We start from the raw sequence: 57,671 nt of genomic DNA, 5'->3' as shown, positions 1-57,671 counted from the left end.
ATCCATTGATTACCCATTAAAGGAAGTGCATCAAGTCTATAAGCATGCATTTTTAAAGGTGAAAAAATTTCTCTTGGAGTAGAACAAAAAGCTTCAAATAATTCTTCATTAATGAAAGTGTTTTTGCGAATTTCTTCTGCCATAGTTTGACATTGTTTTTGTTCAAATATATGAATCAATAAGCACTCCTTGATAAAAAGTGTTATTTTATCTTAAATTTTATTTATCTAGCTTTAAAATCCTTAAGGCGTAAAAACGCCTTAAGATTAATCAAGTGTATAAAGGATGTTTGATCCATCTTGATAAGATAAGATGTGCATTTTGCCATCTTTAAAGAATAAGCTTCTTGCATTAGTTATATTTTCTGGATAAGAAATAGTTTTTATAACTTCTTCTTTGTCTAGATCAATTACAGCAATAACATTATGTTTTTTACTTAATGCATAAATTTTATCATCTTTAAATGCCATTGAAGTTACATAAAGATCGCCTAAAGTTTTTCCTTCTTTTAACTCAGCTTTAGGAGTAAATTCAGCTGAAAGAACTCTATCTGCTAAAGAAATTTTAGAAATTACAAAAGTTTTAGCGTCTTTATTGTTTGGAACGGTAGCAAGATACATGTATTTTCCATCAGTAGTTGTGCTTAAAACATGATGGAATTTAGCTCTAACTGTGTCAATTCTACCACGACCAAGGTTTTCACCTTGTCCTTCAAAATTATTTGCCCCTCTAATAAAATCAGCATATTGTAAAGCTTCATCTGCATTAGGATTTTGAGCAAATCTTAAGAAAGTTTTATTAGAGCCCATTAAGATGTATTTGTTGTCCAAATAAGGAATAATTCCTATGATAGGATTAATTGTGGCTGAAAAATATGGGTCTAATAGAAAATCTGTTTTAGTACTAAAATTATCATCTAGGAAAAATACTTCCCATTTTGAACTTGCGACATACTCTCCATTGATATAATCAAGTGTATTGATAGCTTTAGGAAAATCAATTTTTGTTTCATTTACGATTTTTAGATTATCATCGATATTTGCAAATGGAGCATTACTGATATTATTATCAAATTCAATACCTAGTTTTTCATTAGCAGGAGCAAAAGCAAAATCAGGTTCTTTAACATCGCGTTTTCCTAAGAAAGAAATGCTTTTCCAACTTTTATTCCAGCCTGAATCATCCCAAATAATATATTTTGGATTTAAACTAAAACGAACTGGATCACCTTGTCCGCTATATGGGATAGGACCAGTGCTTACGAAAGCTTGGAAGACATTTGAAGCTACGATAAAAGCAACAATAACCATAGCAGCTAGGTTAAATTTAGTTAATTTTCTAAAACTAACTCCTTCCATTTCTTTTTCAAAGGAGCCAAATTTTGGAGCAAAAGCAAAAATTACACCAAGTAATAAAACTACAGCCCAAAATACTACTTCAGCCCAAAAATAAGTATGCAAACCAAAAATAGGCAAACCAAAACCTTGATCAAGATCACGATGTGCATGTCCGCTTATATGATTAAATGATTGCCATAAACCAAATGCAGTTGCAATTAAAAGAAAAGCTAAGAACTTACCTTTCATACCATAACGCACGATAAATAAAGCTGCAACACCAATGAAAATCATTGATTCTCTTTGGCCCCAACAAGAAGTACAAGGGCTATCACCTAGCATATAACCAAAAATCAAATTTGCAATTCCAACAGGCATTAAAATGATTAAAAAACCTGCCAAGCACATTAAAAAATAAAAAAATTTAGTTTTGTTAATATCACACATATTTGCCACCTTATAGATTCATTAGGCCTAAGATTGCGCCTGATTTGCGACCTAAATAGTCAAATACCATAATAGCCCATGAAATTACAAGTATAGAAAAAGCTAGTTTTTCTTTTTCAGGCTTAATTATCATGAGAACTATGGCAATAAAGACTAGCAAAAGTTCTAAAAACTCCATAATTACCCCTTTACTAATAAAATAAAATGGCGGATTTTACAATAGTGAAATAAATAAAAATAAAATATTAAATAAAAAGAGAATTTTAGTTTAAAAAAATGTAAAATATGGGTAGTTTTGTGACTTAAAAGTCATCAAAACTCAAACTTCCTTTAGAATAGTTTGTAACCTTGCTTTCAAAGAAATTGCTTTTTTGATCATTAAATTTAGAAAAATCATCCACCCATTTAATAGGATGTTTTGCATTATAAATTTTATCAAGATTAATAGCTATTAGTCTTTGATCAACAAGATAGTGAATGTACTCTTCTATAATATCGTCTGTAAAACCCATGATTTGATTTTGAGTGATGTATTTACCCCATTTGATCTCAAGTTCACCTGCTTTTTTAAACATATCATAAATTTTGTTTATATTGATATCATTAAACAAATCAGGTCTTTCTTTGCGCACAGAATTAATCATATTTTGAAATAATAATAAATGAGTAATTTCATCTCTTTGTATAAAGCGTATCATTTGTGCTGAACCTAGCATTTTTCCTGCACGCGCTAAAGCATAAATAGCAGTAAAACCACTATAAAAATACACTCCTTCTAGAATTTGATTTGCTACCATTGCAAGTAAAAGTTTATTATCATCTACTTCGCCAGCTAATTCTTCATAAATACTTGAAATGAAATCATTTTTTTCTCTTAAAGTCTCATCGTGTTTTTCCATTTCATAAATTAAGTCTGTATTTTCACAGATTGCTTCAACCATCACTGCATAAGATTTTGAGTGATTTGCTTCTTCATAAGCTTGTCTTGCTAAAACCGCATTGATTTCAGGTGCTGTGATATAAGGGTTGATATTATCAGCAAGATTGTTTGTTTGAAAACTATCCATTGAGATAAGTTGAGACCAAACTAGATCATACATTCTTTTTTCTGCTACGGTTAGATTGCAACGATAATCTAGTGCATCTTTTGTTGTATCTACTTCTTTTGGAAACCAAGTATTTGCTTCCATTAAATCCCAAAGTTTTAAAGCCCATGTGTATTTTGCTTTAGTAAAATTTAAAATACCATGTGGGTTGCCGTTAAATACTTTTCTATCATTTAAAGTTTCGTTTGATTTTGGATTATAAATTCTTTTTCTATTCATTTTTCCACCTTTGTTACAATAGCGCTTTGGCTTAAAATATCATGCAAGGCTAAGGTATCCTTTCTTAAAAAGCTTACCAAAAAGCCAATCAACAAGCCAAAGCTTATAATGAAAATTACATAGCGTAGGATTATTCTAAAAAAATTAAGTTTGTGTCCATTTTTAATATCAATCAAGTATAAATCATAAGCTTTAAGTCCAGGACTTTGAGCTTTTTTTACTAAAAATAATGCTTGTAAAAATCCAAAAAGCAATGGGCACAAAAAAATTATAAGTTGATTGTTTAAAAAAGCTTCTTTAGAGCCAAGAGTAAAATAAAACAAATACAAAATGGGCACATAAAGCAAAAATAGATCAATCAAAAAGGCTTTAAATCTTAAAAAGCGAGTGGCTATTTTTGCTTTAGTTTTCATTAGTTACCACGACTACCAGGTTTGATAGCTTTAGTGCCTTTTTCACAAAGTGGGCAAGTATTTGCATCATAAATATCAAATTCAAAATTTCCTAGTGCAAAAAGTGGTAAATTTTGTGGTAATTTTGCATTTTCTTTTCTTGGATTGTTTAAATTTTTTACAGCACAAAAACCACGATTTGCTAAAGCTGCAAAACCTACTACTTCTCCACCTAAATTCTCGATGATTTTTGCACTCTCAAGTGCTGAGCCACCTGTTGTAATAATATCTTCACAAACGATAAATTTTTCACCTTTTTTTACTTCAAAACCGCGTCTAAGACTCATCACTCCTTCTACGCGTTCAGTGAAAATAAAGCGTTTGTTGCAAGCTCTAGCAAGCTCATAACCTGCTAAAATTCCACCCAAGGCAGGCGAGCAAATACTATCAAATTCAATATTAAAACTGGCAATAACTTTCGCAAGCTCATCACAAAGCTCACCTGCTAGTTTTGGATTTTCTAAAACTTTAGCACTTTGAAGGTAAAACTCAGAGTGTTTCCCTGAGCTAAGTAAAAAATGTCCTTGTAGGTATGCTCCACAATCTTTATAAATTTGTTCTAAGTTCATTTTTAAACCTTTAAAAGTTCCGCTTCTTTGTTTTTAACTAACTCATCTACTTTTGCTGTATAATTATCGGTTTGTTTTTGTACTTCATCATAAGCTTTTTTAGCTTCATCTTCTGAGATTGCTTTATCTTTTTCTAGTTTTTTTACCGCATCATTTGCATCTTTTCTAATATTTCTAATAGCAACTTTAGCCTTTTCACCCATAGCTTTAGCATTTTTAGCATTTTCTTCTCTTTGTTCTCTTGTCATAGGAGGAAAAAATAATTTAACACTTTCGCCATCATTGTTCGGATTTACTCCAATGTTTGCCGCAGCTATAGCACTTTCTATGGCTTTTAGCATTGATTTTTCCCAAGGAGTAATGCTAATAGTTGAAGCATCGGTTGCTAAAACTGTTGCTACTTGATTTAATGGAGTTGCACTACCATAATAATCTACATGAATATGATCAAGTATATTTATATTTACTTTGCCAGTTCTTATGGTAGTAAAATCTTTTTTTAAGGCCTCTAAGCTTTTGTCTGATTGTTGTTTTTGCTTGGTATAAATTTCATTTAGCATGGTATTTCCTTTTTTTATTTGCTAGTATTACTTTCGCTAATTGGAGCACTTGGTGCAACTGGAATGCTAGTTGTGTTTGTTTCAGGTGCCTTTGGTAAAATTTGTTCTGCTTTTTCAGCAAGTGAGTTAGAATTAGCATTATTATACATATAACTTAGAGCAATTGTATTAGCGATAAGTAAAACACCCATCACAAAAGTAAATTTAGCTAAAAACCCTGCAGGACCCTTTGCTCCAAACAAGCTTTCATTACTTCCGCTATATGCTCCAAGTCCTATGCTTGAGCTTTTTTGTAATAAAACAGCAATACAAATAATCACAACAATTGCAAATTGCAAAATAATTAAAAGAGTAGTCATGAATTTTCCTTATTGAAAATAAAATGAGTATTTTAACTTAAAAAGTTTGATAAAAACTTGAAAGAGGTAAAGAAAATTTGCGAGAATTTTTCTCGCAAATTTTTATCTGCTATTAAAGCTTCTTAAAATATTAAGAAGAGAGATGAAAAGATTGATAAAATCAAGATAAAGTGCAACTGCACCTTCGATTGGTGTTTCATAATTTCCTCTAATGATGTTTTGAGTATCATAAAGAATGTAAAAAGAAAATAAAATTGCACCAATACCAGAAATTGCTAAGCTTAAAAGTGAACTTTGAAAAAAGATATTAATTAAAGAAGCTACTACGATAACAATTAAAGCTATAAAAAGCATTTTTCCCATCATAGTAAAATCTCTTTTTGTATTCATAGCAAAAACGCTTAAAGCACCAAAAGCCACTGTTGTTAAAGCAAAAGCTTGAGCGATAATGCTAGCTCCTGCAGGAAGTGCTAAAACAGAATATAAAAGTGGTGTTAAAGTAAGTCCTGAAACAAAAGTAAAGGCAAAAAGTAAAACTAAATTAAGCGGAGCTTCTCTTTTTTTCCATTGTAATGCAAATAACAAGCCAATTTCTACGATAAATAAAATCCAAAAAGTTGCTTGAGATTGTGCAAATAAATGTGCTAAGGCAAAAATTCCTATGTAAGCACCTGCTGTTGCAGCTAATAATGAAGCAGCAAAAAGCTGATAAGTTTGTTTTATAAAAATGCTCAAATCACTTCTAGCATAACCTTCAAATTCTTGAGTTTTAGAGTTAGAATAATCTCTATCATAAAGACTCATTAAAATCCTCCAATAATTTTTAAAAATTAAAATTTACAAAAAAAAGATAAATAAAAGATTAAAATTGTATAAAAATATAACAAAAAATAAATTTATAGATTTATTTTAAGTAAAAATAATTTAGTATAATGCTTTATTAAAATGCAAAAAAGGACTTTTTTTGAAAGACTTGATCGAGGGTGCTTTAAAATTTATGCAAGAAGATTTTAAAGAGCATGCAGAACTTTTTGAAAGTTTAAAAAATAAACAAAATCCCCACACGCTTTTTATAGGATGTGCTGATTCAAGAGTTATACCAAATTTAATTACTAATACAGGCCCAGGAGAGCTTTTTGTTGTAAGAAATATAGGCAATATAGTTCCACCTTATAGAGTAGGAGATGATTTTTTGGCAACTACTTCAGCTATTGAGTATGCTTTTAGTTCTTTACATATAAAAAATATCATAGTTTGTGGACATAGTAATTGTGGTGGCTGTGCGGCTTTATATGCAAATGAAAATGAGCTAAAGAGTATGCCGAATGTGAGAAAATGGCTTACCTTGCTCGAGCCTATTAAAAATAAGGTTTTAAAAGTTGCAGGCAGTGATTTAGCCATGCGATCTTGGATGACTGAAAAAATGAACTTGGTTAATTCTTTGCAAAATTTATTAACCTATCCAGGTATAGAAGAAGCTTTAAATAAAAAAGAAATAGAACTTCATGCTTGGTATTACATCATAGAAACGGGTGAAATTTATGAGTATGATTTTAATTTTGAAAATTTTGTTTTAATACAAGAGAGGGTGAAAAAAGTATGAAAAAGATTGTTAATATTATTTTATTATTTTTATTTATCAGCACTTTGAATGCACAGGAAAAAAATGCTTTAGAGGATAAGAATAGTATTTTTGCTTTGGTACAAGATTATATAGAGCTTAATTTACTTTTGGAAAGTTTTAAAACCGGTGATACAAATAGCACCGAATTTCAAGATAATATCAAAGAAATAGAAAAACAAAAAACAGCTCTTTTGACTACTTTACCTTTAAAAATGGTATCTCAAAAGATTGATGATAAAGAAGCAAAAGATTTTTTAAAAACTAAGAATGCTTTACAAAAAAGTGTTGAAAATGCCCAAGCTAAAAAAAGATATTATGATTATGTGGATAATAAAATCAAACTTTTAAATTTAACCTCTGCAGAACATTTTTATCTTTGTATATTTGAATTAGAAAAAGTTTTTATCGAAGGTGCTCAAAGTCAAAAAATAAAAAAAATTATTGATGAAAGCATTGACTCATTAAAAGAAGATATAGTTTTTAATTTTGCTTTAGATAAAGAGAAAATTAATGATATTACTCAACTTAGAACTTTAGAGCTTAGTGAAAATAATTTAAGAAATACCATCAAGTCATATAATGAAATTTTGGTATATCTAAGAAATAATGCAAATTTGCTTGAAACTAATTTTTTATTTACGGGCTTGGGCTTGCAAAATGCCATTAATTATATTAATAAACAAACCTCTATTAGTAGTGTAAATGTTGGAAAAATAGTTATTTCTATTATTGTCATTGTTTTGTTTTATTCTTTGAAATTTTATCTTGCAAAAATTTTGTATTTTGTATTGATACATTTATTTGGAAAAAATTCAGAAAATGTAGAAATAAAAACTCACTTTTTAGAAAAGCTCCAAGGACCAGTGGGTTGGTTTTTGTTTGCTTATGCTATTGGAATTTGTTTTACTATTTTTTACTATCCTGCACCTGTAGATATAAGAATTAGTAATATTTTATCAATTGTTTATGTTATTTTAACTGCTTGGCTTGTGATAAATATTTTTGATAGTTATGGTATGGTAATTGTGGCAAAGCTTGCTGAAAAAAGTGGCAAACGCGAAGTGGTTAATTTAATTATTAAAATTTTATATTTTATTATTATAGTAATAGCTGTTTTATTTGTTTTATCACATTTAGGATTTAATATTTCAGCATTGATTGCATCTTTAGGTATTGGTGGTTTGGCTGTGGCATTGGCAGCTAAGGATATTATTGCAAATTTCTTTGCTTCTGTGCTTTTGCTTTTTGATAACAGCTTTAATCAAGGCGATTGGGTTGAAATTTCAGGTATAGAAGGAACTATAGTAGAAATTGGGCTTAGAAAAACTACTATTAGAACTTTTGATAATTCTTTGGTATTTTTACCAAATTCAACTATTATGGGAACTAATATAAAAAATTGGAGTAAAAGAAAAATAGGACGCCATGTAAAATTATTTATAGGTGTAACTTATGATGCAAGACCTGAACAACTTGAGCAATGTGTAGAAGATATAAGATATTTATTAGCTACTAGTCCTTTGATAGCTCAAGTTGATGATAGTGCGCTAAATCATGGTGGAACCCGCGCTAGATATAGACAAAATTTAGTTTCAGTGAATGATTTAGAAGGATATAAAAATAATACTTATGTGGCTGTGAGTGGCTTTAGCGCAAGTTCTATTGACATAGAAGTATATTTTTATACTAAAGCAGTTGATGCTGCAGGTTTTAGAGAAGCAAGACAAAGTATTTTGCTTGAATTAATGAAGATTGTCGAAAGAAATAAACTAAGTTTTGCATTTCCTTCACAAAGTCTTTATATAGAAAAAATCAATAAAGACGATAAAGAAGAGTTATTATCTTAATAAGCTCTTCTTTGATCATCACACTCTACTATAATTTTTTCAGCAATGATAATGCTTCCATTTTTACTGCCTTTAACTTTAACAAGACTTCCTTTTTTTAGATCTTGCACATTGGCTTGTTTTTTATTGCTACCAAAAATTCCGCAGTTATAAATATCTATATGTGTTTGGGGTAAAATGGTAATAATTAAGTTATTATCAAAACTTGTTTGAATACTTATTGTATGTGTAGTAGTGTTTTTTAAAATACCTTGAATTTTATAAGCAAATGCAAAAGTGCTAATGCAAATTAATATAAGAAAAAAACGCATTAAAATAACTCCTTTTTAGGAGTTATTTTGCTTAATAAGCTCTTTTTTTGCATTCTATTTTAATTTCTTTAGCGGTTATATTTTGAATTTGATTTGGCGTTTGTGGGTTTGGTGTTGTTTGAGCATAGCCATGAAAAACTTCAGCTTCTATAAAAGTTCCTACTTTTAAATCTCTAAAAGTGCCATATTTATCCATACCAAAAATACCGCAATCATCCATATCAATTTCTGTATTTGGTAGAATTTTTATATTCATTTTTTCTCCATAGGTAGTATCGATTAAAATAGTCTTTGCGCCATCATTTACATCTACTATCACACCATAAATTCCATCTGCATAAGCAAGGCTTGAAAGACTTAAAGTTGTTAATAATGCAGCGATTTTCTTTTTCATTTTTTTCTCCTTTATTTTTATGTAAGAATTATATAATTTTTTGAGTGAAGCAAGAGTGAATTTAGATATAATTTGAAAAATTTACCAAAAAGAGGATACCCATGAAAGGATTTTTACATTATTTTTTTATTTTTTTGCTTGCAAGCTTGTTGTTTGCATGTTCTAAAAATGAAGATAAGAATTCTATTATAAGATCTTATGGTTTTAATGAAAATACGCATAGCATTTTTATAGAATTTAATACCAATATCATTACAGAAAACATAGGTGTTGTAAAAGAAAGAGAAATTGTTATTAATAATCAAAAAATAAAAGCAAAGTATGAACTTGAAACTTCCACAAGATTAAACATATACACTTCTTTAAAAGCAAATCAAAATTATGATATTTTTATAGACTTAAATGATATTGTAGCTGATGAAAAAATACAATTAAAAGTAAAAACTCCTTTTGAAAAACTAGATGTCAAAGGATATTTTCAAAATATATCAAATGATGAGAGTGTGTTGATTTTAAATGTTCAAAGTTTTTATGCTTTTGATAAAGATGAGTTGTTAAAAGCTGTAAAAATTAATGCACAAAAAAAAGAAATTCAAATAGATAAAATTATCATCCAAGATGATATAGCAAGTGTGTATTCTAAGCCATTAAAAATTAAAAATACAAACACTAATATAAAAGTAGTTTTTGATAAAGAAATTTTAGGTTTAGAGAAAAATATAGATTTAGAATATATTTTACTTGCAAAGAACGAATTTGTATTTCAAAATGCAAATATAATCAATAAAAACATAGAATTACTTTTTTCTCAAAGTATTTCGCAAGATCAAAATTTAAAAGAGTTGATTTTTATTACACCCAAAGTAGATTTTAAAGCATTGGTATTTGGGAATAAAATCAAGCTCACAGGAAATTTTACTCCAAATAAAACTTATGAAATTCAACTTGCTCAAGGGATTAAAAGCGCTGATGGAATTAGTACAAAAGAAAGCTATAAAACTCAAGTGAGCTTAAAAGACTATGAGCCTGCTATAAGTTTTACAAATCAAGGGGTATTTTTATCTAGCAAAGCGAGTAAAAAAATAGCTTTTAAAAGTTTAAATATTAAAAAGATCCATTTAGAAGTTCATCAGGTATTTTCAAATAATTTAAGTGAATATTTAAGATATAAAAATCTTCAAGGTGCTAAAAATTTAAGTGATTATGATAGTGATATTTTTTCAGAGAGTGATTATACTAGTGAAGTAGTATTAAAAAAAGACTTTGATATTAAAAATGTTAAAAATCAATGGCAAGAAAATGAGATAGCTTTAGATGGTTTAAAAGATTTAAGTGGTGTGTTTATAGTTAAGCTTTATTTTAAAGAAGAAGATATTGATTATGTTTTTGATGAGGGTATGGAGAGTTGGAAAAAGCAAAGATTTTTCGATCAAAAAGCAAAGATTAGTAAAAATTTGATTTTTTCAGATATAGCTTTAATTGCTCAAAATTTAAATAAAAAACTTTTTGTCGATGTAAGAGATTTTACCACACAAAAGGCTTTAGGTGGGGTTAGGGTTGATATAATTAGCAAAAGCAATCAAATTTTAGCTTCTAAGACAAGCGATGATAATGGTTTGGCTGTTTTTGATGATATTGATGAGTCAAGAGCTTTATTTATCATTGCTTCAAAAGATAAGCAAGCTTCTATTTTACGCTTAAGTTCGCCTTTATTATATGATGGTTTTGATGTAGATGGTTTAGAGCAAAATTCTCAAAACAAAGTGTTTATTTACACAGAAAGAGGGGTTTATAGACCAGGTGATGATATACATTTAACTATGGTTGCAAGAAATGATAAAGGAGCTGTTAATCACCCTATATTTTTGAGTTTTTTTGATCCACGCAATAAAAAGTTTTTAGATAAAATTAAACTTGATCCTTTGAGTAATGGAACTTTTTATAAAAAGATTTCACTTGATCAACAAGCTTTAAGTGGAGTGTATTTAGCTAGAGTAGAATTTGCAAATGCTATTTTTGATAAAGAAATTTTAGTGCAAAATATAGTGCCAAATCGTATAAAAGTATCTATACAAGCTCCAAAAAGTATAAAAGAAAATGAAAAATTAGATTTTAATATTAGCTCAAAATATCTTTTTGGAACACCAGCAAGTAATTTACAATATCAAGCTGATTTATTTGTAAGTAAAAAAGAATATAAAAATTCAAAATATCCAGAATATATTTTTTCAAATCCTAGTGTTTTAGTGCAAAAATATCAAGATAATTTAAAAGGCATTTTAGATGAAAGTGGCTTTGTAAAGCAAGAATTTGCTTTAAAAGATTTTTTTAAAAATACTCCATATAATCTTGAAGCTAACATAAGGGCTAGGGTTTTTGAAAAAGGTTCAAGATCAGTTGAAGCGCTTGTGAATTCACAAGTGATATTACATGAGTATTTTGTGGGTATTAAGCGTTTGAAAAATCACTATTTAAGCTCGGGTTCTACAATTAATTTTGAAGCTATTGTGAGTGATTTAGATGAGAATTTGATAGCAAATAGGGAGATTAAATATACTATTTATGCAAATGATTATTCTTGGTGGTGGGATTATGATAATTATGATGATTTTTTAAAATCACTCAAAAAAGATAAAAACACACAAATCATTACCCAAGGAACTATTTTAAGTAAGGATAAACCGGTTAAAATAGAATTTGATCCCAAAGAATACCATGGTGAAATGTTTATAGAGCTTGAAGATACACAAAGTAAAACAAGCACAGGAGAGTTTTTTTATATTAGTAGTTTTGGTGCGCCAAGTAATGCTGATATAGTGAGTTCTTTAAAAATAAAAAGCGATAAAAAAGAATACAAACCAAACGAAACAGCTTTTATTGAATTTGAAAGTGTTAAGGGTGCAAAAGCCATCGTTACTTTAAATGATAATGTAAAGGTTTTAAAACGCTTTGTGATAGATACGCATGAAGATATTACAAAGGTTGAAATTCCTATTCTTAAAGAATATAAGCCAAATGTGTATGTGAGTGTGATTTTGCTTCAAGATTATAATCAATACACTAACGATAGAGCCTTAAGACTTTTTGGTGTAGTGCCTTTGAATGTAGTAGATGAACAAAGTAAAATCGAGCTTGATTTAAAAGCACCGGATAAAATCATGCCAAAACAAGATTTTGAAGTAGAAATTCAAAGTAAAAACAAGCAAAGTTATACTTATACCATAGCTATTGTAGATGAGGGTTTGCTTGATGTGAATGCTTTTAAAACTCCAGATATTTGGGGATATTTTTATCAAAAAATTCGCTTTAACATGAGCATATATGATACCTATGATAAAATCATTGCTAAAAATATTTCTAATGCTTCCAAGGTATTAACTACAGGTGGTGATGTTTTCTTAGAAAGTAGGGCAAATAAAAGTAAAAACGATGAAAAAGCAAGACGATTTAAACCTGTTGTGTTGTTTCAAGAGCCAGTACAAAGTGATGAAAATGGTTATGCAAAATTAAAATTTAATATGCCTTCGTATCTAGGTTCGGTTAGAGTTATGGTAGTGGCGAACAACTTAGCAGGTTTTGGCAGTGCTTCTAAAGATATCCAAGTTAGCGCACCTGCTGTAATGCTTGAAACTTTGCCAAGGGTTTTAAGACTTGATGATGAGTTTAAGCTTTTGGTGCAGGTATTTAAAGTAGATGATGATGTAAAAAATGCAAAACTTAAACTAAAAACAAAAAATTCACTCATAAATTTTGAAAAAGATGAAATTTTAATTGATTTTGGTAATGAAAAAACAAAAGATATTTATATTAACACAAGAGTAAATTCAAGCAAGCTTGGGGTGGAAGAAATAGAGTTAAGTTTAAATGCAAAAGATTACACCTATACTCAAAATACTCAAATTGACATAAAAGCACTAAATACGATTACTTATGAGGGAAAATCTTTTAAAATTCCTGCAAATACTTCTATGGAGTTTAAAATCACACAAGATTATATCAACCCAGTGGCGTTTTTAAGTGTGAGTTCTAAGCCTATTTTAAATATAAATCATAGATTAAAATACTTGCAAAATTATCCTTATGGATGTATAGAGCAAAGTACTTCAGCAGTTTTACCGCAACTCTTTTTACAAAAACTTGATCAAGGAGCAAATGAACAAAAAAATATTAACAATATCAATGCATTGTTAAGTAAATACGCAAATTTTCAAACTTCCAATGGTGGTTTTGCTTATTGGCAAGGACTTAAAGATTCTGATGCTTGGGGAAGTAATTATGCGGGTATGTTTATGATTTTAGCCAAAGAAAGAGGCTATTATGTGAGCGAGGGAATGTTTAAAGCATGGCTTGATTATCAAAAACGCTATGTTTTAAAAGCTCAAACAAATAAAGAAATTAGAATAAATTCTTTATATCTTTTAGCTCTAGCCAAAGAGCCAAATTTAAGCATAATGAATGCTATTTATGAAGATAGTACTTATTTGCAAAGCTTAAACAATGTAAGTCTTTGGCAACTTAGTGCAGCTTATAAATTAGCAGGTTTTGATGAGGTAGCTTTAAATATAGCTAAAAATTTAAGCACAAAGCCTGATGAAAAAGCTAATTATACTCATACTTATGGATCTTTTCTAAGAGATGAAGCTATTATTGCAGATGCGTATAAAATAATTTATGGTAAAAATAATGATGAATTATTAGATGATATTAAAAAAACTTTAGAAAGCCAAGCTTGGCTTAGCACTCAAAGCACAGGCTATGCTTTATATGCTTTGGCAAATAGCTTTAGTGATGAAAATCCTAAAACTATCAATGCAAGTGTAAAAATTAATGGTGAGAGTAAAAAGCTCAATGCAAGTTTTTCTAAATTTGAGTTTAATCAAGGCAGCGCTTTGATAGAAGCTAAAGAAGATACTTATGTGCATTTTGGAGTAGAGGGAATTAAAAAAGGCATTGTCGAACCTTTTGCGCAGCGTATGTATATAGAAAGAAGTTTTTATGATGAAAATGGAAATGAAATAGATGAAAGTGCTATAAAAAGCTCTCAAATTTTTTATATGAAATTAAAAATATCAAATAAAAATTATCCGGGCACTTCTAATATAGCTTTAACTCAAATTTTACCAAGTGGATGGGAGGTAGTACATGATCTTTTAGATGATGAAACTCCTGATTTTGTGAAAAATTCTTATTATGATTTTGTAGATATAAGAGATGATAAAATCATGTATTTCTTTCCTTTATACTCTGATGAGTCAAGAGAATTTTTTGTGAAATTAAGTGCTGTTACTCCAGGTGTTTATACTTTGAGTGGAGCTTATGCTGAAGCAATGTATGATAATGCTTATAGAGCTTTAAGTGAGAGTAAAAGAGTCAAAGTAGTGCAGTGAAAATCAAAATAAGCCTTGCAATATGCTTTTTAAGTCTATGTTTTTACATAGGCTTAATTTATTTTAGCTTTGATAGTAAGGATTTATTTAAATGCACTTATAGTAAGGTTTTGTTTGATAAAAATAAAGAAATTCTTAGTGTATTTTTAGATTCTAACGAACAATGGCATTTAGAGAGTGGGTTTATACCGCAAAAATTAAAAAGCGCAGTTCTTTTATATGAAGACAAAAATTTTTATTCTCATTATGGAGTAGATTTTTTAGCGATTATAAGAGCTTTTAAAAATAATCTTTTTTCAAGCAAAAGAAGTGGTGCAAGTACAATTTCTATGCAAACAATCAAACTTCTAGAGCAAAACAAACGCACATATTTTAATAAATTTAATGAAATCATCAAAGCTTTTGCTTTAGAAAGCGTTTATGATAAGGAAGAAATTTTAAGACTTTATTTAAATAATGCTCCTTATGGAGGAAATTTAGTAGGTGTTGCAAGTGCGGGTTTATTTTATTTTGAAAAAGATTTAAAAGATCTTACTTGGAGTGAAGCAGCCTTGCTTGCTGTGCTTCCTAATAATCCAGGTTTAATTAATCTTGAAAAAAACAAAGATAGACTTTTAAAAAAACGCAATGCTTTGCTTGATAGGCTTTTTGAAAAGGGATATTTTTCTAAAGATATTTTAACTCTTGCAAAGGCTGAAAAACTTCCTAGCTTTAAAACAAGGAAAAACTTGGCTCCACATTTAGCGCGTAGGCTTTTAGCGGATAAAGAAAAAATCGTTTCTAGTATAGATAAAAAAATTCAAATTAAATTTGAAGAAAAAGCTAAAGAATATTCTTATAAACTACAACAAAAAGGCATAAAAAATCTAGCTATATTGTTAGCAGATACCAAAACAAATAAAGTTTTAGCTTATGTAGGCTCTAATGATTTTTATGATTTTGCAAGTTTTGGTCAAGTTGATGGGGTGATAGCAAAGCGTAGTGTGGGTTCAACCTTAAAACCTTTGCTTTTTGCTTTTGCCATAGATGAGGGACTTATAGTGCCTGAATCTTTAATGCTTGATGTGCCTACATTTTTTTCTAACTTTGCTCCACAAAATGCAAATAAAAAATACCATGGTTTTATTAGTGCAAAAGAATCTTTGCAAAAATCACTTAATGTTCCTTTTGTAAGCTTACTTGCAGAATATGGGTATGAGAAGTTTTTTTATAAGCTCAAAGATATTTTAGATTTTGAAGATGAAAATTTTAAAAAATACGGACTTTCTTTGATTTTGGGCACAAAAGAATTTAGTTTAGAAGATATGGTAAAAATCTATCTAGGACTTGGAAATTATGGAAATTTTAAAGAGCTTTTATATGAAGAAAATGCATTTACTAAAGAAAATAAAAAGCTTATTAGTGATGGAGCAAGCTTTTTAACCTTACAAACCTTAAAGGATTTAGATAGAGTAGGTTTAAGACAATATGATTTTAATACTATTATTTCTTGGAAAACAGGCACAAGTTATGGTAGAAAAGATGCCTGGGCTATAGGAACTTCTCCAAAATACACTTTAGGAGTGTGGGTTGGAAATTTTAATGGCGAGGCAAATGCAAATTTATATGGTGTAAGCATAGCAGGGGAATTGTTTTTTGAACTTTTAGCCTTACTTGAGAGAGTTAATTTAGAATTTGAAAAGCCTAATGATTTAGTTTCTATCAAAATTGAAAATCAAACAGGATATAGATATGATTATAAATTTGACTTTAAAGAAGTGCTTTACCCACAAAGTGCAAATGTCTTAAGAACTTCACCATTTTTAAAAGAAGTTTTTATGTATAAAAATAAAGAAGTTAATTCTTTAGATGAAAATTTCATCCATGCAAAGAAAAAGATTATATTAAATTTACCTTCCAATGCACAAGCATTTTTTGCAAAAGAAAAGCAAAATTTACAAAGCTCTAATCAAAATTTAAAAATCATATATCCGCTAAATAATCTTAATATCATTTTGCCAAAAGATTTAAAAAGTAAGCAAAAATTGTTAATTAAACTTATAAACCCTAAAAAAGAAAAACTTTTTTGGTATTTAAATCAAGAATTGATTTTTGAAGGAAAAGAAGAAAGTTTATCTTTAGATTTAAAAAAAGGTAAATATGTTATTAATGTTATTAGTGAAAATGGCTCTAATGATTTTATAAAATTTAATATATTTTAATATTATAAAAATATTTTTAAACTTTAATATCTATAATTTTTGAAGTGATATTTTGAGAAAGAAATTGGTTAAATTCTCCCACATCATCATTAAATTTCATACCAAAAAGAATTTCTAATTCTTCTCTTGTGCTAAATTTATTTTTTAAAAGTTTTTTTATAAGTTCATTTTTTGTATTATCATCTTTGTAGGTTTCTTTATTTTTACTTTCACCTTGTATAGGTTTGAAAGATTTTTCTTTGTCTTTTTCTAAAGTTTCCTGAGGTTTATTAATCTTTTTGCTAAAATCAACAAAGTATGTATTTTGAAGCTCAAGGTATTTTTCTTTAAACTCATCTATGCTTTTGCTTGTGTGAAAAATTTTAACATAAGCTTCATCATAATCTATTCCATTTACGCTCAGCCAACGAGGTGATTTGGTATTTTCATTCATCCATTTAAATAAATCTTCAACTTCTTTTCTTTGTAAAAACTACTCAATTCTTTAGCTTTAACTTGATAATTTTTATTGTTTATAAAATATTTAATATTTTAATAAATTTTAATTTTTATTTAATGAAAAGTTTTTATAATTATAAAAATTTATAATTTATTAACTAAAGGAGAAAAAATGCGTAATTGGAGTCTTGGTGCTAAAATAGTTGCAATAGCTATTATAACGGTTGTTTTAATCTTAAGTATTTTATCTTTTTTGATTATAAACAGATCCACAGCTATTTTAAATACACAAATAGAAAATACACTCACAGCTTCTGTGCATCGTTATGGAAATCAAGCTGAAGCGAGCATTAGGTCTTTATTCGTCAGTACTATTGGTACACAAAGAACTTTAAACAATCTTATTTCAGAAGGTGCTATAAACCCAAAAAGGATAGAAAATATCCTCGGAGAAGCCATTGATGCAAATGGAGATATAGCTTATGGTTATTATTATTTAAAAGACGGAACTGCATATAAAAATTTGGGTGTTGATGTAAAATATTTTTCAAATAATAATGAATTTATGGTGTTAATGAGAGATGTAGATATTAACAATGCTGGCGGTATGCAAACTTTAGCAGCAAGTGAAGAGATTGCTAAAACTAATGCTATAAAAAATTTGATGGGGGGGGGTAAGTTATATTTTGGAGAACCAAGATGGTATAACATACATGGAAATAAATTTCTAGGTGTTCATGTAGCCGCACCTATTGCAGATAAAAAAGGAAAGGCTATAGGTGTTGTTGGTATGCTTTTTGATCTTAAACCTACGGCTGATTTTTTAAATGATTCTTCAAGATCTATTTATCAAGGAGCAAGGAGGATTTTAATAGCAAGTAATGGTGTTATAGCTACGCATCCAAATGCTGAATTTGTTACAAAAAAAATTACAGAGGTTAATAAAAATACAGCTCATATAATAGAAGCACAAAAAACTATCCATGCGGGAGCTATTGATTATAAAGCAGATGATGGTAGTGAATATCATGGTGCTATAAGAGTATTTGAAATATGGCCAAATACGGGAATTTATTGGGCTATGTTGGCTATTGTCCCAAATGAATCTGTATATGCTTCTATTGTGGATTTAAGAAATATTATTTTGATTAATTCTATTATAGCGATAATTGTTATAGTAGTTGTGATTGGTACTTCAGTAAAAAGAATAGTTTCTATAAGAGTGCAAAGACTTCAAGATCATTTAATGAAATTTTTTAGATACTTAAATCATGAGCTTCCAACCGTTGAGGTTTTAATTCCTAGATATAATGATGAACTTGGAAAAATGGCATTAATGATTAATGATAATGTTCAATATATACATACTTGTTTAGAAAAAGATGACATAACTGTGCAAAATATCTTAGAAGTATCTTGTGATATAGAAAAAGGACATTTTACTCAAAGAATAAAAGCAAATCCTGTTAATCCAAAACTTGTGGAATTAAAAGAAGTATTAAATAAAATGCTTGATGATATGCAAATGAAAATTGGTAAAGATTTAAATGAAATAGAAAGAGTTTTTAAAAGTTTTAAAAATCTTGATTTTTCAGATAAGCTTGAGTATGCTGATGGTGAGATAGAAAAATCGCTTAATGCAGTCGGAGAAGAAATAAGAAAAATGCTTCAAGCTTCATTAAAACAAGGGGAAATGCTTCAAACTAAAGCTGATGCTTTAAAAGAGAGTGTTTTAAAGCTTAATGATGGCGCACAAAAACAAGCTGATTCTTTACAAGAAAGCGCAGCTGCTGTTGAAGAAATGAGTGCTTCTATGAACGCAGTAGCAGCAAGAACTGAAGAGGTTATTAAACAAAGTAGCGATATTAAAGATGTAACTGATGTTATTAGAGATATTGCTGATCAAATTAACCTACTTGCATTAAATGCAGCTATTGAAGCAGCTCGTGCAGGAGAACATGGTCGTGGCTTTGCTGTTGTTGCTGATGAAGTTAGAAACTTAGCAGAAAGAACTCAAAAGTCTTTAGGTGAGATTGAAGCTAATACTAATATCTTAGTTCAATCTATTAATGAAATGGGTGAGAGTATTAAAGAACAAGCTTTAGGAATTTCACAAATTAATCAATCTGTTTCAGTAATAGATGGTTTAACTAAAGAAAACTCACAAATTGCACATGCAACTAATTCTGTAGCAAATGAAGTTGATTCTATGTCGGCTGATATTGTAGCAGAAGTTAGAAGAAAGAAATTCTAAAAAAACTACCCTTTTTAAGGGTAGTTTAATTTATAAAATACTCTTGAATTTTATTTTTATCTTCAAAAGCCATACTTTGGAAAATTTTATCTTTAAAACCTATTTTGTATTTTGTATTATTTTGAGTTTTAGCATAAGTTAGTGCTATACTTAGAGCAAGTTCAAGATCTTGTGGATTGATATTTTCATCTACCAAAGAATAAGCACCGATTAAATCAAAGAGTTTTAATTCTTCATATTTTTGAGTTTTTAATTCTTTTAAAAATTGATTTTCTAGCTCATTTCTACCTACTATCATTTTAGAGCCATTTGGAAGTCTTAAGTGGCGTCCATATTTTAAAAGTTGTGCATCATTAACTTGCATATTTTTATCAAATTTAATAAAATCTTTGATTTTATTTGAAAAACTCTCAAGTGTGAGCAAACATCCACCACCTGGACTTTCAAAATCTTCAAAACCAAATTTGGCAGCTAGTTCAAGTTGTCTTTTTCTACTTCTTCCGCTGATGTTTTCTAACTTTTCTCTATCAACCCAACCCTCACGCTCAGGTTTAGTTAAAGGTAAATTTTTAGCGCACATTGGACGCAAGATTAAATCTTCTTCATCAAGTGCTAATTTTTTTACCTTAGCCATAGCATCATTTCTTTGACTCATAGGGCGTTGACCAACTACTTCTCCTGTGATGATAAAACTTGCATTTTCATCTTTTAACATAGAAAGAGCGGTTTTAAACATAAAAGCATGACAATCTATACAAGGGTTAAAATGTTTTCCATAACCATATTGAGGATTAAATAAAACTTCTTGCAAATATACATTTCTTACATCTATCATTTCAAAACTAGCCCCTGCCATAGCAGCGCGTTTTGCCATGAGTTCGCTTTTATCGCTTGTACCACCAAAGCCTATATTGATATTTAAAGCTTTTACCTCTATGCCTTGAGAGCTTATAAGTTTTATAGCAAGCATAGAATCAAGACCACCACTAAAAAGTGCTAATGCTTTCATTTTTTCCTTTCGAAATTTTTGGCATATTGTAGTGAATATTTTTTAATTTTTATGTAAGTTTTTATTTAAAAAACTTCTTCTTCAAAGTTATAATGAATTGCTTTTTTATCTTTTATATTTTTTTGTAATCTACTTAAAAATAATTCTAAACTTCCCTCATCATCTAAAAATTGGACATTTTTTAAAACTTCCATTAAATGATTAAAAAAAATTTCATCATTTTGATAGTTTTTTTTGATTTTTTCTAAATTTTGATTGAGTAAATTATAAATTTGCTTTTTAAAGGCTTGTTTTAAATTTAAGTTTTTTAATTTGTTAAAATGAGCAAAATTAATTTTGCAAATAGCATATAAAAATTCTTCTAAATTACTTAAAATTTTAATATTTTCGATCTCATAAAGTTCTCTTATGCTAGGATCATTAAAGTCTTTTTGTTCTAAAATAGCCTTAGCAATATCTTGATGTAAGAAATATTCTTTTGTGCTTAAAAGCTTAAAAAGTCCTATGGCTTTTTGATTTTCATATAAAAATTTCAAAAGCTCCAACTCGCTTATGTTGTTGATTTTATTTTGTTTTGTAGGAGTAAAAAAATTTATATTTTTTCTAGTATTTTTAGAAAGTTTTATATCATTAATATTTACACCCAAAAGATTTGCTACTAAGGTAGTGTAGGAATTTGCTATTAAAGGTTCAAGGTTAAAAGTATATTTTTGCACCTCTTCTAAAGCCTTTTGCTTACTAAGTGCTGAGCTTAAATCAAAATTTGTGATCAAATTTCTTATATAAAATTCTCCAAGTTCTATACCTTTTTCTAAAATATTAAAAAGCAATTTTTCTTGATGAGTAGCCACTAGTTCAGCCGGATCTTTCCCACCTTCTATTAAAACTACTTTTCCATCAATTTTTGCTAAACTTAGTAAATGTGCTGAACGCACGGCAGCATTAAGTCCTGCATTATCATTATCAAAGCACAAAATCACTCTTGCCTCTAATCTTTTTATCAAGGGTATGTGATTTTCACCTAAAGCTGTTCCTAAAACTGCTACAGCATTTTTAAATCCTGCCTTATGAAAGGCTATGGCGTCCATATAACCTTCACAAATTATCATTTCTTTTTGTTTGTAAATGGTATCTTTTGCTAAATTGAGTGCATAAAAAACGCGTGATTTATCAAAAAGTTTGCTTTGAGGTGAATTAACATATTTTGCCATATTTGCTTCATCTAAAGTTCTACCACCAAAGCCTATGAGTAAATTTTTATGATCATAAATACTAAAAGTAATGCGGTTGATAAAACTTGCATAAGCACCATTTTCATTTTGTTTTATTGCGCCAACCTCTAAGGCTTCTTCTTGAGTGATTTGCTCATTTTGTAAAAGTCTTAGTGTTTCATTAGAACTTGGTGCAAAGCCTAGCTCAAAGGTTCTAATATCCTCATCATTTAAACCTCTTTTATAAAGATAAGTTAAAGCTTCTTTGTTTTTAGCTAAGTTTTGCTTATAAAAAGCATTAAGAGTAGGTAAGATGTGAGTGATAGATTTTTTATTGTCTTGTTTTTGTGAGGTGTAAGTAAGTGAAAAATTACTCCACGAAGCAACCTTTTCTACCGCTTCAACAAAATTTAATTTCTCATAATCCATTACAAATTTAAAAACATTGCCCCCAGCTTTACATGCAAAACAATGATAAAATCCTTTAATAGAATTAATATGCATGCTAGGATTTTTATCATCATGGAAAGGACAAACGCATACATAGCCTGAACCTTGTTTTTTTACTTCAACATAATGAGCTATAATATCAACAATATCTGTTTTTTGTAAAAGTTGTTCTATACTTGCTTGTTCTATCATATTTAAACCTTAAAGAAAATTATATAAGCATTTAGCTATAATTGTTATAAATTTGAAAGTTAAGTTGCAAGATTATGGATTTTTTCTTTGTAGAATACCGCGATCCTTTATTCGGTCTTATTGTTTTGACGGCTTTGATTTTTATCGTTGCTAGCTCACATTATATATGGCGGTTTTTTGCAAGCAAAGATCAAAAAAGCAAGCTTGATCGTTTTGTAAAAAAATTTGAAATCAATTCTACCCATCAGCAGATTTTAAAAAATGCCAATTTAAGTATAGAAAATTTAAATTTCCTAGCTCAAATTTTTACCAAAAGTGGTGAATTTGAAAAAGCTGTGGGAATTTATCTCATAGCTTTGCAAAAGACAAATGAGGCTAACCAGAAAGAATTTATCTTTTTTTCATTAGCACAAGTTTATCTAAAAGCAGGATTTTTAGAGCGTAGTGTAGAAGCTTTGTTAAATGCTTTAAAAATCAAAGCACGCAATAAAGAAAGCTTAAAACTTTTAAAAATTGTGTATTTAAAACTTAAAGATTATGATAAGGTTTTAGATGTTTTAGAATGTTTATTTGAGCTTGGAGAAAATATATATGCAGAAAAAGCTTTGATAAAGGCTTTAAAAATTCAAGCAAGTTCTAAAGAGCAAAAGCAAAAGATTAAAGAAATTTTAATTTTTAGCAAAGATAATGAGTATGTTTTAAGATTTTGTTTTTTGCATTATAAAGATAAGCTTACTCAAATGCCTCAATTTGAAAATGTCATTGATTTACTTAATGAATGTAAAAGCCCACTTAATCTTGAAGATGAAAAATACCATGAGTTTTTTTATGCAAAAAATTTAAGTACCAAAGCTATTTCTATTAAAAATCATAAACTAAAAATTTTAAAAATTTTAAATGATAATAAGCTAAGTGCTAATCTTAGCTTTACTTATGTGTGTAATAATTGCAAAAATCAAAGTCCTTTGTTTTTTTATCATTGTCCATTTTGTTATGAATTTGGAAAATGTGAGATTTATTATGAGGTAAAAGCTTGAAAAATATTGAAATTTATACAGACGGCTCGTGTTTAAATAACCCTGGTTTTGGAGGGTGGGCTTATGTTTTAACTTATAAAAATCATCAAAAAGAACAAAGTGGGGCATGTGAGAATACAACAAATAATCGTATGGAGTTAATGGCCATTATACAAGCTTTGAAAGCTTTAAAAGAGCCATGCGAGGTAAAATTATACACAGATTCAAATTTAATGGTGCAAAGTATTAATGAATGGCTTGAAGGTTGGATAAAAAAAGATTTTAAAGGTAAAAAAAATATTGATCTTTGGAAAGAGTATTTAAATGTTGCTAAAGATCATAAAATAACTGCTTTTTGGATCAAAGCACATAATGGCCATGAATTAAATGAGCGTTGTGATGAACTAGCAAGAAATGCAGCCTTAAAACTCCAAGAAGAAAGGTTGATAAATGCTTAAAAAACTCCAAGAAAGATTAAGTTATCATTTTAAAAATGAGCAATTGCTCATCGAAGCTTTGACACATAAAAGCTATAAAAAGCCTTATAATAATGAAAGATTAGAGTTTTTGGGTGATGCTGTAATGGATTTAGTAGTAGGGGAGTTTTTGTTTTTTAAATTCCAAAAAGACTCAGAAGGAAACCTTTCTAAGCTTAGGGCAGCTTTGGTAAATGAAAAATCTTTTGCAACCTTAGCACAAAAACTTGATCTTGGAGCATGTATTTTTATGTCTATTGCAGAAGAAAATAATGATGGACGCAATAAACCTTCTATACTTTCTGATGCCTTTGAAGCTTTAATGGGAGCTTTGTATTTAGAAATAGGTTTTGAAAAAACTAAAAACATAGCATTAAATTTACTCAATGAAGTTTATCCGCATATTGATACACAAAGTTTATTTAAAGACTATAAAACAAGACTTCAAGAAATTACACAAGCAAATATGGCAGGCACACCTGAGTATGTAGTGATGAAAGCTTTTGGACCTGATCATAAAAAGCAATTTGAAATTGCAGTAAAAATTCAAGGTATAGAAGTAGCAAGATCTATAGCAGGTAGTAAAAAAGAAGCCCAACAACAATGTGCCAAAATAGCACTTGAAAAATTAGGAAAACTATGAATAGCTTTGGAGTAAGATTTAAATTTACAAGTTTTGGCGAATCTCATGGTCAAGCTATAGGTTGTGTGATAGATGGTATGCCAGCAGGGGTGAAGTTTGACTTTGATTTTTTGCAAGAAATGTTAGATAAAAGAAAACCAGGTCAAAATAAATTTAGTACCTCTAGAAAAGAAGAAGATAAAGCTCAAGTTTTAAGCGGGGTTTTTGAGGGTTATACAACAGGAACTCCTATAAGTGTTTTAGTGCATAATGAAAATACACGCTCAAAAGATTATGAAAAAGATGTGTTTCGTCCTGCACATGCTGATTTTACTTATTATCACAAATACGGCATTAGAGATTATAGAGGTGGTGGAAGAGCTAGCGCTAGAGAAAGTGTAGCAAGAGTGGCAGCAGGGGCGTTAGCTTGTATGCTTTTAAAAGAGTTTGATATAGAAATAATGAGTGGAGTTTTTGGGGTAGGAAGTATTGATAGCAAACTTAGTAATGATGAGTTCGATTTTAATTATGCTAAAAATAGTGAAATTTATGCTTTAGATAAAAATTTAGAGCAAAGTTTTAAAGATGAAATTTTAAAAGCTAAAAAAGCTAAAAACAGCATAGGCGCTAGAGTTTTTACTAGAGTGAAAAACCCTATTAAAGGCTTAGGTGAGCCTTTGTATGATAAGCTTGATTCTAAACTTGCTCATGCGATTATGGGTGTAAATGCAGTTAAGGCTGTAGAAATAGGAAGTGGCATTCAAAGTAGTTATATGTATGGAAGCGAAAATAATGATGAGTTAAAAGATGGAGTATTTTTAAGTAATCATAGCGGAGGTATATTGGGTGGAATTTCTAATGGAAATTTTATCAATATAAAAACATATTTTAAACCAACCCCTTCTATATTTTTACCCCAGCAAACACAAAATATTCAAGGAAAAAATATCATGTATGAGTTAAAAGGTAGACATGATCCTTGTGTGGGTATAAGAGGTAGTGTTGTAGTAAATGCTATGGTAGCTATATGCATGGCTGATGCTTTACTTTTAAATGCAAGTTCAAATTTGCAAAATTTACAATGTATTTATGGAAAAAATAAATAAAAATTTAATACTTATTTTGATATGATGATAAAATATCTTTAAAAAGGGAGCAATATGAAAAAAAATATCGTATTTTTTGAAGTTAGAGGTGGTAGCGATAAAGGTGAAGATGGCCATAGAAAAGACACTATGCCTATGGTAAATGCTTTAAAAGAGCAAGGTTGGAACGCTGAGGTTATCTTTTTTGAAGTTGAAAAAAAAGACGAAATTTATGAATATGTAAAAAACAATGCTGATGCTTATGTTTCTAGAATTAATCCAGGGAATTTAAAAGAAGAAAATGAATACTTTGATATGTTAAGAAAACTTTGTGCAAATGGTGTTATAGGTATGCCTCATCCCGATGCGATGATAGGATATGGCGCTAAAGATGCACTTACTAAGCTTAATAAAACAGCTTTAGTGCCTGAAGATACTTATGCGTATTATGATATTAAAACTTTTAAAGAAAGTTTTGTAAAAACCTTAGCAAAAGGCGAGAGGGTTTTGAAGCAAAATCGTGGTTCAACAGGCGAGGGAATTTGGCGTGTGAGATTAATAGATGAACTGCCAGCGGGGGCTACAAGTGTGCCATTAAATGCAAAAATCAAATGCACAGAAGCAAAAGACAATCATACAGAAGAAAGAGAGCTTGGTGAATTTATGGATTTTTGTGAGCAATACATTGTGGGTGATAATGGTATGCTTGTAGATATGACTTTTTTACCGCGTATTAAAGAAGGTGAAATTAGAATTTTAATGCTTTATCATACTCCAATTTATGTAGTGCATAAAAAGCCTGCAGAAGGTGCTGATGCATTCTCTGCTACACTTTTTTCAGGTGCAAAATATAGATATGATGAGCCAAAAGATTGGCAAGAATTGGTAGATTGGTTTTTAGCAACTTTACCAGAAATTCGTTCAAAACTTGGAAATTACGATATTCCTTTAATTTGGACTGCCGATTTTATCTTAGATACAGATGAAGATGGTAAAGATAAATATGTTTTAGGTGAGATTAACTGCTCTTGCGTAGGATTTACTTCTCCTGCTGAATTTGTTGAGCCTATTGCTAAAAAAGTAGCTCAAAATATCATTGATATTGTAAGTAAAAATTAACCCTTGTTTAACAAGGGTTTTAACTCATTATGCTTTTAACTATACTTTATATTATCGGAATTACTGTTGATGCAATGACGGGGGCTATTGCTGCAGGACGGCACAAAATGGATCTTTTTGGAGTGATATTTATAGCTTTGGTAACAGCTATTGGTGGAGGTTCTATCAGAGATATTTTACTTGATCATCATCCATTAACTTGGATTAAAACTCCTGAATATGTCATTTTGATTTGTGTTGCGGCTATGATTACAACAAAAATTGCTAAATATGTTATAAGACTTGAAAAACTTTTTTTAATTTTAGATGCTATAGGTTTGGTTGTTTTTAGTGTTTTAGGTGCACAAATTGCAATAGAAATGGGGTATGGTTTTATAGTGGCTGTGAGTTCAGCTGTGATTACAGGTGTATTTGGCGGGATATTAAGAGATATATTATGTGCTAGGATACCACTTGTATTTCAAAAAGAAATTTATGCAGGTGTGGCCATATTAACAGGAGCTTTGTATTATATATTGCATATTTTAGGCATAGATGAATTATGGGTAATTCTTGCTTCATTGATTGTAGGAACTATAGCAAGACTTTTAGCGATACATTATGGTTTAAGTTTGCCTATATTTTCTTTTAAAGATGGAGAAAATAAAGAAAGCTAATTTTATTTTTTAGATTTTAAAATGCAAGTTTTGTTATTTATAATGTTTTTATAAAATCCCTGCGAGCTTTGCTAGTAAGCAATATTTATTTATATTTTATTTTAGAATATTTATTTGATATATTAAATTTATATTAAGCTTAAATATTGAAACTATTGTTTATGCTATTTTTATTTAGGAGTTAAAAGAGTGGTGACCCATACGAGACTCGAACTCGTGTTACCGCCGTGAAAGGGCGATGTCCTAACCGCTAGACGAATGGGCCAAAACATTAAATAAGAAATGAAATTATATCTTATTTAATTTAAAAAAAGCTTAATTATTTAATAAAACGCAGGTAAAAATAGCCAAATACACCAGAAGCTAATGAGGCTAGTAAGATTGCAAAGTTATCTACAAAATTAAATATATCACTCACTTCATAAGCAAGAGCATCTATAAAAAAGCTCATGGTAAAACCTATACCTGTGAGTATGCAAACTCCATAGAGTTGTTTAAAATTTGCATCTTTTGGTAGTTTTGCAAGTTTGAATTTAATCGCCATATAGGCAAAGCCAAATACACCTAGTTGTTTTCCAACAAAAAGTCCCAAAAATATACCCATGCTTACACCACTAAAAAGCATATGAAATTCTATTTTAGAAAGATCAACTCCTGCGTTTGCAAAAGCAAAAAGTGGCAATATTATAAAAGCTATCCAAAATTTTAAACCATGCTCAATTTCTTCTAATAAAGCATGATTGTTTTTTGTATATACAGGAATGAATAAAGCAGTAATAATACCTGCTAAAGTCGCATGTACTCCACTTTTTAATACACTAAGCCAAAGCAGAGCACCAAGTATATAATAAAATGATTTTCTTTCATTACCTAAGCGATTAAGTAAAAACAAGCCAACAATGCAGCAAAAGGCAACAAAAAAAGCCAAAGTTGAAAGCTCACCTGTATAAAAAATAGCAATGATTAAAATAGCTCCTACATCATCAAAAATCGCCAAAGAAACTAAAAATATTTTTAAAGAGCTTGGTATGCGTTGTTTTAGCATTGCAAGTATAACTAGAGCAAATGCAGTGTCAGTTGCTGTTGGTATAGCCCAACCTTTTAAAACATAAGTATCATTAAAATTAATAGCACAAAATATCAAAGCAGGTACTACTATACCACCTATAGCAGCTATTAAGGGTAGCGTAATATTGCTAAGAGTTTTAAATTCTCCTTGAACAAATTCTTTTTTTAATTCAAGTCCTATTGCAAAGAAAAAAATTGCAATCAGTCCATCATTAATCCATAACAAAGAAGGTTTAAAAAGCTCCCAAGCTCCTATTTTTATACCCATTTCTACACTTAAAAAATTCATATAGTGTTGTCCATAAGGGCTATTTTTGAGTAATAAAGCAAAGATTGTTGCTATTAAAAGCAACAATCCTCCTAAAATTTCAAGAGATAAAAAACTTTGGAGGTTTTTAAATTTCATTTTTTGAAACTATAAATGAATTTTAAATAAACATAGCCAATCACAGCGCTTAACAAAGAGGCTATTAAAATAGCAAGCTTATCTGAATATGCAAAAATATCACTATTTTGATAAGCTAAGCCATCTATAAAAAAGCTCATGGTAAAACCTATACCTGTGAGTATGCAAACTCCATAGAGTTGTTTGAAATTAACATTTTGTGGAAGTTTTGCTAAGCCTAGTTTTATACTAATATATGAAAATAAAAAGACACCTATTTGTTTTCCTAAAAATAAACCTAAAATAATACCTAAGCTAACCGAAGAAAACATAAAGCTTGGATCCATATCTTTTAAATCAACACCTGCATTTGCAAAGGCAAAAATAGGTAAAATAAAATAACTTACCCAAGGTGCTAAATCATGTTCGATTTCTTTTAAAAAAGATTTTCCATTTTTTGTTTCAAGTGGTATAAACAAAGCAGTAATCACACCCGCTAAAGTTGCATGCACTCCACTTTTTAGCATGCTTATCCAAAATACTATAGCTATAATGATATAAAAGGATTTTTTAGTAACATGAAAATGATTTAATAAATAAAGTGCTAATATACATACCAAAGCAGCGATCATAGCAAATACTGAAAGCTCGCTTGTGTAAAATAAAGCAATCACAATAATCGCACCCAAATCATCAAAAATAGCCAAAGAAAGCAAGAATAATTTTAATGAAGTAGGTACTTTTTTACCTAAAAGCATTAAAATTCCTACTGCAAAAGCCACATCAGTCGCTGTTGGTATAGCCCAACCTTGTAAAGCAAAAGCATCTTTATAATTAAAAAATGCAAAAATCAATGCAGGTACTATCATACCACCAAGTGCAGCAAATACAGGTAAAGACATAGCTTTTATACTATTTAGCTGTCCTCTTGTTACTTCATATTTTAATTCAAGTCCTATTGCAAAGAAAAAAATCGCAATAAGTCCATCATTAATCCATAAAAGCAAAGGTTTGAAAATTTCTAAACTTCCTGCTTGAAACCCAAAAGGAATATTTAAAAAGTTGGTGTATTGATCTGTTAAAGAGCTGTTTTGTAAAATTAATGCAAGTAAAGTGAAAAATATTAGCAAAACACCCGGAAAAGTTTCGCTTTTAACAAAGGTTTGAAGTCTTTGCATATAAATAGCCTTTTTAAATTTTTAATTAATGCGTTATTTTAACATAAAAAGGCTTGAAATTTAAAAGTTTAAGCAGAAAAACTGCTTAAACAGGTATAACGCGTATATTTGGACTAAGTTCTTCTTGTAAGATATTTTCTATGGCATATAAAGTTGCGCCACTTCCGCTTGAGCAACCACTGCAAGCCCCAAGATAGCGTATATATACATCTATATTTTTACTTTCACTTTTTTGTATATCAATTACTTCTAAATCCCCACCATCTCCGTGTAGCATCGGACGCACATCGCTATCTAAAACAGCCTCTACTGCTTTTAATTGTTTAACCATGGTCATATCATCAAAAGCAATATCTGCTTTACTTTGATCTTTTAATCTTTCTCTTTCCATTTCGGCTCTAGTTTCAGCTAAAATATCTACAAGGTAATAATCTTTTTTCTCATGTCCTCCAGGCTTAACACAAGATTTACAAAAAGCTCCTGCTTTTGTAAATTGTGTGATTTCTTCTACTGTATGTAAATCATTTAGTTTAATTACCTCTTTGATAGTTCCAAGGCTTACCCTAGCACATTCACAAACTATAATTTGATCTTCAAAGTCTTCAGGATTGACTCCTTTATAATGTGCTGCTGCTTGTTTGATAACATCATAAGCCATAACCGAACAATGCATTTTTTGAGGTGGAACCGCAGGAGTTTGCGGATTATCTCTCATAGCAAATTCAACATCTAAATTTGTAATTTTAACAGCTTCATCCACGGTTTTACCTATGCAAAGATCAACCATAGTATCACTACTTGCTATTGCTGTTCCACAGCCAAAGCTTTTAAATTTAGCATCAATGATTTTATCTGTTTTTTCATCCACTAGCCAATAAAGTCTAACTGCATCACCACAGCTTTCAGCTCCAAAATCTGCAATAATAAGTTTTGCATTTGCTTTTTGTGCATCTTCTTGTGTAAATTCGCCCATATGTTGAGGGTTATTCATTCTATCTTGTACTTTTTGAGAATACTCATCCCAAATAGATCCGCCAATTAAATTATTTTTTGCCATTTTTTATCCTTTAAATATTTTCAGGCTTATACGCATAAGTACTTGAGATTGCTCTAAGTCTTTGCGTTGCTTTTTTTATCTGCTCTGCTGTATAATCAATTTCATCTTCTGTGTTAAATCTAGATAAAGAAAGTCTTAGGGCAGTATGAGCTAAATCATTTTCAGCACCAATTGCTTCCATGATAGGGTTGCTCTCAAGTGCTTCACTAGCGCAGGCTGATCCAGTGCTTGCCGCTATGCCATTTTTATTTAAATCCCAAAGCATAGCTTCACCTTCTACGCCTTTAATGCTTGCTAAAATTGTATTTGGAACTCTTCTTGATCTATCTCCAACTACGCTTGTATCAGGCATTGCTAAAATTAAATCTTCTAGTTTGTCTCTTAATTTTCTAATGTGTGAATTTTCAAAGTCAAGCATAGTATTTGCAATTCTTAAAGCTTCTGCCATTGCTATAATATATGGCACATTTAAAGTTCCACTTCTTCTGCCACCCATATGCTCACCACCATGTAAAAGTGGAGTTAGTTCTATATCTTTTTTAATATAAAGCCCACCAACTCCTTTTGGACCATGGAATTTATGTGCAGAAAATGAAGCGAAATCAACTCCAGCTTTTGCAAAATTAACTTTGATTTTTCCAACAGCTTGGGTTGCATCAGTATGGAATAACGCTCCGTATTCATGAGTAATTTGAGCCATTTCTTCTATAGGAAAAATCATACCAGTTTCATTATTTGCCCACATAATACTCACTAGGGCAGTTTTATCTGAAATAACTTCTTTTAAATCTTTTACGCTAGAAACACCCTCATGATCAACACCAAGTTCTATAACTTTTACCCCTAAAGATTTCAAAAACATAGCACTAGCAGCTACTGCGGGATGTTCTACGCTAGAGATAATTACTTCATTTCTATCGCTATTTAAAATTTTATCAAAATACACACCTTTTAACACCCAATTGATACTTTCTGTAGCACAGGAAGTGATAATAATATCATCTAAATCACTTGCTCCTACACCTATATAAAGTTTATCCATAGCTTCTTTTAAGGCAGGATGGGTTGCACTACCCCATTGATGAAGGCTATTTGGGTTTCCAAAATGCTCTTTTAAAAAAGGCTTCATAAGCTCGTAAGCTTCTGGTGCAAGTTGTGTTGTTGCGTTGTTATCTAAATATACTTTCAAATTATACTCCTTTAATTAGGATAATTTTTATCTTTTTTGTTAATATACACTAAAATATTAAATTTAATATTAAATCAAGTAAGTTTTTAACTTGTGTAATAATTTACATTATTATTTTAGCACAAGTTAAGCCATAGCATTTAAATAAGAATGTAAAATTTTGTTAATACTAGCTTGTTTTTTTCTATTTTCTAAAAATTGAGTATCTAAAAGTTCTTTTTGAGTATTGATTTTTTCAAGATCAATATTAGGATTGTTTTGATTGAATTCTTCTTTTAAAACTTCAATTTCTTTACTAACTTGCTCGCTATAAAGACTATAAATAGAACTTGAATTGGCAAATTCTTTCATGTTAATGCTATGTTGATAGTTAATATATTGTTGAAAGAAAACTGAAAGCTTATCTTCTGAGGTGTTGTTTTTATCTACTCCATTGATATATAAATATAAATCAAAACTCATTTTTTCTTTATTGTTTTCATTAATATAATCTTGCATACTCATTTGACCTCTCATGAGTTTTTGAAAATTTACACTAGAGGACATATCCAACTCAATAGGCGATAGAAAAAAATTAGCTTTATTGTGATTTTGTTCTTTTAAATCATGATAAATATAATTGAGCAGCAATCCACTTTTAGAAACCTCCCCTTGTTTATTTAAATAAGGTTTGATAACAGGATTACTAGCTGTATTTTCTATGCTTGCGTTAAACGCAAAGTCACCTATTTTATTATCAAGCATTAAGGTGTTTAAATTTTTATTTGATTCTTTTGCATTTTGTAAATTTTTAGCATTTTCATAAACTTTTAAAATTTTACCCTCATAAGTATAACTATAACCTTGATTTAACTCTGAAATTTGAGCTTTACTTAAAAAATCATTGTCATTGTTTTGAAACTGTGGATTTATAGTTTTTAATGTGTTGTGATAAGTGTTTAAAAGTCTTGGTAAATCTATTTTGTTATAATTTAAATTCTCATCAAGCTTTATAAGTTGTTTTGAAATTTCTCTTATACTTTTTATATTAATATCATAATCAAGAGGCAAAGCAGCTGCTTTATTAAGATCTTTTTCAAAAAAACCTTGCTCGTTGATTCTAAAACCAAATTCACTTGCATAAGTCACTTTATAGTCTAAATTAGAACCATTGATATCAAGTAAATCACTTTTAATATTAGTATTTTCTTTTTTTTCTTCTATGTGTCCAGTTTTTGCAAAAGGATAATTTGCAAAATTCTGATACGGATTAACATTAGAATTTACAAACATAACTCTTCTCTTCAAAAATATTGCTTAACTTTTAAAAAGCAAAAGCTATGCCAAAATTTTTGAATTGAAGAGAAAAATTTTAAGCGTAAATGTCAAGTAATCCTGAACTAGCAGTAGGAGTAGTAGTTGGAGCAGGGTTTGCATTTACGCCTTCAAGTACTTGCATTACTGCATTTTCATTAACTTCTATGGTTTTTTTCATCATAGTAGTTGCAATGTTAAGCATTAAGTTTGCTTGATTGTTTGTAACTTCGCCCATAACATACTCCTTTTGTTTGGATCAAAGGTATTATCGGCAAAGTTTGGTAAATATTAAGCTATATTATAAATTTTTGATAAGTAATGATTGTGGGTGTTTTCTTTTGCTTCAAGCATATCGATATAATTTTTAAATTCATCCATATCTTTAAAAAGATTTTTCATTGTAGTGCTAATTTCATTAGAAAAATTTTGAAGATTATTTTGGGCTTTTAAATATCTTTCGATTTGATAAATTCTCGCCACTTCTCTTTCATATTCATCTTGAGTCATTCTTTTTGCACTGAATTCTTCATTTAGAACTTTTTTATTATTAATAATAAAAGATTTTTTTTGATTATTGATTTTAAATTCGATTATAAAATCTTCTTTTGAAGCGATAATTTTTAAATATTTTAATTTTGCTTTATCTTCTAGTAAAACAAAACTTATGCATTCTAAAAACATATGTGTAAAAATTTCTCTTTCAAAAATATTTTGACAAATATCGGTATATTTTAAACCTAAGCTTTGTTGATGATCTAAAAATGCTATATTTGACATGATCTATCCTTTTTTCATGACTTTTTTATCAAAAAAAGCAAAAAATATTCCAACTATTATGTATCAATCATCTTAAGCATATTAATCGTATCTTCAAATTCAAAATTTTCTTCAGGATTTTGACTTAAAAATTGTTGCATAAAATCTTTTTTAGCAATAGCTTGATCGAGTTCTTTATCGGTACCTTTTTGATAAGCACCAATACGCAATAGCACTTCATTTTCTTTAAGCAAAGAATTTAAACGCTTAAATTTTCTAGCAGCTAGCTTATGTTCATCACTGATAATATCCCCCATAACCCTTGAGGCTGAATTTTGTATATTTATAGGTGGATAAATTCCAAAGTCAGTGAGTTCGCGACTAAGCACTATATGCCCATCTAGGATAGATCTGCTTTGATCAGCTATTGGATCACTCATATCATCCCCATCAACCAACACGGTAAAAAAAGCTGTTATGGTGCCTTTACCTTCTTCCTTTCCTGTTCTTTCCATAAGCTGAGGTAAAAGACTTAAAACGCTTGGCGGATAACCTTTTGTTGTAGGTGGTTCACCTAGAGCAAGACCTATTTCTCTTTGAGCCATAGCAAAACGCGTTACGCTATCCATGATAAATAACACATCTTTACCTTGTTCTTTAAAATATTCAGCCACACTCATAGCACAAAATGCTCCGTATTTTCTCATCAGCGCGCTATCATCACTTGTTGCAACGATGATGACAGTATCATCAAGTTTACCACCAAGATTTTTTTGTATAAATTCAGGAATTTCTCTACCGCGCTCTCCTATTAAAGCTATGACTTTAATAGGAGCTTTGGAATTTTTCACTATCATACCCATAAGAGTTGATTTGCCAACCCCACTTCCTGCAAAAATCCCAAGCTTTTGTCCTACCCCGCAAGTTAAAAGTGCATCTATTGTTTTAACACCTACTGGAAAAACTTCTTCTATCAAACCTCGCTTCATTGCATCAATAGGTGCTCGCATAATAGGCATAAATTTACTTGCCTCAATAGGTCCTTTACCATCTTTTGGTCGCATAAAAGGATCGACTACTCTTCCTAAAAGTTCATCACTAACTCCTATTTGCATACCTGCATCGTTGATAAAAGCACGATCGCCTATTTTAAAACCTTCCACAAAACCAAAAGGACTCAAATAGCTTAAATTTTCATCTACTTCTACCACCATAGCCATAGCTTCTTTACTCTCATCTTCACTAGAAACTATTTTAATGATATCACCTATGCTAGTTTTTAAGCCATTTATTTCTATACTAGTACTTGAAATTTTAGTAATTTGTCCAAAAACACTAGCAAGATTTTGTGAAGCAATTTTGCTACGAAGTTTTTCTAAACCCATTAAAATCTAACCTGTTTTGCTGAGTTAATTAAAGTGAAAAATTCTTTTCTTGTTTTTTCACTTTTTAAAAAGCTACCTCTTAGTGCTGAAGTGCTAGTAGTAGAATTTACTTTTTGCACCCCACGCATTTCAACACACATATGTCTTGCTTCAATAACTACTCCAACACCTTTTGCACCTACATGTTCCATTAAAGATTCTGCGATTTGTTCTGTGAGTTGTTCTTGAATTTGCAAGCGTCTTGCAAAAACTTCCACAAGGCGTGGAATTTTACTAAGACCTACGACTTTTTTATCCGGTATATACGCAACATGTACGCGCCCAAAAAAAGGTAAAAGATGATGCTCGCAAAGACTGTAAAATTCTATATCTCTTACTAAAACCATTTCGTTGTTTGAGCTTTCAAATAAGGCATCATTTAGTATTTGTTTTGGATCTTGTTTATAACCACTATTTAAAAATTCAAAAGCTTTAAAAACTCTTGTAGGAGTTTTTAAAAGTCCTTCTCTTTGCGGATTTTCCCCGATAATTTCTAACATATTTTTTACTGATTGTTCAAATTTTTCTTGCATTTTTTCTCCATCAAAAATTAAAATTTTAACATATTTTTATTTTTATATAAAGTGATAAGGAAAATTTTGGTATATTATCAAAAAATTTTATTTAGAAAAGGGAAAATATTATGGAAGTTACAGCAAAACTAATTGATTTTGCAAATGCAAATGCTACTGTGAAAATTGCTCAAGGAGCTATTAAAGCAGAAGTTGAAAAATTAGCTAAAAAAGCGTCTAAAACTATGAAAATGGATGGTTTTAGAGCAGGAAAAGTTCCTGTTGCTGCTATACTTAAAAGATATAAAAAAGAGCTTACAAGAGATGCGGAGCAAGATCTTTTAAGAAATGCTGTAGATGGTGCTTTAAAAGAAGTTAAAAAAGAGGCTAAAGATTTAGTAGGTGAGCCATATTTTGAAAAATTTGATAGAAAAGATGGCGATATTGAAGCTCAAATGGTATTATCTTTTAAGCCAGAAGTAAAATTAGATGGATATGAAGAACTAATTCCAACTTATAATACACCAAAAGTAACTCAAAAAGAAATTGATGCAAAAAAAGAAGAATTATTAAAAAGATTTGCTACTCCTGAAGCGATTAAAGAAGCAAGAGCTTTAAAAGAAGGCGATTTTGCTAAATTTGATTTTGAAGGTTTTGTTGATGGTAAAGCTTTTGATGGTGGAAAAGCTCAAAATTATGTTTTAGAGATTGGCTCAAAACAATTCATACCAGGATTTGAAGAAGGTATGATTGGTTTAAAAGCAGGTGAAGAAAAAGATATTAATGTAACTTTTCCAAAAGAATATGGTGCAGCACATTTAGCAGGAAAAGATGCGGTATTTAAAGTAAAAATTCATGAAATTCAAGAACTTAAATTACCTGAATTAAATGAAGAGCTTTTAAAAAACTTACTTCCTGAAGAAAAAGAGCCAAGTGTTGAAAAATTAGACGCAAAATTAAAAGAACAACTAAAAAATGAAAAAATCTTTAAACTTATTAATGATGAGCTTAAAAATCAATTTGCAGAAGCTTTAGTAGCTAAGTTTGACTTTGTTTTGCCAAGAAATATAGTAGAGCAAGAAACAGATATGCAATTTAGAAGCTCTTTAAGAACTTTAAGCGAAGAGGAATTAAAAGAATTTAAAGATGAGGCTAAATATAAAGAAAAAAGAGAGAGTTTCAAAGAAGATGCGCAAAAAAGCGTAAAATTAACTTTCATTATAGACGAGCTAGCAAAACTTAGAAATGTTACAGTAAGCGATCAGGAATTAATCCAAGCAATTTATTTTGAAGCTTATAGATATGGTTTTAACCCACAAGAACATTTAGATAATTATAAAAAGCAAGGTGCATTACCTGCCATTAAAATGTCTTTAATTGAAGAAAAACTTTTTGCTGATATTTTTAAAAAAAATGATAAAAAGAAAACCGAAAAAGAAAGTGAAAAATAATGAGTTCATATATACCCTATGTAGTTGAAAAAACAAGCAGAGGCGAAAGAAGTTATGATATATACTCAAGACTTTTAAAAGATAGGATTATCATGCTAAGTGGTGAGATCAATGATGATCTTGCTGCTTCTATCGTGGCACAGCTTTTGTTTTTAGAAGCTGAAGATCCTCAAAAAGATATTTATCTTTATATTAACTCACCAGGCGGGGTTGTGACAAGTGGATTTAGTATTTATGATACGATGAATTATATTAAAGCTGATGTAAGTACTATTTGTATTGGTCAAGCTGCTTCTATGGGTGCATTTTTGCTTAGTTGTGGTGCTCCAGGGAAAAGATTTGCTCTGCCAAATTCAAGAATTATGATCCACCAACCACTAGGTGGTGCAAGAGGACAAGCAACAGATATAGAAATTCAGGCAAAAGAAATTCTAAGATTAAAAGCGATTTTAAATGATATTTTGGCAAAAAATACTAAGCAAAAACTTTCTAAAATAGAAAAAGATACCGATAGAGATTTTTTTATGAGTGCTATAGAGGCTAAGGAATATGGCTTAATCGATAAGGTTTTGGAAAAAAGTTTTAAATAAGGAAACAAAGCAATGCTAGATGATGATTTATTTGCTGATTTAAATTTAAATAGCGATCCAACTCCAGCCAAAGAAGCTCCAAAAATTCAAAAAATTAGTGGAGGCGAATTTGAGAAATTTGCGAAATCTATTTTAACTGAACTTGTAAAAGATAATGTGCCTCCAACTCCTACTAATTATGGGGTTTATTTTCAAAAAATGCTTGAAGAGCGTCCAGGAGCTTTTAAGAAAAAAGTTGGTGAGATTATGGAATTTGAGCAAAATGATGATGGTCTTAAGCGTGCAAATATAGAACAAGAAATAAAGAAAAGTTTTAATTCTACTTCGGCATTATTGCAATATATTGCCATGATTTATAGGCATCTTGAAACAGTTAAAGATATGCTAAAAAGGCGTAATTCAGAACTTGCTATTAGTACAGGAAATTTAGCTGTTTCTAATGTAATCCATGCCCTTGAAACAGACCTTTCAAGATTTTCTAGCATTTTAGATAAGTATTCAGATGAGATTAAAGAAAATTTTGATGAGGTTAGACAGACTTATAAACATATAGAAGAGCAGAGTGATTTTGACTCTAAATTTGGAGTTTTTAATAAAAAATATTTTTTAGAAAATTTGGAAAAAAGCATAGAGAGTAATGCTAAATATAATTATTATACCTCTTTGATATTCTTTAGAGTAAAAGAGGAAATTTTAGAGCAAACTTATACTCAAAAAGAGAAAAATGCCTTTTTAAAAAGTGTTTGTAAAATTTTTAGTAAAAATGTTTCTTCAAGTGATATAGTAGCACATTGTGGAAATAATATTTTTGCTATAATGATCTCTCATACTAATTTAGAAAAAGCACAAGAAATATGCAATAAAATTTTAGAATCCTTAGAAAATTCAAATTTTTTCTTAGCAGATAAAGAAATAGAAGCAGATGTGGAGGTTGCTATTAGTGCAGTTAATAGTGACAGTAAAGGTGAAGAATTAATAGAAAAATGCATTGAAGCTTTAAAAGACTCGGGAAAAAATTTAGAACCTTTTGTAATAGTGGAAAAAGAAAAATGATAAGAAAGATAATTACCTATCCTAATCCAAGATTATTTTTAGAATCAAAAAAAGTAGAAAATTTTGATAAAGATTTACATATACTTTTAGATGATATGTATGAAACAATGATAGCTAATAAAGGTGTAGGTTTGGCAGCTATCCAAGTTGATGTGCCAATTAGAGCTTTACTTGTAGATATTGGTGATGAAGAAGGTGAGCAAAAAGAAGACAAACAAACTCTTTTAGAAATCATCAATCCCATTATAACACCTTTAGATGATGAAAGAATTTCTTGTAATGAGGGTTGTTTAAGTATACCAGGTTTTTATGAAGATGTAATGCGTTATAAAAATATACAACTTGATTATCAAGATAGGTTTGGAAAGCCACAAAGTTTGCGAGCACATGAGTTTTTAGCAGTGGCTATCCAACATGAAGTTGATCATCTTGATGGACATTTATTTATAGAAAAACTTTCTTTTTTAAAGCGTCAAAAATTTGATAAAGACTTTAAGAAAAAATCCAAAAAGAATAAATGAAAAAGCTAAAATGTGCAAGTTTTTCTACAGAACTTGATATCATCGATGTAGAATCAACTTTCACAAGAGGCTTGCCAGGCTTTAGCATAGTGGGTCTTGCAAACTCTACCATCAAAGAAAGCACTGAAAGAATTAAAGCAACTTTGTTAAGTCAGAATTTTAGCTTTCCAGCACAAAAAATTACTATCAACTTAAGTCCTTCGGATATTCCTAAAAATGGTTCTCATTTTGACTTAGCTATTGCAATTTTGATTTTATTTCAAAAAGAAATTTTAGATGATTTTTTTGTTTTTGGAGAACTTGGATTAGATGGGAGTATAAAAAGCACTGCTAGTTTATTTTCTATCTTGCTTTTTTTAAGTACAAAAATACAAAATGCCAAAGTAGTAGTGCCAAAAGCCATAGCACAAAAAGCTTCAATGATACCTAATTTAACAATTTATGCTTTAGAAAATTTAGCCCAGGCTGTAGATTTTTTTAAAGAAAAAAAATATGAGAATTATCATATATGCAATGCGCATCCTTTATTTGAAAATGCTATAAAATTTAATGGGGAAAAATATATAAAAAACACTAGCTTTCCTTATGATTTTAAGGAAGTTAAAGGCCAAGAAAATGCTAAATTTGCTTGTATAATAGCAGCTTTAGGAATGCATAATATTTTATTTGAAGGTAGTCCAGGTAGCGGTAAAAGTATGTGTGCTAAAAGACTTCCTTTTATCATGCCACCGCAAAGCTTGAAAGAAATTTTAGCTCAAAACGCTTATAAGTCATTAAATTCTTTAGATGATGATTTTAGCGCTAGTAGGGTTTTTAGAAGTCCTCATCATACAAGTACTAGGGCTAGTATTTTTGGTGGAGGAACTAAAAATGCCAAGATAGGAGAAATAGCACTTGCAAATGGAGGAGTTTTGTTTTTTGATGAGTTTCCCCATTTTTCAAAACAAATCATAGAAAGTTTAAGAGAGCCATTGGAGGATTTTAAAATTCTTATTTCAAGAGTTAATACCAAAGTGATTTATGAAACTAAATTTTTATTTGCTTGTGCGCAAAATCCTTGTCCTTGTGGAAATTTATTTTCTAAAAATCAAAATTGTCGTTGCCAAGAGATAGAAATTAAAAAATATAAAAATAAAATTTCATCTCCTATTTTAGATAGGATTGATCTTTATGTAGCTATGGATGAAATTTCATATAAGGATAAAATGAGTTTAACATCAGAGCAAATGAGCGAGATGGTATTTAAAGGATTTTTATTTCAAAAACAAAGACAGCAAGAAGAGTTTAATGCTAAATTAAATGATGAACAGATGAAACAATTTTGTATTTTAGAGTCTTCTGCTAATGAAATTTTGCAAAAGGCTATAAATTCATATAATCTTTCTCAAAGAGGGGTAAATAAAACTATAAAAGTAGCAAGAACCATTGCAGATTTAGAGCAAAGTGAGTTGATTTTAAAAACTCATATTTTAAAAGCATTAAGTTTTAGAATGAGAAATATTTAGGAGTAAAAATGGAAAATAAAAGCATAGCAATTTTTATAGATGCGGAAAATATTCCTTCAAAATACGCAAAATCGATTTTTGGTATTGCTTCTGATTATGGAGAAATTGTTATAAAGCGAATTTATGGAGATTGGACTCAAAAAAATATACAAAATTGGAAAGAACAAATTGCACAATATTCTATCATTGCTATGCAACAATTTAATTTTTTAGCTAATAAAAATTCAAGTGATATGTATTTAATTACTGATATTATGAGTGTTTTTTATGAAAAAGATATTGATATTTTTGTTATTGTATCAAGCGATAGTGATTATACTAGTTTGATACAGAAGCTAAAAGAAAATAAAAAACAAGTTATAGGCATGGGTTTAAAGCAAGCTGTAAAATCTTATGTGAATTCCTTTAGTGAATTCTTTTATTTAGATCAAGATAAATCAAAAACAAAAGTCATAATTGAAAAAGAATATATCAAAGATTTAATCAATATCGTAGAGGCTTTGATAGAAGAAAAAGGTCGCGCAGAATATGCTCAAATTCGTACCAATATGAACAGAAAACATGCAAATTTTATTCCACAAAATTTCGGCTTTAAAAATTTCAAAGCTTTGATGAAAGAACTTTTACCAAAGATGAAACAATTTAAAGAAGCAAATGAGAAAAATATTTATTTCCTTGAAAAAGCAAAGGCTTAAAAATGGAAAATATCTTAATAGCTTTTTTGGCTGTTGTAATTTTAGCTTTTGTATGGGTGGTATTTAAAAGTCAGAAAGAAAAAGTAAAGTTAGAATTTTTAAATCAAAACAATATGACTTTGCAAAATCAACTTTCTAATTTAGAGTTTGAAAAAACTACACTTATAGAAAAAAATTCCAAACTTTTAGATGAAAAAATATCGTATTTATCTAAAAATGAAGCTTTAGAGGCAAAATTAGCACAAAAAGAACAAACTCAACAAGAACTTTTAAATATGCATTTAAAAGAGCGTGCAAATTTAAAAGAAGAATACACTCAAACCTTAATAAAATTAGAAGAAAAATATAAACAAAGTTTGGCGGGATTAAAACAAGAGCTAGAGCAAAATTTCCAAAAACAAAATGCTAGTATCTTAAATCAAAACAAACTTATGCTCAATGAAGATACAAAAAAAATCTTAGAAGAAATTTTCTTGCCTGTGAAAAAAAGTGTTAAAGAATATAGTGAAAAACTCAGTCAAAATGAAGTTAGCATTAAAACACAAATTGATCATATGTTTAAATTTAGTCAAAATATGGGAGAAAATGCAGATAAGCTAGCTAAAATTTTAAAAGGAGATAAAAAAATTCGTGGTAATTTTGCAGAATTGCAACTAAAATCAGTTTTAGAAAATAGCGGTTTAGTAGAGGGTGTGCAGTATAAATTGCAAGAGAGATTTCAAGATGAGGGTAAAACTTACATTCCTGATGCGGTTGTGTTTTTAGATAAACAAAAAAGTATAGTTATAGATGCAAAATTTTCTCTACCAAGTGATTTTAGGTTTGAAGATATTAGTAAAAATACCTGTCTTGATTTAGCTTATAATCTAAAATCGAGAATTGATGAATTAGCTAAAAAGCCTTATATGCAGTATGATAAACACACTTATGAGTTTGTTTTGCTTTTTATACCTTATCAAAATATTCTAGATTTGATTTTAAATGTAGATCTTGAAATTTATCAATACGCTTATAAAAAAAAAGTTTATTTAACTACACCAAACACTCTTTTTATGGCATTAAATACTATAAATATTTCATGGAAAAATATACAAAGTAATGAAAATATCTTAAAAGCTTTTGATGAACTGGGTAAATTTCATGATAAATTTGCAGGCGTTTTGGATGATTTTGAAAAAATCAAAGAAAATGTTAAAAGATTAAATTCAAATGTAGATAATATGCAAACAAAGCTTACTCATGGAAGTGGAAATATCGCTTCAAGAGTGATAAAGCTTAAAGAGCTAGGCGCTAAAACTCAAAAATTTATAAAATGTGAGATGAGCGATGAAAGCAGTATTTAAAGATAATATTTCTTATGAAAAAAAGCTTATTGAAAAAGGTTTGGATGAGTTTTTAATGATGGAAAATGCAGGCATAGAGCTTGCAAATTTGATTAAGAAAAAAAGTAAAAACATAAAAAATGCTAAAATTTTATTTTTGCTTGGTGCTGGTGGAAATGGAGCTGATGGACTTGTGGCTATAAGGCATTTAAAAAAAGCTTTTGCTTTTGTTATGCCATATAAAAAAAATACAATGTTTATCAAGCAAGAGCAAATTTTAAAAAATATAGGTTTTAAATTTTTAAAAAAAGAACCTAAATTTAAAGATTTTGACATCATTGTTGATTGTGTTTTTGGGAGTGGTTTAAATAAAGCTTTAGATGAAAATTTGCAAAGAATTTTTAAAAAAATTGCTAAAAGTAAGGCTTTAAAAATAGCTTGTGATGTTCCTAGTGGTCTTGGACAAGAGCTATGTTTTAAGGCTGATTACACTCTTTGCATGGGAGTGATTAAAGAAATTTTATTAGAAGATTTTGCAAAAGAATTTGCAGGTAAAATTAAAATTGCAAATTTGGGTTTAAAACCTTATATGCAAAATACTTCAAGTTTTTTACTAGAAAAAAAAGATTTAAAACTTATTACAAAAAAGATTAACTCAAATAAAGGCGATTTTGGCCATATTTATATTTTTGCAAATAAAAGTGCAGGTACTCTAGCTGGACTCGGTGCTTTAGAATTTGGAGCAGGACTTGTATCTTTAGTGGCTAAAGAAAGTTTTTCACCTTTGATTATGCTAAAAGATGATATTGAAAGCAAAATAAATGCAGCTGCTATAGGTATGGGACTTGATGATTTAAGTATTTTAAAAGATGAAAGATTAAAAAACATTCCTTTAGTTTTAGACGCAAATTGCTTTCAAAGTGAAAATTTACTTTCATATCTTGCTAGAGAAGATGTTGTTTTAACCCCTCATCCTAAAGAATTTTGTATGCTTTTAAAACTTTGTTTTAATGAGGATATAAGCGTAGAAGAAATTCAAAACAAACGCTTTTTTTATGCAAGAAAGTTTAGTTCTAAATTTCAATGTGTTTTGGTATTAAAAGGAGCTAATCCTATTATTGCTCAAAAAGAAAAATTTTTTATAGTAAATTGTGGCAATGAAGCTTTAGCAAAAGGTGGAAGTGGGGATGTGTTAAGTGGTATGATAGCAGCTTTGCTTGGAGCTAAATTTAATGCTTTAGAAGCTGCTAAAAATGCAGTATTAGCTCATGCTTTAGTAGCTAAAAATTATAAGAAAAACAAAATTAGTTTTGATGCTTTAAAATTGATAAAGGGGTTAAAATGCTTATAAAATTAGCAATTTTATTTAGTGGTAATGGAAGTAATTTGGAAAATATTTTAGCAAAATTACATAAAAAAACTTTTGGTAAAAATACCTTTGAAGTGGTTTTATGCGTGTGCAATAAAAAAGAAGCTTATGGTATACAAAGAGCTTTAAAATATAACCTTAATACTCAAATTATAGAGCATGAAAAATTTACTTCAAGAGAAGAATTTGACGCAGAGTTGGTAAAAATTATAAAAGAAAGTCAAGCAGATCTGACCATCTTAGCAGGATTTATGCGAATTTTAAGTCCTATTTTCACTCAAAATATAAAAGCTATTAATCTTCATCCTTCTTTGCTTCCTTTATTTAAAGGTGCTCATGCTATCAAAGAAAGTTATGAGAGCGATATGAAAGTTGCGGGTGTTAGCGTGCATTGGGTTAACGAAGAGCTTGATGGTGGTAAAATCATTGCTCAAAAGGCGTTTGAAAAAGCTAAACTAAGCTTTGAAGAATTTGAAGATAAAATTCATAAATTAGAGTATGAAATTTTACCTGCAACTATTGTTGAAATTTTTGAAAATGATTAATTTTTTATCATTATAATTACGCTTTTTATTTTAAGGAAGTTAAATGTTTGAGTGGATTTTTAGTGTGGATGCGTGGGTAGTGTTGCTTACGCTTACAGCTTTAGAGATTGTGCTAGGGATTGATAATATCATTTTCTTGGCTATTTTGGTTTCTAAATTACCACCAGAACATAGAGATAAGGGTAGAGTTTTAGGCCTTGCTTTTGCGATGATTACTAGAATTTTATTGTTATTGTCTTTGTTTTGGGTTATGAAGCTTGTCACACCTTTATTTAGTATATTAGGGAATGAAATTTCAGGTAGGGATTTGGTGCTTTTGCTTGGAGGATTGTTTTTGATAGTTAAATCTATCAAAGAAATCAAAGAAAGTATAACACATCAAGAGGAAAGTCAAAGTAATATAAAAATCAGCAATAAACTTTGGATTGTAGTTGCTGAAATAGCTGTGATAGATATAGTATTTTCTCTAGATAGTGTTATTACTGCTGTGGGTATTGCTCAAGATATAGAGATTATGATTATTGCTGTTATTATTGCAGTATTAGTAATGCTTTTTGCTTCTAAACCAATTGCAGATTTTGTAGAAAAATATCCAAGCATTAAAATTTTAGCTTTGGCATTTTTAGTAATGATAGGTTTTGTTTTAGTATGTGAAAGTTTTGATATTCATATAGATAAGGCCTATATTTATGTAGCTATGATCTTTTCTTTGGTAGTTGAAATTTTAAACATCATTTCACAAAAAAAACAAACAAATAATTCTTAAAATATTTAGCATTTTTTATGCTAAATATTCTTATTTATCTTGACTTTTAATATTTTTTTATGTAGAATAACGCTTTATTTTTATACATCGGGGTGTAGCGCAGTCTGGTTAGCGCACTTGGTTTGGGACCAAGGGGCCGAAGGTTCGAATCCTTTCACCCCGACCATTTTTATAAATGGTGAGTGTAGCTCAGTCGGTTAGAGCATCAGATTGTGGTCCTGAGGGTCGTGGGTTCGATTCCCATCACTCACCCCATCAGCGCTCGTAGCTCAACTGGATAGAGCGACAGACTTCGGATCTGTAGGTTATGGGTTCGATTCCTATCGGGCGCACCATAAGCCCATTGTTACTTTTATTTTTTTGCGCTCATAGCTCAGCTGGATAGAGCAACGGCCTTCTAAGCCGTAGGTCAGAGGTTCGAATCCTCTTGAGCGTACCACTTTTGCGGATGTGGTGAAATTGGCAGACACGCCAGACTTAGGATCTGGTGCAGCAATGCGTGAAGGTTCAAGTCCTTTCATCCGCACCACTTAAAACCCTATTTTACCATAGTTTGAGCAATTATACTTAAATTACGCTGAAGTCTTTGAAGTCCTATTGTATCATTTCGAGTTATTTTAAAAAGGTAACCTTTTAGCAGGTAACTTTTTAAAATAACCGGATGAAAGGATAGTTAAAAAATAGTCCTTTTCATTCATTTAAGTTTTGCGGTAAAAAAGGTCAATTTTGGCTTTAACCTTAAACAAAGGTAACCTATAATAATTTAATTAAGTTTATAGGGCTTTTAAATACGCTATAATACAGCAAAAATACAAGGTTAAAAATGGCGATTGATAGAAAGGATTATAATATATCCATAGGAAAAGGAACACATCTAAAAAGACACAAAAAAATAAAATCAATGCCTTTTTATTTAGAATGCAAAACGGCGGTAAAGAAAAACAACACGCTTTCACTATCCCCTTACGCCCTACTTGGAATGAAAACGAATATATGAGAATAGCACTTGCAAGAGCTAAAGAATATGAAAACGAGTTTAAAAAGCTTTTTAGTGCCACTTATACTTTAAACTCTAGTATTTTAATAAAAAACCTTTTTGAGGTCTTTATAAAAGCTAATTATAATATTAAAGATTTAAACGAGCAACACAAAGGCCACATTAGAAACTTAATAAGCATTTTAATAATCATATTTTAGAACCTTTAGGAAATATACATTTGGATGAACTTACGCTTTATAAGGTGCAAGAGTTTTATAATGATATGAAAAAACAAAGGGTTAGAGCCAAAAACATATAATAGAGCCATTAAAGAAGTTTTAAACCCTATGATTAAGTATGCTATAAAAAACAAATGGATTAATGAAAATGTTACTCTAGGTTTAAAACTTGATAAGGTGCAAAATAAAAAGCTTGTTACCAACCCTAAAGGCAAATATGAAGCTATTTTAAATGCTATTTTAGAACTATACAAAGACAATTCACTTTATAAGGCTTTGTTTTTACTTATACATAGTGGTAGGCGTAGGGATGAGGTTTTAAGTCTTCTTTGGCAAAATGTAGATTTAGAAAGAAAAACTATATTTTTACCAAAAACAAAAAACGGCGAAGCACAAGAGTATGCCTTAGATGATGAGTGTTATAAGGCTTTAAAAGCTTTAAAAGATGAGGTTAAACAAGATAAAGGTTTAGTCTTTGTTTCTAGTGTTAGCGGTAAAAAAATATCAAACCTAGCAAGACAAGAAATTAAAATAAGAGAGCTTAGCGGTGTAAGAGAATGGACGCCTCATTTTTCAAGGCATATAAAAGCTACTTTGCTAATACAAAATGGAGTTAATCCTGCTGTAATTAGCGGGACTTTGGGGCATAGAGACTTAAGCACTATAAACATTTATGCAACTAATGATACACTTAAGGCAAGTCAAAAAGCTAACGAGGCTTTAAAGAAATTACAAGAAGAATAAATGCAAGATTTAGAGTTTATCTTTTCAAAACAAAGATTAGAGTATTACAAAGATATAAACGAGTATTTTGAGAACTTAAAATTAATATCTAAGATAATTCCTAAAATAGCTATACTTGAGATTTATATAAGAAATGCGTTAGATTATGAACTAAGCTTTAAATGCAAAGAGTGGATAAAAATAAGCGATAATCCTTTTTACTGGCAAAAATAAATGAGTTTAAAGACAAAGAAAGTTTAGAACCTCATCAAATATTGTCACGCCTTAGCTTAGGTGTGGTAGCTAAATTAATCGTATCTTATAAGGTGCAAAACAAGATTTTAGAGTTAAAGACTTTTGATTTTAGAAAGTATAGTCCTAGCAATAGAAACTTTTTTATTTATAAAAACACAAAACAGGGTTTTGATAATATAGATAAGGTTAATATTGTTTTAAACTTGTTACATACTCTAAGAAATAGAGCTTGTCATTTTGAAAATCTTTTAAAGCTTAGAGAAAATAATAATAAACTATATCCCCGCATAAGCACAAAAGAAAAAGGAACAAATATAGGTCTAATGCCTGATAAAATAGAAGATTTTTTGAATGATTTAATTTGTGGAATAAATAAAGATTTGTTAGATTATATTAAGTAGGGGTTGAGCCCCCCCCCTTTTTTTTTGAATGTAAAAAAATTATAAAACACAAATACTTAATAAAATATAAAATACCTTATAAGACTTTAAAATGCTTTAAGATAATTATATATATAATACATATATGAGTAATAAAGAAAAGTTAATTAAAGAATTAGAAAATAACCCTAAAAACGCAAGTTTTGCCAATATAGAAAAGCTTTTAAGTTGGTATGGTTATAAACTTGTTAGCATTAAGGGAAGTCATCATAAGTTTAAGAAAAATGGAAAAAGTATTATTGTGCCTTTGCATAAACCTATAAAAGAAATTTATGTAAAGCAAATACTAAAGCACTTAAAGGGGGAAAAATGAAAAAAGATATAAATTATTATTTGAACTTACCTTATAAGATTAATTTAGTAAGACTTGAAGATGGAGATTACTTTGCACAATTTGATGATAAAGAGCTAAATAAACTTGTTTTAATGGCAGGAGATGGTAAAACACCAAATGAAGCAATAGAAGATTTAAAAAATGCTTTTGCTTGTTATTTAGAAGAAGCTTTAGAAAAAAACGAGTTTATACCTGAACCTATGCAAAATGATAAAAGTAAGAACCTAGCTATCACTTTAAAAAATAGTCTTATAGATGAGATAGATTTTTATTCTAAGAAAATGGGCTTATCACGCAGTGCTTTTTTAGCTATTTCTGCTAAGGCATATATTAAAAACCTTTAAAGATATTAGCTTATTATGAAAAAAACAGAAAATATGAATAAAATTTTTGTTACTTTTTAGAAAAATATCGCTAGTAATTTAAGTTTAAAATTGTTTCTTATAAAAAAAGGCGAAATAAAAGAAATATAACGAAACAAAAGAAACCTAAGAAACCAAAAATAGTTACAAATGGTAATAAATTTGCATTAAGGCAAAATACTTTGAAAACTGCTAGAATACTTCGTAAATATTCAAAAGAATATTTTTTTAATTTAATGGAATTTGAAAAGCTTCAAAAGGCTTTCAAGTAAGTGCGTTTTAATTTTGTTTGGCGACTGGGTTAAAACGCACAATTTCATTATAAGAGCTTTAGTTGAAGCCCTTAAAAGAATTGTATTGTAATTTAACTTATCTATTTCTTTTAAAGGCTTTATGAACTCCATAAGTAATTTTAAAAGGATAGAAAATGGAAAACAATACAAACAAAGATTTTTTAACTATACAAGAGGTAGTTACGCTTTATAATCTAAGCAAAGAAACACAAAACAAATATAGAATGCAAAACAAAATTCCTTATATTAAAATAGGTAAAAAAGTATTTTATGATAAAGCTAGACTTGATGAGTGGTTTAGAAGTCACACTATGAATTAAAGGCTTTATAATGAGTGTAAGCCTTTTTAATGATGAGGTAAAATCATATACAAAAAATTACCATTTTGTAACCAACTTCTTACTATACCGCTATGGGTTAAGTTTTGATAGAAGTGGTAATGAAAAATACAACACAAGTCTTAAAATCAAACCAAACACAAGCTTAATAACTGATTTTAACGGCAGTTTTAGTGGAGATGTGATTGATTTTATAGTTTTTAAAGAAAATGTTAGCACAAAAGAAGCTTTAGAGGTCTTTGTTGATTTTCATAAATTACCAACGCAAAAGGTGGATAGTTTTAAACCTATAAAAGAAGTTGTAAAAGATGATAGCTATTTAAAAAATATGGCTTATTCTTTACAGGCTGATTATAACTTATACTATGATGATATTTTGAGAAATGAATTATTAGATAAAACCTTTTTTGGTAATTTTAGGCTTTTTATGGATTTATGCAAAATATTAGATTTTGTAAAAATAAATGAGTTTGAAAATATCATAAATGAATACTTTGGATTTTCTAAAAACGACAAAAGTTTAGCACTTATATTAAGAGATAAAGGCGAGATTAAGAGCATAGCTATAAAAGAAAAAATAGTCAAAGATAAGACAATAAAATGGTTTAAACTAAAAGGAAGCAATGCTAAGTTTATAAAGTTTATCAAATCAAAGAAAAATGGATTGCTAAAAGATTGTTGCTTTATATTTAGCGGTATAAAAGAAATAATCATCAGTGAGCTTTTAGGCATAAATGCGATTTGCTTTCAAAGCGATAGCACGATGAAGCATATACAAACACACGAGCAAATAAATGAGCTTTTGAACTTCATAGATGGGAAACTTTTATATTTTGTTGTTGAGAACGATGAAAGTAGTTTTAATGCCAATTTAGGTCTTTTAAAAGAGTTAGCAAAGTTAAAACCAAGTGTGTTAAATAGTTTTTCTGTTCTTAATTATGATGAGTGTAAAAATGCTGATTTTGTGGATTTTATAGTTTATTTAATGAAAGAATTAAAAAAAGATTATGAGAAAGACAGAAAGGAGCTAAATACCTTTTTGGCTTTTGCACAAAAGTATTTTAAAAGTTATTTTATGAAAGGTTTAAGCTTTTTAGAAAGGAATAAAAATGGATAGATTTAAAAGTCAAAGTCAAGATGCAAAACTCAACTTTGATGCTTTTAAAGATATTAAAAAAATAACAAGTAGTCCGAATAGTATTTTACCACAAAATATTAAAAATGCTGATTTTATAGATTTAACAATATGGGCTATAAGAAATAAAGACTTAACTAATGTTGATTTTATATCTTTGATAGATAATTTTTTAGATAAAGGTAGCATTAGTTTTTTAATTAGTGAAGCCAATAAAGGAAAAACATTTTTAAGTCTTGCTATTTGTAAGTATTTATTGGGGTTTGATAAGGTTAAAAAGATTGTTTATTTTGATGGAGATAATAGCAAAATAACCATTAAAAGCAGGATTAAAGAAACAATGCAAATAAAAGGGTGTTGTTTTTTAGATTATGCAGATTTTAATTACATACAAACTAGCAATTCTTTGGAGTATGGAGATGATGAAATAGATGTAGATTTTGATTTTATTGTTAAAAGGTATTTGGAACCTTTAGCACAAAAAGGCAGTTTATCTGATTGTTTTGTTGTTTTTGATAGTTTTTTTAATTTCTTTAAAGGCGATATGAATGATAATAAAAAAGTAGCTGAGTTTATGAAGATAATCAAAAAAATAAGCCATAAAAGCGGTGGGATTTTTTTATTTATTCATTATAAAGGAAAAAGTGTAGAAAATGATTTTATAGGCGGAGTTAATTTTGCAAATGCTACTGATAATCTTTTTATAATACAAACAAGCAATAATTATGGTTTAAAGCTAGATATGGAGTTAAAAACCAAAAAAGCAAGGAACTTTCTACCTCATCCTCTAAAAATAGATATAGACCTAAAAACTCTTGATTTAAAAGTAGAAAAGCTTGTAAATGAAGCTGATACAAACTTTCTTTTAAAGGCTCAGAAAATCATAGAGCAAAGAGGGGAGATTTTGCAAGGGGATTTGTTAGAACTTTTAGGAAAAGCAAAGACTGATACTTATGCCATTAAAAAGCTAGAAAATGGGAAAATGCTATATTATGAAATCTTAGAAAAATCAAGAAGCACGGGCGGAAAAGCATTAAAATACTATATGTCTTTAAAAGAGAACAAAACTATCATTAATGGCATAGAAATAAACGCTACACAAACTTTATTTACTGAATAAAGCTACTTAGTTTTTAAGCTATGTAAGTTTAACTTATGTAGCTTTGATTAACAAAAATATCCCTTAAATGCAAAAAGTATTTTTACTAATATAAAATTAATCAAAAAACAAAAATCGCTTAAAACGGCTTATTTTAATTTAGTATATTTATACTTTACACTCTTTTATTTTTAATAAAAAAATATTATTTTTTAATTATGATTGCATTCTTTTTTCTGTGAAACATTTTTTTCAATTATAATTCAATTATAAGCAATTATAAAAAAGGCTATTATAATTGATTAAAGCACTATTATATAGGTGTTTAAAGCACTTAAAAGGTCCAATTATAAATAAAATGTCTAAGTCCCTAGTAAAAGATGTGTTTTTTCAGTAAAAATGTGTGAAATATAGACACAAATAAAAAAGATTTATAATTGATAAAAATCATAGCTTCAAACTATGGTAAAATAAGCATTTATATCAATTATAATAGCTTTTGCTATGAAAAGTGGAAGTAAAGCACTATTGTATAGGTATTTGCACCAATTATAAATGCTGTTTTTATAATTGATTATAATTGCTTTATAATAAGAAGTGCTTATAAAATGTTTCACAGAATATTTTTATACCTTACTAGTTTTAATTATAAAAAATATTTATCATTTTTATAATTTATGTTATAAAAAACATTTGCTTTTAAACCTATTTACTGAAAAAATATACATAGTGTTTATTAAGCCATAAATGCCTTTTAAATTGATTATATTAAAAGAATAATTCCAACACACAAGCACTAAGACATATTTTTCTTGTTTAAGGCATAATTTTATGCGTTTATAATGGCATTAAAATAAAAATTTTTATTTTTGTGTATTATCAGTTTTAAGCGTATTTGACTTAATAGATTAAAACTAGCTAAGCAAATACATTAGGAGGATTTAAAACTAATAATTAGAAGTTTATGTGTAAAAAAATAACTTCCTTTTTTTATTTTATACAGTATTACAGACTTTACTGAAAAATTGATAAATGGTTTTTTATTTTATAAAATGATTTAAATTAAAATGTGGTAAAATAAAATGCAAAATATACCAAAAGAGATAAAAATGTTTAGTCCAGATTATGTAAAGGCTACAAGTATAGCCACTGATTTATTGTTAACAATTCCCGATATAAAAAGTGGTAGACCTATAAATTTTAAGGCGATATTAAATAGTCAAGGAATTAGGGTGGAAATTGTCCCTGAATTACCGGTGGAAGCCCAATTAGATCCTATAAATAAAATCATAAAAATTAGACAAGATAATATGCCAATACAAAGAAAATTTTTTTCTATAGCCCACGAACTTGGACATTGGTTTTTGCATTCACGAGATAAAATAAGAAATAGATATAGCAATTGCGATGGAGATTATTATTTTGAGGAGCAAGAAGCCAATGCGTTTGCTGCTGAATTACTTATGCCTTTTGATGAGGTTGCAAAATGTATAATGTGGGGGTATGGTGTTATGGATTTGATGGATAGGTTTAACGTATCGTTTGAATTTGCATCAATTAGATATGATTTTGTTTCAAATGGAATATATTAATGTCAAATAATGTTAAACAACGGTATTTAGAAGAGCTTGAAGGGAAAACAAGAGAAGGCGAAACAAGTATTAAAAAATTGCGTTTTTCATTGGATAATATTTGGATATTTTTATCTAAATCTTTTTTCTTATATTTGCCGATTAATGTTTTTTGTTATATTAGTTATGGAAAAGAATTTGTAGAAAATTTGCCTAATTTGTATCTTTCGCTAAGTTTTGTTTTCATTGCGCAAATAAATAATTTTTCAATTAAAAATACTGCTTTTGCAAATTTCTTATTTGCAGTTAAAATAGGTGGTATTATATTTTCTTTGGCTTCTTTTGGGACAACTAATGTTTTAACTCAAAATTCACTCACTTTTTTTATATTGGTAGCAATATCAATTATAACTCTATTTTTTAGCATAGAATTTAAAAAGACTGAAGAAATAGTAGAAAAATACAGCAAATAAAAAATTTAAAAATATAACAAATATATGATTTTTAGTTATTTACACTCAATATTTATCTTATAAAAGGTTTTATAGATTTTGAAATTTCATCTAAAAACCTTTTCTACATATCCTCTTTTATTAAGTCTTTGATTTTATTGTATTTTTGTGCTTTGATGTAGTTTTCTAATAAAAAAGTTATATAGGGCGGATAAGAAGTTGTAGAACCCCAAGCATTTATGGTAGGATATGGGATACCACTTATTTCTGCCAATTGTTTTTTATTTAGATTAGCTTGTTTCAAAAGCTGATTAAATTTTTCTTTAGTCATTTTGCAACCTTTATAATTTTATATTAAATTATATAGTTACAATACTAAATATAAATTAAAAATATTAAAACAATATTTATTAAAGATAAAATTAAGTATTAATACTATATTATTTTACTTTAAAAAATATCAAATTAATATAATTAAAAGGAATTACAAAAATGGAAAATGTAAGTTATTTTATATTTTCAATTTCAAAAACTTTATTTTTTAACTCTTCATAGCTTTGTGCTTTGATGTAGTTTTCAAGCCAAGATTTAACCCAAGAGGGCGTTTTATCGCTTTGCTTCCAATTCATAAGTGTTTGGTAAGGTAAGTCACAAAGAGAGGCAAACTCTTTTTTAGTTAGGTTGTATTTTTTTAAAATACTCTCAAATTCTATATTAGTCATAATTTAACCTTTATTTTTGTTTATTAGTTACCTTTTAAAGCTTGTGTTAATTCATCAAATTTTTTTGCTTTGATGTAATAGTTTAAAAAAGGTTCTACCCACTTCGCATATGTATTTTTAGTACCCCAATTCACAACGCTGTTATAGTTCATATTAGTTAGTTTTGCAAACTCTCTTTTAGTTAATCCTGCTTGTTTTAGAAGTTTTTCAAATTCGCCCACTTCCATTTTTAACCTTTCTATATAAAATAATTATTTATTATAATTAAATAATCTTTTATTAACTTTAAATAATAAAAAAGTGTATTAATTAAGTTATAATTAATAATATTTAATGTAAAATTTCATAAATAATTAATTTGAAACAATACAAAAGGATAAAAATGGAAAATATAAGTTATTGTAGAATGAGTTGCTTAGATGGTAAGATAAATGGTCTTAAATACTTTTTAGATGTGTTTTTGAGTGATTTAGATAATAAAGGCGATGTTAAGTCTTGTGTAATGTTTGATAATGAGGCAAGTATTTGCGATATAAAAGATATGATTATGGCAATGCTTGATAATATAAAAGATATTACAATCGAGCAAGATAATTGTCTTTATAATGTAAGTCAGCGTGAAAGCACTTATAAAGGTATTGTAAAAGATGAGCTAGGCAAAGAGTTTAGTTTTGAAGAGCTTGAGAAAATACACCAAATACAAGAAGAAAGAATATTAAGAGAAATGTTGGAAGAAGATAAAAATAAAAGGTGTGTGAGTTAAACTCATACATCTTATGATGTAGATAATATCTACACTACTACACTATAAACAAGCTTTAAAATATCCAAAAAACTACATTGTATTAAGCAATATTTAGAAAATGTTATATGATAAAAAGGGTATTTTGCTGATGAGCTAACTATTAATTAGGTCATCTTTTAACCTTTAAATATAAAAGGGTGTAAGTTAAATACTTCCTTATCAACATTTAGCTCCTAAGTTTAATCTAGGTGTTAAAAAAACTGCATAGCTTTGTCAAGGTATTTAAAATTAAATAGCTTTCTTTTAAAGGCATATAAAATAAAATGAGTTATAATAACTAAAAGTGGTTGAAGAGGGTATATCCAAATTTGGAGACACCTACCAAAACCCACAAAATAAACAGTCTTACAAGTGTTACCGCTTGCCAAAAAGAGAAGTGCTAATTTTAGTTAGTGGATATAGTGCAAATCCTATAAAGTCTTTAGCCTTTAATGATGAAAGAGAAAGAGATTTTATTTTTAAAGGCTATGTAATACCTTACAAAATAGATAAATAAAAAGATTTAATTATTATCTTAGGTATTTAGAAAGAAAACCTACCAAACTTTTAAAAATTACTTTTAAGCTTTAGAAAAAAACACATTTAAGTTTCAAACCAAAAATGCTTAAAAAAGCAAGAAAACTTAAACCAAAAATCCGTGAAACATTCAATTTAAGCTAAATAAACTTAAAATACTTCAAAAAGACTTAAAAGATATTTTGTTAAAATATCGCCAAATAAGGCTTTGGTGCTTATATAAATATAAAAAAGTTTGAAAAGTGTAATTTTCAAAAACTATTTAAGTTTTATAAGAAATAAAGATTAATATGGTTGCATAAAAAAGGTAACTATTATAAAAATATTGTAATTATAGATGTTTATTTTTAGTTATATATTTCAAGTCCTTTCATCCGCACCACTAATCTAGATTTTACTCAAATATGAAAACCTATAATTTATTTTTAGTTGCACAATAATAATATTTTAAATTAAAATATATTGCAAATATTAGGAAGATATTATGGTAAATATATCAAGTTAAAATTATCGAAAATTTTTGCAAGGATAAATTTAAAAAAGATACAAGGTTAAAGGATTTTTTTCATATCTTTTTGGCACAAAATTTAGAAATTTATACCAATATAGAAGACCAAAATTATGCCAAAGGTACAATACTAATATATAAAATTTTTGATATATGTATAAAAGATGGAGTTTTCGTAGGTCAAGAGTATTGTCAATTTAAAAAAAGCGTGATAGATTATATAGTTGCTTATACTGATGAAAATATGAATGATGGTAAAATATCGCAACTATTAAGAGGTAGTTTTACATTAAAAATAGATAAATCAAATTGTTATGATAATCCAGATATTAAAGTTGTGTTTTCAGAAAAAGGCTTTTTGTTTCAGGCTAAATTTAACAATTGTGAAAGTAAATTTAAAGATACAATGACTATGTTTGCACTTTCTTTGGCTTATCGTGAGAAAATGGAGTATTATTTGAATTTGACTTCAAGTATTATAGATAAAGAAAACTACCATGATGTTATTGATATTAAAAAAGATTTTTATGTTTTTAATTTGAAATATTTTTTTAGCAACCCAATACATTATAACTACCAACAAAAACACACAATATGGAAAATTATATTTCATTATTATAATATTTTAGAGCAACATCAAGAATTAAAAATTCAAATAGAAAATCTTGTTGATATTTTGCATATTGAGCAAAATCAAGAAGAAGATAAAAAGGAAAAAATAAAAGAGAATAAAAGAAAAAAATTGAAATGATTTTTTAATTATCGGTGCTTTTGTTACTTTAGCTTCGCTAGTTAGTGTATACAAAGATGCTATGGAATTACTTGGTTAAAGTTATAGTATCACTTGTTTTGTGTTTTACTAAAATTTAACTCTCTA

The 57,671-nt window shown here is 28.8% G+C and carries 59 protein-coding genes, 6 tRNA genes and 4 pseudogenes (1 of these 69 running past the window's edge); 42 read left to right on the top strand and 27 right to left on the bottom strand.

Going from position 1 to position 57,671, the window contains the following annotated elements; all coding sequences use genetic code 11:
- The 9 genes from L8X27_RS06370 to L8X27_RS06330 all read right to left on the bottom strand — a co-directional run.
- On the bottom strand, positions 1–176 hold the start of the coding sequence (locus L8X27_RS06370; protein ID WP_133319188.1) for a protein-L-isoaspartate(D-aspartate) O-methyltransferase. The gene continues 454 nt to the left of window position 1, outside the view; the window shows 176 of its 630 coding nt (coding positions 1–176); its start codon is at positions 174–176; its stop codon lies off the left edge, out of view.
- A gap of 90 nt (positions 177–266) precedes the next feature.
- A complete protein-coding gene (locus tag L8X27_RS06365; RefSeq protein WP_263681147.1) occupies positions 267–1,784 on the bottom strand; it encodes a disulfide bond formation protein B in 1,518 nt (505 codons plus the stop codon).
- 10 nt (positions 1,785–1,794) lie between these two features.
- Positions 1,795–1,962, bottom strand: a complete 168-nt coding sequence (locus L8X27_RS06360) for a dihydroneopterin aldolase (protein WP_133319023.1) — start codon at positions 1,960–1,962, stop codon at positions 1,795–1,797.
- Positions 1,963–2,086: 124 nt separating this feature from the next.
- On the bottom strand, positions 2,087–3,109 hold the full coding sequence (locus L8X27_RS06355; RefSeq protein WP_133319022.1) for a ribonucleotide-diphosphate reductase subunit beta: 1,023 nt from the start codon (positions 3,107–3,109) through the stop codon (positions 2,087–2,089).
- Entirely contained in the window at positions 3,106–3,522 is a 417-nt protein-coding gene (locus tag L8X27_RS06350) for an RDD family protein (RefSeq protein WP_133319021.1), read from the bottom strand. The genes L8X27_RS06355 and L8X27_RS06350 overlap by 4 nt, the downstream gene beginning before the upstream one ends.
- Positions 3,522–4,130 carry an orotate phosphoribosyltransferase gene (gene pyrE / locus L8X27_RS06345; protein ID WP_133319020.1) on the bottom strand — a complete coding sequence of 203 codons (609 nt, stop codon included), beginning with the start codon at positions 4,128–4,130 and terminating at the stop codon, positions 3,522–3,524. The genes L8X27_RS06350 and pyrE overlap by 1 nt, the downstream gene beginning before the upstream one ends.
- 2 nt (positions 4,131–4,132) lie before the next feature.
- Entirely contained in the window at positions 4,133–4,690 is a 558-nt protein-coding gene (frr, locus tag L8X27_RS06340) for a ribosome recycling factor (RefSeq protein WP_039668941.1), read from the bottom strand.
- 14 nt (positions 4,691–4,704) lie between these two features.
- Positions 4,705–5,049, bottom strand: coding sequence for a preprotein translocase subunit SecG (gene secG, locus L8X27_RS06335; protein WP_133319019.1), 345 nt, complete (start codon positions 5,047–5,049; stop codon positions 4,705–4,707).
- Positions 5,050–5,151: 102 nt separating this feature from the next.
- Complete coding sequence (locus L8X27_RS06330) at positions 5,152–5,853, bottom strand: Bax inhibitor-1/YccA family protein (RefSeq protein ID WP_039629164.1); 702 nt, start codon at positions 5,851–5,853, stop codon at positions 5,152–5,154.
- Positions 5,854–6,013: 160 nt separating this feature from the next.
- Between L8X27_RS06330 and L8X27_RS06325 the strand changes: the two genes are divergently transcribed.
- Together L8X27_RS06325 and L8X27_RS06320 are read left to right on the top strand one after the other, a co-directional pair.
- On the top strand, positions 6,014–6,652 hold the full coding sequence (locus L8X27_RS06325; protein WP_133319017.1) for a carbonic anhydrase: 639 nt from the start codon (positions 6,014–6,016) through the stop codon (positions 6,650–6,652).
- Positions 6,649–8,520: a mechanosensitive ion channel family protein gene (locus tag L8X27_RS06320; protein ID WP_133319016.1), complete on the top strand. Its 1,872-nt coding sequence runs from the start codon at positions 6,649–6,651 to the stop codon at positions 8,518–8,520. Before L8X27_RS06325 ends, L8X27_RS06320 begins: the two co-directional genes overlap by 4 nt.
- Here the strand turns inward: L8X27_RS06320 and L8X27_RS06315 are convergent.
- Together L8X27_RS06315 and L8X27_RS06310 are read right to left on the bottom strand one after the other, a co-directional pair.
- On the bottom strand, positions 8,517–8,831 hold the full coding sequence (locus L8X27_RS06315) for a hypothetical protein (RefSeq protein ID WP_133319015.1): 315 nt from the start codon (positions 8,829–8,831) through the stop codon (positions 8,517–8,519). The genes L8X27_RS06320 and L8X27_RS06315 overlap by 4 nt on opposite strands.
- Before the next feature lie 31 nt (positions 8,832–8,862).
- A complete protein-coding gene (locus L8X27_RS06310) occupies positions 8,863–9,225 on the bottom strand; it encodes a hypothetical protein (protein WP_133319014.1) in 363 nt (120 codons plus the stop codon).
- A gap of 101 nt (positions 9,226–9,326) precedes the next feature.
- Between L8X27_RS06310 and L8X27_RS06305 the strand changes: the two genes are divergently transcribed.
- Together L8X27_RS06305 and pbpC are read left to right on the top strand one after the other, a co-directional pair.
- The gene (locus L8X27_RS06305) at positions 9,327–14,612 is read left to right on the top strand and encodes an Ig-like domain-containing alpha-2-macroglobulin family protein (protein ID WP_263671518.1); all 5,286 of its coding nucleotides are present in this window, start codon (positions 9,327–9,329) and stop codon (positions 14,610–14,612) included.
- Entirely contained in the window at positions 14,609–16,813 is a 2,205-nt protein-coding gene (gene pbpC / locus L8X27_RS06300) for a penicillin-binding protein 1C (RefSeq protein WP_263671517.1), read from the top strand. Before L8X27_RS06305 ends, pbpC begins: the two co-directional genes overlap by 4 nt.
- A gap of 16 nt (positions 16,814–16,829) precedes the next feature.
- Here the strand turns inward: pbpC and L8X27_RS06295 are convergent.
- Positions 16,830–17,282: pseudogene (locus L8X27_RS06295) on the bottom strand (hypothetical protein); the annotation flags it as partial.
- Positions 17,283–17,423: 141 nt separating this feature from the next.
- Between L8X27_RS06295 and L8X27_RS08075 the strand changes: the two are divergent.
- Positions 17,424–18,047, top strand: a pseudogene (locus tag L8X27_RS08075) (hypothetical protein); the annotation flags it as partial.
- A gap of 1,077 nt (positions 18,048–19,124) precedes the next feature.
- Positions 19,125–19,505, top strand: a pseudogene (locus L8X27_RS08070) (methyl-accepting chemotaxis protein); the annotation flags it as partial.
- Positions 19,506–19,530: 25 nt separating this feature from the next.
- Here the strand turns inward: L8X27_RS08070 and L8X27_RS06285 are convergent.
- Both L8X27_RS06285 and dnaG read right to left on the bottom strand, forming a co-directional pair.
- Complete coding sequence (locus L8X27_RS06285; RefSeq protein ID WP_263671516.1) at positions 19,531–20,514, bottom strand: MnmA/TRMU family protein; 984 nt, start codon at positions 20,512–20,514, stop codon at positions 19,531–19,533.
- Positions 20,515–20,579: 65 nt separating this feature from the next.
- Entirely contained in the window at positions 20,580–22,367 is a 1,788-nt protein-coding gene (gene dnaG / locus L8X27_RS06280; RefSeq protein ID WP_263671515.1) for a DNA primase, read from the bottom strand.
- A gap of 74 nt (positions 22,368–22,441) precedes the next feature.
- Here dnaG and L8X27_RS06275 point away from each other — a divergent pair, with 74 nt between their 5' ends.
- The 6 genes from L8X27_RS06275 to L8X27_RS06250 are packed head-to-tail and all read left to right on the top strand — an operon-like array spanning position 22,442 to position 27,341.
- The gene (locus tag L8X27_RS06275; protein WP_263665677.1) at positions 22,442–23,404 is read left to right on the top strand and encodes a hypothetical protein; all 963 of its coding nucleotides are present in this window, start codon (positions 22,442–22,444) and stop codon (positions 23,402–23,404) included.
- A complete protein-coding gene (gene rnhA, locus L8X27_RS06270) occupies positions 23,401–23,841 on the top strand; it encodes a ribonuclease HI (RefSeq protein WP_263660658.1) in 441 nt (146 codons plus the stop codon). Before L8X27_RS06275 ends, rnhA begins: the two co-directional genes overlap by 4 nt.
- Positions 23,834–24,502, top strand: a complete 669-nt coding sequence (rnc, locus tag L8X27_RS06265) for a ribonuclease III (RefSeq protein ID WP_220566461.1) — start codon at positions 23,834–23,836, stop codon at positions 24,500–24,502. The genes rnhA and rnc overlap by 8 nt, the downstream gene beginning before the upstream one ends.
- Complete coding sequence (gene aroC / locus L8X27_RS06260; RefSeq protein WP_263671514.1) at positions 24,499–25,587, top strand: chorismate synthase; 1,089 nt, start codon at positions 24,499–24,501, stop codon at positions 25,585–25,587. Before rnc ends, aroC begins: the two co-directional genes overlap by 4 nt.
- A 54-nt stretch (positions 25,588–25,641) precedes the next feature.
- Positions 25,642–26,685 (top strand): Cj0069 family protein, encoded by a 1,044-nt coding sequence (locus L8X27_RS06255; RefSeq protein WP_263671513.1) that lies wholly within the window; start codon positions 25,642–25,644, stop codon positions 26,683–26,685.
- Positions 26,686–26,714: 29 nt separating this feature from the next.
- The gene (locus tag L8X27_RS06250; RefSeq protein ID WP_220566464.1) at positions 26,715–27,341 is read left to right on the top strand and encodes a trimeric intracellular cation channel family protein; all 627 of its coding nucleotides are present in this window, start codon (positions 26,715–26,717) and stop codon (positions 27,339–27,341) included.
- A gap of 190 nt (positions 27,342–27,531) precedes the next feature.
- On the opposite strand, the gene L8X27_RS06245 is transcribed toward L8X27_RS06250, so the two are convergent.
- The 10 genes from L8X27_RS06245 to folE all read right to left on the bottom strand — a co-directional run bounded on the left by L8X27_RS06245 (position 27,532) and on the right by folE (position 36,227).
- Positions 27,532–27,606: transfer RNA gene (locus L8X27_RS06245), tRNA-Glu, on the bottom strand.
- 54 nt (positions 27,607–27,660) lie between these two features.
- Positions 27,661–28,815, bottom strand: coding sequence for a Na+/H+ antiporter NhaA (gene nhaA / locus L8X27_RS06240; protein ID WP_263660661.1), 1,155 nt, complete (start codon positions 28,813–28,815; stop codon positions 27,661–27,663).
- Complete coding sequence (gene nhaA / locus L8X27_RS06235) at positions 28,812–29,972, bottom strand: Na+/H+ antiporter NhaA (protein ID WP_263662131.1); 1,161 nt, start codon at positions 29,970–29,972, stop codon at positions 28,812–28,814. The genes nhaA (L8X27_RS06240) and nhaA (L8X27_RS06235) overlap by 4 nt, the downstream gene beginning before the upstream one ends.
- Before the next feature lie 85 nt (positions 29,973–30,057).
- Complete coding sequence (locus L8X27_RS06230; protein ID WP_220566466.1) at positions 30,058–31,029, bottom strand: iron-sulfur cluster assembly scaffold protein; 972 nt, start codon at positions 31,027–31,029, stop codon at positions 30,058–30,060.
- 10 nt (positions 31,030–31,039) lie between these two features.
- Positions 31,040–32,218: a NifS family cysteine desulfurase gene (locus L8X27_RS06225; protein ID WP_263662132.1), complete on the bottom strand. Its 1,179-nt coding sequence runs from the start codon at positions 32,216–32,218 to the stop codon at positions 31,040–31,042.
- Positions 32,219–32,344: 126 nt separating this feature from the next.
- Complete coding sequence (locus L8X27_RS06220; protein WP_263660676.1) at positions 32,345–33,490, bottom strand: hypothetical protein; 1,146 nt, start codon at positions 33,488–33,490, stop codon at positions 32,345–32,347.
- 79 nt (positions 33,491–33,569) lie between these two features.
- A complete protein-coding gene (locus L8X27_RS06215; RefSeq protein WP_133318997.1) occupies positions 33,570–33,749 on the bottom strand; it encodes a putative motility protein in 180 nt (59 codons plus the stop codon).
- Positions 33,750–33,802: 53 nt separating this feature from the next.
- Entirely contained in the window at positions 33,803–34,291 is a 489-nt protein-coding gene (locus tag L8X27_RS06210) for a hypothetical protein (protein WP_133318996.1), read from the bottom strand.
- 56 nt (positions 34,292–34,347) lie between these two features.
- Positions 34,348–35,655, bottom strand: a complete 1,308-nt coding sequence (gene fliI / locus L8X27_RS06205; protein WP_263671512.1) for a flagellar protein export ATPase FliI — start codon at positions 35,653–35,655, stop codon at positions 34,348–34,350.
- Positions 35,655–36,227 (bottom strand): GTP cyclohydrolase I FolE, encoded by a 573-nt coding sequence (gene folE / locus L8X27_RS06200; RefSeq protein ID WP_263671511.1) that lies wholly within the window; start codon positions 36,225–36,227, stop codon positions 35,655–35,657. Before folE ends, fliI begins: the two co-directional genes overlap by 1 nt.
- A 110-nt stretch (positions 36,228–36,337) precedes the next feature.
- Here folE and tig point away from each other — a divergent pair, with 110 nt between their 5' ends.
- From tig to L8X27_RS06070, 27 genes are all read left to right on the top strand, one after another.
- Entirely contained in the window at positions 36,338–37,657 is a 1,320-nt protein-coding gene (gene tig / locus L8X27_RS06195) for a trigger factor (RefSeq protein ID WP_133318994.1), read from the top strand.
- Positions 37,657–38,247, top strand: a complete 591-nt coding sequence (gene clpP / locus L8X27_RS06190; protein WP_012662167.1) for an ATP-dependent Clp endopeptidase proteolytic subunit ClpP — start codon at positions 37,657–37,659, stop codon at positions 38,245–38,247. The genes tig and clpP overlap by 1 nt, the downstream gene beginning before the upstream one ends.
- Positions 38,248–38,259: 12 nt before the next feature.
- Positions 38,260–39,300 carry a GGDEF domain-containing protein gene (locus tag L8X27_RS06185; RefSeq protein ID WP_133318992.1) on the top strand — a complete coding sequence of 347 codons (1,041 nt, stop codon included), beginning with the start codon at positions 38,260–38,262 and terminating at the stop codon, positions 39,298–39,300.
- The gene (gene def / locus L8X27_RS06180) at positions 39,297–39,821 is read left to right on the top strand and encodes a peptide deformylase (RefSeq protein ID WP_263664912.1); all 525 of its coding nucleotides are present in this window, start codon (positions 39,297–39,299) and stop codon (positions 39,819–39,821) included. Before L8X27_RS06185 ends, def begins: the two co-directional genes overlap by 4 nt.
- Positions 39,818–41,326, top strand: a complete 1,509-nt coding sequence (locus L8X27_RS06175) for a YifB family Mg chelatase-like AAA ATPase (RefSeq protein ID WP_133318990.1) — start codon at positions 39,818–39,820, stop codon at positions 41,324–41,326. Before def ends, L8X27_RS06175 begins: the two co-directional genes overlap by 4 nt.
- Before the next feature lie 8 nt (positions 41,327–41,334).
- Positions 41,335–42,021 carry an NYN domain-containing protein gene (locus L8X27_RS06170; RefSeq protein ID WP_263671510.1) on the top strand — a complete coding sequence of 229 codons (687 nt, stop codon included), beginning with the start codon at positions 41,335–41,337 and terminating at the stop codon, positions 42,019–42,021.
- Positions 42,022–42,023: 2 nt separating this feature from the next.
- Complete coding sequence (rmuC, locus tag L8X27_RS06165) at positions 42,024–43,364, top strand: DNA recombination protein RmuC (RefSeq protein ID WP_263671509.1); 1,341 nt, start codon at positions 42,024–42,026, stop codon at positions 43,362–43,364.
- On the top strand, positions 43,348–44,694 hold the full coding sequence (locus L8X27_RS06160) for an NAD(P)H-hydrate dehydratase (protein WP_263671508.1): 1,347 nt from the start codon (positions 43,348–43,350) through the stop codon (positions 44,692–44,694). The genes rmuC and L8X27_RS06160 overlap by 17 nt, the downstream gene beginning before the upstream one ends.
- Positions 44,685–45,257 (top strand): phosphoribosylglycinamide formyltransferase, encoded by a 573-nt coding sequence (gene purN / locus L8X27_RS06155; protein WP_263671507.1) that lies wholly within the window; start codon positions 44,685–44,687, stop codon positions 45,255–45,257. Before L8X27_RS06160 ends, purN begins: the two co-directional genes overlap by 10 nt.
- Before the next feature lie 43 nt (positions 45,258–45,300).
- The gene (locus tag L8X27_RS06150) at positions 45,301–46,023 is read left to right on the top strand and encodes a TerC family protein (RefSeq protein ID WP_263671506.1); all 723 of its coding nucleotides are present in this window, start codon (positions 45,301–45,303) and stop codon (positions 46,021–46,023) included.
- 88 nt (positions 46,024–46,111) lie between these two features.
- Positions 46,112–46,189, top strand: a tRNA-Pro gene (locus tag L8X27_RS06145).
- A gap of 12 nt (positions 46,190–46,201) precedes the next feature.
- Positions 46,202–46,278 (top strand) — tRNA-His (locus L8X27_RS06140).
- A 3-nt stretch (positions 46,279–46,281) separates the two neighbouring features.
- Positions 46,282–46,358: transfer RNA gene (locus L8X27_RS06135), tRNA-Arg, on the top strand.
- A 27-nt stretch (positions 46,359–46,385) separates the two neighbouring features.
- A tRNA-Arg gene (locus tag L8X27_RS06130) sits at positions 46,386–46,462 on the top strand.
- A 5-nt stretch (positions 46,463–46,467) separates the two neighbouring features.
- Positions 46,468–46,552 (top strand) — tRNA-Leu (locus tag L8X27_RS06125).
- A gap of 294 nt (positions 46,553–46,846) precedes the next feature.
- Positions 46,847–47,020 carry a hypothetical protein gene (locus L8X27_RS06120; RefSeq protein ID WP_263671505.1) on the top strand — a complete coding sequence of 58 codons (174 nt, stop codon included), beginning with the start codon at positions 46,847–46,849 and terminating at the stop codon, positions 47,018–47,020.
- 193 nt (positions 47,021–47,213) lie between these two features.
- Positions 47,214–47,321, top strand: a complete 108-nt coding sequence (locus L8X27_RS07990; RefSeq protein WP_318529410.1) for a hypothetical protein — start codon at positions 47,214–47,216, stop codon at positions 47,319–47,321.
- A gap of 28 nt (positions 47,322–47,349) precedes the next feature.
- The gene (locus L8X27_RS06115) at positions 47,350–47,985 is read left to right on the top strand and encodes a tyrosine-type recombinase/integrase (protein ID WP_263681145.1); all 636 of its coding nucleotides are present in this window, start codon (positions 47,350–47,352) and stop codon (positions 47,983–47,985) included.
- Positions 47,986–48,198: a hypothetical protein gene (locus L8X27_RS06110; RefSeq protein WP_263671502.1), complete on the top strand. Its 213-nt coding sequence runs from the start codon at positions 47,986–47,988 to the stop codon at positions 48,196–48,198.
- A gap of 41 nt (positions 48,199–48,239) precedes the next feature.
- Positions 48,240–48,620 carry a hypothetical protein gene (locus L8X27_RS06105; protein WP_263671501.1) on the top strand — a complete coding sequence of 127 codons (381 nt, stop codon included), beginning with the start codon at positions 48,240–48,242 and terminating at the stop codon, positions 48,618–48,620.
- A gap of 124 nt (positions 48,621–48,744) precedes the next feature.
- On the top strand, positions 48,745–48,972 hold the full coding sequence (locus L8X27_RS06100; protein WP_043020258.1) for a type II toxin-antitoxin system HicA family toxin: 228 nt from the start codon (positions 48,745–48,747) through the stop codon (positions 48,970–48,972).
- Positions 48,969–49,337: a type II toxin-antitoxin system HicB family antitoxin gene (locus L8X27_RS06095; RefSeq protein WP_214124630.1), complete on the top strand. Its 369-nt coding sequence runs from the start codon at positions 48,969–48,971 to the stop codon at positions 49,335–49,337. The genes L8X27_RS06100 and L8X27_RS06095 overlap by 4 nt, the downstream gene beginning before the upstream one ends.
- 445 nt (positions 49,338–49,782) lie before the next feature.
- The gene (locus tag L8X27_RS06090) at positions 49,783–49,968 is read left to right on the top strand and encodes a helix-turn-helix domain-containing protein (RefSeq protein WP_039642406.1); all 186 of its coding nucleotides are present in this window, start codon (positions 49,783–49,785) and stop codon (positions 49,966–49,968) included.
- A gap of 10 nt (positions 49,969–49,978) precedes the next feature.
- Positions 49,979–51,103 (top strand): hypothetical protein, encoded by a 1,125-nt coding sequence (locus tag L8X27_RS06085; protein WP_263671500.1) that lies wholly within the window; start codon positions 49,979–49,981, stop codon positions 51,101–51,103.
- Positions 51,096–52,241, top strand: a complete 1,146-nt coding sequence (locus tag L8X27_RS06080; RefSeq protein ID WP_263671499.1) for an AAA family ATPase — start codon at positions 51,096–51,098, stop codon at positions 52,239–52,241. Before L8X27_RS06085 ends, L8X27_RS06080 begins: the two co-directional genes overlap by 8 nt.
- A gap of 1,088 nt (positions 52,242–53,329) precedes the next feature.
- Positions 53,330–53,812 carry an ImmA/IrrE family metallo-endopeptidase gene (locus L8X27_RS06075; protein ID WP_263671498.1) on the top strand — a complete coding sequence of 161 codons (483 nt, stop codon included), beginning with the start codon at positions 53,330–53,332 and terminating at the stop codon, positions 53,810–53,812.
- Positions 53,812–54,264 (top strand): hypothetical protein, encoded by a 453-nt coding sequence (locus tag L8X27_RS06070; protein WP_263671497.1) that lies wholly within the window; start codon positions 53,812–53,814, stop codon positions 54,262–54,264. The genes L8X27_RS06075 and L8X27_RS06070 overlap by 1 nt, the downstream gene beginning before the upstream one ends.
- A gap of 103 nt (positions 54,265–54,367) precedes the next feature.
- Here L8X27_RS06070 and L8X27_RS06065 read toward each other — a convergent pair whose 3' ends face one another.
- The 3 genes from L8X27_RS06065 to L8X27_RS06055 all read right to left on the bottom strand — a co-directional run bounded on the left by L8X27_RS06065 (position 54,368) and on the right by L8X27_RS06055 (position 55,192).
- Positions 54,368–54,574, bottom strand: a complete 207-nt coding sequence (locus tag L8X27_RS06065) for a terminase small subunit (RefSeq protein ID WP_263671496.1) — start codon at positions 54,572–54,574, stop codon at positions 54,368–54,370.
- 175 nt (positions 54,575–54,749) lie between these two features.
- The gene (locus tag L8X27_RS06060; protein ID WP_263671495.1) at positions 54,750–54,965 is read right to left on the bottom strand and encodes an XRE family transcriptional regulator; all 216 of its coding nucleotides are present in this window, start codon (positions 54,963–54,965) and stop codon (positions 54,750–54,752) included.
- 23 nt (positions 54,966–54,988) lie between these two features.
- The gene (locus L8X27_RS06055) at positions 54,989–55,192 is read right to left on the bottom strand and encodes an XRE family transcriptional regulator (protein ID WP_263671494.1); all 204 of its coding nucleotides are present in this window, start codon (positions 55,190–55,192) and stop codon (positions 54,989–54,991) included.
- 155 nt (positions 55,193–55,347) lie between these two features.
- On the opposite strand from L8X27_RS06055, the gene L8X27_RS06050 reads away from it, so the two are divergent.
- From L8X27_RS06050 to L8X27_RS06040, 3 genes and pseudogenes are all read left to right on the top strand, one after another.
- Positions 55,348–55,728, top strand: coding sequence for a hypothetical protein (locus L8X27_RS06050; RefSeq protein ID WP_263671493.1), 381 nt, complete (start codon positions 55,348–55,350; stop codon positions 55,726–55,728).
- 457 nt (positions 55,729–56,185) lie between these two features.
- Positions 56,186–56,266, top strand: a pseudogene (locus L8X27_RS06045) (type II toxin-antitoxin system RelE/ParE family toxin); the annotation flags it as partial.
- Between the two features lie 595 nt (positions 56,267–56,861).
- Positions 56,862–57,545 (top strand): hypothetical protein, encoded by a 684-nt coding sequence (locus tag L8X27_RS06040; protein WP_263671492.1) that lies wholly within the window; start codon positions 56,862–56,864, stop codon positions 57,543–57,545.
- Positions 57,546–57,671: the final 126 nt, after the last annotated feature.

The organism is Campylobacter sp. CNRCH_2015_1657 (assembly GCF_025772685.1).
GTDB classification, from domain to species: domain Bacteria; phylum Campylobacterota; class Campylobacteria; order Campylobacterales; family Campylobacteraceae; genus Campylobacter_D; species Campylobacter_D lari_D.
The sequence above is the reverse complement of the archived record's forward strand: the minus strand, read 5'-3'. Positions and strand labels throughout refer to the sequence as shown.

Excerpts from the sequence above, each read along its gene's own strand:
- L8X27_RS06365 (WP_263681147.1), bottom strand. The coding sequence starts at position 1,784 with ATGTGTGATATTAACAAAACTAAATTTTTTTATTTTTTAATGTGCTTG.
- L8X27_RS06360 (WP_133319023.1), bottom strand. The coding sequence starts at position 1,962 with ATGGAGTTTTTAGAACTTTTGCTAGTCTTTATTGCCATAGTTCTCATG.
- L8X27_RS06355 (WP_133319022.1), bottom strand. The coding sequence starts at position 3,109 with ATGAATAGAAAAAGAATTTATAATCCAAAATCAAACGAAACTTTAAAT.
- L8X27_RS06350 (WP_133319021.1), bottom strand. The coding sequence starts at position 3,522 with ATGAAAACTAAAGCAAAAATAGCCACTCGCTTTTTAAGATTTAAAGCC.
- pyrE (WP_133319020.1), bottom strand. The coding sequence starts at position 4,130 with ATGAACTTAGAACAAATTTATAAAGATTGTGGAGCATACCTACAAGGA.
- frr (WP_039668941.1), bottom strand. The coding sequence starts at position 4,690 with ATGCTAAATGAAATTTATACCAAGCAAAAACAACAATCAGACAAAAGC.
- secG (WP_133319019.1), bottom strand. The coding sequence starts at position 5,049 with ATGACTACTCTTTTAATTATTTTGCAATTTGCAATTGTTGTGATTATT.
- L8X27_RS06330 (WP_039629164.1), bottom strand. The coding sequence starts at position 5,853 with ATGAGTCTTTATGATAGAGATTATTCTAACTCTAAAACTCAAGAATTT.
- L8X27_RS06320 (WP_133319016.1), top strand. The coding sequence starts at position 6,649 with ATGAAAAAGATTGTTAATATTATTTTATTATTTTTATTTATCAGCACT.
- L8X27_RS06315 (WP_133319015.1), bottom strand. The coding sequence starts at position 8,831 with ATGCGTTTTTTTCTTATATTAATTTGCATTAGCACTTTTGCATTTGCT.
- L8X27_RS06310 (WP_133319014.1), bottom strand. The coding sequence starts at position 9,225 with ATGAAAAAGAAAATCGCTGCATTATTAACAACTTTAAGTCTTTCAAGC.
- L8X27_RS06305 (WP_263671518.1), top strand. The coding sequence starts at position 9,327 with ATGAAAGGATTTTTACATTATTTTTTTATTTTTTTGCTTGCAAGCTTG.
- L8X27_RS06285 (WP_263671516.1), bottom strand. The coding sequence starts at position 20,514 with ATGAAAGCATTAGCACTTTTTAGTGGTGGTCTTGATTCTATGCTTGCT.
- dnaG (WP_263671515.1), bottom strand. The coding sequence starts at position 22,367 with ATGATAGAACAAGCAAGTATAGAACAACTTTTACAAAAAACAGATATT.
- L8X27_RS06275 (WP_263665677.1), top strand. The coding sequence starts at position 22,442 with ATGGATTTTTTCTTTGTAGAATACCGCGATCCTTTATTCGGTCTTATT.
- rnc (WP_220566461.1), top strand. The coding sequence starts at position 23,834 with ATGCTTAAAAAACTCCAAGAAAGATTAAGTTATCATTTTAAAAATGAG.
- aroC (WP_263671514.1), top strand. The coding sequence starts at position 24,499 with ATGAATAGCTTTGGAGTAAGATTTAAATTTACAAGTTTTGGCGAATCT.
- L8X27_RS06255 (WP_263671513.1), top strand. The coding sequence starts at position 25,642 with ATGAAAAAAAATATCGTATTTTTTGAAGTTAGAGGTGGTAGCGATAAA.
- L8X27_RS06250 (WP_220566464.1), top strand. The coding sequence starts at position 26,715 with ATGCTTTTAACTATACTTTATATTATCGGAATTACTGTTGATGCAATG.
- nhaA (WP_263660661.1), bottom strand. The coding sequence starts at position 28,815 with ATGAAATTTAAAAACCTCCAAAGTTTTTTATCTCTTGAAATTTTAGGA.
- nhaA (WP_263662131.1), bottom strand. The coding sequence starts at position 29,972 with ATGCAAAGACTTCAAACCTTTGTTAAAAGCGAAACTTTTCCGGGTGTT.
- L8X27_RS06230 (WP_220566466.1), bottom strand. The coding sequence starts at position 31,029 with ATGGCAAAAAATAATTTAATTGGCGGATCTATTTGGGATGAGTATTCT.
- L8X27_RS06220 (WP_263660676.1), bottom strand. The coding sequence starts at position 33,490 with ATGTTTGTAAATTCTAATGTTAATCCGTATCAGAATTTTGCAAATTAT.
- L8X27_RS06215 (WP_133318997.1), bottom strand. The coding sequence starts at position 33,749 with ATGGGCGAAGTTACAAACAATCAAGCAAACTTAATGCTTAACATTGCA.
- L8X27_RS06210 (WP_133318996.1), bottom strand. The coding sequence starts at position 34,291 with ATGTCAAATATAGCATTTTTAGATCATCAACAAAGCTTAGGTTTAAAA.
- fliI (WP_263671512.1), bottom strand. The coding sequence starts at position 35,655 with ATGGGTTTAGAAAAACTTCGTAGCAAAATTGCTTCACAAAATCTTGCT.
- folE (WP_263671511.1), bottom strand. The coding sequence starts at position 36,227 with ATGCAAGAAAAATTTGAACAATCAGTAAAAAATATGTTAGAAATTATC.
- tig (WP_133318994.1), top strand. The coding sequence starts at position 36,338 with ATGGAAGTTACAGCAAAACTAATTGATTTTGCAAATGCAAATGCTACT.
- clpP (WP_012662167.1), top strand. The coding sequence starts at position 37,657 with ATGAGTTCATATATACCCTATGTAGTTGAAAAAACAAGCAGAGGCGAA.
- L8X27_RS06185 (WP_133318992.1), top strand. The coding sequence starts at position 38,260 with ATGCTAGATGATGATTTATTTGCTGATTTAAATTTAAATAGCGATCCA.
- def (WP_263664912.1), top strand. The coding sequence starts at position 39,297 with ATGATAAGAAAGATAATTACCTATCCTAATCCAAGATTATTTTTAGAA.
- L8X27_RS06175 (WP_133318990.1), top strand. The coding sequence starts at position 39,818 with ATGAAAAAGCTAAAATGTGCAAGTTTTTCTACAGAACTTGATATCATC.
- L8X27_RS06170 (WP_263671510.1), top strand. The coding sequence starts at position 41,335 with ATGGAAAATAAAAGCATAGCAATTTTTATAGATGCGGAAAATATTCCT.
- rmuC (WP_263671509.1), top strand. The coding sequence starts at position 42,024 with ATGGAAAATATCTTAATAGCTTTTTTGGCTGTTGTAATTTTAGCTTTT.
- L8X27_RS06160 (WP_263671508.1), top strand. The coding sequence starts at position 43,348 with ATGAAAGCAGTATTTAAAGATAATATTTCTTATGAAAAAAAGCTTATT.
- purN (WP_263671507.1), top strand. The coding sequence starts at position 44,685 with ATGCTTATAAAATTAGCAATTTTATTTAGTGGTAATGGAAGTAATTTG.
- L8X27_RS06150 (WP_263671506.1), top strand. The coding sequence starts at position 45,301 with ATGTTTGAGTGGATTTTTAGTGTGGATGCGTGGGTAGTGTTGCTTACG.
- L8X27_RS06120 (WP_263671505.1), top strand. The coding sequence starts at position 46,847 with ATGGCGATTGATAGAAAGGATTATAATATATCCATAGGAAAAGGAACA.
- L8X27_RS06115 (WP_263681145.1), top strand. The coding sequence starts at position 47,350 with ATGATTAAGTATGCTATAAAAAACAAATGGATTAATGAAAATGTTACT.
- L8X27_RS06110 (WP_263671502.1), top strand. The coding sequence starts at position 47,986 with ATGCAAGATTTAGAGTTTATCTTTTCAAAACAAAGATTAGAGTATTAC.
- L8X27_RS06100 (WP_043020258.1), top strand. The coding sequence starts at position 48,745 with ATGAGTAATAAAGAAAAGTTAATTAAAGAATTAGAAAATAACCCTAAA.
- L8X27_RS06095 (WP_214124630.1), top strand. The coding sequence starts at position 48,969 with ATGAAAAAAGATATAAATTATTATTTGAACTTACCTTATAAGATTAAT.
- L8X27_RS06090 (WP_039642406.1), top strand. The coding sequence starts at position 49,783 with ATGGAAAACAATACAAACAAAGATTTTTTAACTATACAAGAGGTAGTT.
- L8X27_RS06085 (WP_263671500.1), top strand. The coding sequence starts at position 49,979 with ATGAGTGTAAGCCTTTTTAATGATGAGGTAAAATCATATACAAAAAAT.
- L8X27_RS06080 (WP_263671499.1), top strand. The coding sequence starts at position 51,096 with ATGGATAGATTTAAAAGTCAAAGTCAAGATGCAAAACTCAACTTTGAT.
- L8X27_RS06075 (WP_263671498.1), top strand. The coding sequence starts at position 53,330 with ATGTTTAGTCCAGATTATGTAAAGGCTACAAGTATAGCCACTGATTTA.
- L8X27_RS06070 (WP_263671497.1), top strand. The coding sequence starts at position 53,812 with ATGTCAAATAATGTTAAACAACGGTATTTAGAAGAGCTTGAAGGGAAA.
- L8X27_RS06065 (WP_263671496.1), bottom strand. The coding sequence starts at position 54,574 with ATGACTAAAGAAAAATTTAATCAGCTTTTGAAACAAGCTAATCTAAAT.
- L8X27_RS06060 (WP_263671495.1), bottom strand. The coding sequence starts at position 54,965 with ATGACTAATATAGAATTTGAGAGTATTTTAAAAAAATACAACCTAACT.
- L8X27_RS06055 (WP_263671494.1), bottom strand. The coding sequence starts at position 55,192 with ATGGAAGTGGGCGAATTTGAAAAACTTCTAAAACAAGCAGGATTAACT.
- L8X27_RS06050 (WP_263671493.1), top strand. The coding sequence starts at position 55,348 with ATGGAAAATATAAGTTATTGTAGAATGAGTTGCTTAGATGGTAAGATA.